This window comes from Bacillus sp. RC51 (assembly GCF_044908115.1).
GTDB classification, from domain to species: domain Bacteria; phylum Bacillota; class Bacilli; order Bacillales; family Bacillaceae_G; genus Bacillus_A; species Bacillus_A mycoides.
Genome location: NZ_JBIYCW010000002.1, coordinates 570441 through 628111 on the forward strand (window position 1 = coordinate 570441; position 57671 = coordinate 628111).

The window sequence follows — 57671 nt, forward strand, 5'->3', positions numbered from 1 at the left end:
TGCGGTTGTTCAGTTACGTCAAGATGATGCAGCAGGAACATTATATAATATTGTAGGCTTCCAAACACATTTAAAGTGGGGGCCACAAAAAGAAGTGTTACAGCTAATTCCAGGACTAGAAAACGCAGAGATTGTACGTTATGGTGTAATGCATCGTAATACGTTTATTAATTCGCCTAATTTGCTTCGTCCAACATATCAATATAAACAACGTGATGATTTATTCTTCGCTGGTCAAATGACTGGTGTAGAGGGTTATGTTGAATCAGCAGCATCAGGATTATTAGCGGGTATTAACGCTGCTCGACTTGTACAAGGTGAAGAGCCAGTTGTATTACCACCTGTAACTGCAATGGGAAGTATGGCGAATTATATTACTGCGACAAATGCGAAAAACTTCCAGCCAATGAATGCAAACTTTGGTTTATTTACACCGTTAGAGAAGAAAATTAAAAAGAAACAAGAGCGAAATGAAGCATATGCTACACGCGCTTTGGAAACAATTCAAAATTTTGTAAATATTTAATTAAATTTCTTGCAAAGGCTACTAAGTTGTGATACGATTTAGTAGCCTTTATTGAGGTGAATTATATGGATGTGAATGTGAAGAAATTGTTACAATTATTCGTTGGATATTTACAAATTGAAAGAAATTATTCAAAATATACAATTGCAAGTTATCAAAATGATTTAGAACATTTTGTGCAATTTATGGAGCGAGAAGGCATATCCTCTTTTTTAGATGTTACATACGCGGATGTTCGTTTATACTTGACGACGTTGCACGATCAGAAGTTAGCCCGTAAATCTGTCGCAAGGAAAGTATCAAGCTTACGAAGTTTATATCGTTTTTTGATGCGTGAAGGTTATCAAAAAGATAATCCGTTTGCACTTGCGTCACTTCCCAAGAAAGAATTGTCAATCCCAAAGTTTTTATATGCTGAAGAGTTAGAGGAATTGTTTGAAGTTTCTGATACAGGGGCACCATTAGGTCAAAGGAATCAAGCTTTATTAGAGTTGATGTATGCAACTGGGATTCGTGTAAGCGAATGCGTTAATTTGCAACTTACCGACATTGACTTTGCAGTGGGAACAATTTTAGTGATGGGAAAAGGGAAAAAACAAAGATATATTCCGTTCGGAAGCTATGCACAAGATGCTTTAATTACTTATATAGAGAACGGGAGAAAACAGTTAGCTCAAAAGACTGAAGAACAATCTCATATGGTATTTTTAAATGCGAAAGGTAAGCCGTTAACAGATCAGGGTGTACGTTATGTTTTGAACGAACTCATTAAGAAAGCTTCACTTACAATGCGGATAAGTCCCCATATGTTAAGGCATACATTTGCTACACATATGTTGGATGAAGGAGCGGATTTACGTACTGTGCAGGAGCTATTAGGTCATGAGAATTTGTCAACCACACAAATTTATACGCATGTCTCTAAAGAAAGATTGCGTTCTGTGTACATGAAGCATCACCCGCGGGCATAAATTGCTTTTAAGGCTATAAAAACATATAAAGGAGTTTTTTCTATGGGAAATTTCCACGCTACAACGATATTTGCAGTTCATCATAATGGAGAATGTGCAATGGCTGGAGATGGTCAGGTAACGATGGGGAATGCTGTTGTAATGAAACATACAGCTCGCAAAGTTCGCAAACTTTTCCAAGGGAAAGTTTTAGCTGGTTTTGCAGGATCAGTTGCTGATGCATTTACTCTTTTTGAAATGTTTGAAGGAAAATTAGAAGAGTATAATGGCAACTTGCAGCGCGCTGCAGTTGAGATGGCGAAACAATGGCGTGGTGATAAAATGCTACGTCAGCTAGAAGCAATGCTCATTGTCATGGATAAAACAACGATGCTCCTTGTTTCAGGTACAGGAGAAGTGATTGAACCAGATGATGGTATTTTAGCAATTGGTTCAGGCGGACATTATGCACTTGCTGCTGGTCGTGCTTTAAAGCAACATGCAAGTGAACATTTAACAGCGAAACAAATTGCGAAGGCCAGTTTAGAAATTGCAGGCGATATTTGTGTTTATACGAACCACAACATAATTGTTGAAGAATTGTAGAATCGTAAGGGAGGCATTTTATATGCATTTACATTTTACTCCGCGTCAAATTGTGGAAAAATTAGATCAATACATCATCGGTCAAAAAGATGCAAAGAAAGCGGTTGCTGTAGCTCTACGAAATCGATACCGTCGCAGTAAATTAGTTGAAAATTTACGTGATGAAATTGCACCTAAAAACATTTTAATGATTGGACCGACAGGTGTTGGTAAAACAGAGGTAGCACGGCGAATGGCGAAACTCGTTGGAGCACCTTTTATTAAGGTTGAAGCGACGAAATTTACAGAAGTTGGATATGTGGGTCGAGATGTAGAGTCGATGGTCCGCGACCTTGTTGAAACGTCTGTTCGTATTGTGAAAGAGGAAATGGTAGTTAAAGTTCAAGATAAAGCAGAAGAGCAAGCGAATCAACGTCTTGTTGAAATTTTAGTGCCGAGTCCGGAGAAACAATCTGGATTTAAAAATCCATTAGAAATGCTTTTTGGTGGTAATCAAAATTCAAACCAAACATCTGATGCACAGGAAGATGATGAAATCGAAAAGAAACGTCAAGATGTGGAAAGAAAGCTTGCGGCAGGCCTTCTTGAAGATGAAGTGATATCGATCGAAGTGACGGAACAACAGTCTTCTATGTTTGATATGTTGCAAGGAACTGGCATGGAGCAAATGGGAATGAATTTCCAAGATGCACTAGGAAGTATCATGCCGAAAAAAACGAAAAAACGTAAACTTTCTGTAAAAGAAGCAAGAAAACTCTTGACAAATGAAGAGGCACAGCGCTTAATTGATATGGATGAAGTTACACAAGAGGCTGTTTATCGTGCTGAACAGCTCGGGATTATTTTTATCGATGAAATTGACAAAATTGCTGGTAAGCAGTCGAATAGCGTAGATGTATCGCGTGAAGGTGTGCAACGTGACATTTTACCGATTGTAGAAGGGTCGAATGTAGCAACGAAATACGGATCAGTAAAAACGGATTATATTTTATTTGTTGCAGCTGGAGCGTTCCATATGTCTAAACCGTCGGATTTAATTCCGGAATTGCAAGGGAGATTTCCGATTCGAGTAGAATTAACAAAATTATCGGCGGATGATTTTGTTAAAATATTAATCGAGCCTGACAATGCGCTAATTAAACAGTACACGGCGTTATTAGCGACTGAAGGTATAGAAATTGAATTTTCAGACGAAGCTATTCGTAAGATTGCTGAGATTGCTTATCAAGTTAATCAGGATACAGATAATATTGGAGCGAGAAGACTTCATACTGTTATGGAGAAGCTCCTTGAAGATTTATCGTTTGAGGCATCTGAAATTACGTTAGAGAAAATAACGATAACACCTCAATATGTTGAGGAAAAATTAGCGACAATAGCTAAAAATAAAGATGTGAGCCAGTTTATTTTGTAATAGTGTCATCAGGTGACTCGCCCTAGTTTCCAAGTGATGAAAAAATATGTAAGTAACATGTAGGAGGAAATTTTGAAATGGAATTATTAGCAAAAACGAGAAAATTAAATGCGTTATTACAGAGCGCAGCAGGAAAGCCTGTAAACTTTAGAGAGATGTCTGACACAATGTGTGAAGTAATTGAAGCGAACGTGTTCGTTGTAAGTCGTCGCGGTAAATTATTAGGATATGCGATTCACCAACAAATCGAAAACGAACGTATGAAGCACATGCTTGCAGAGCGTCAATTCCCAGAAGAGTATACGCAAAGTTTATTCAATGTTACAGAAACATCTTCAAATTTAGGTGTGGATAGTGACTACACAGCATTCCCAGTAGAAAATAGAGAATTATTCGGTCAAGGTTTAACTACAATCGTACCAATCGTTGGTGGCGGTGAGCGTCTAGGTACACTAGTATTAGCTCGTCTTGGTCAAGAGTTCTTAGACGATGATTTAATTCTTGCTGAATACAGCTCAACTGTTGTAGGTATGGAAATCTTACGTGAAAAAGCAGAAGAAATCGAAGAGGAAGCACGTAGTAAAGCTGTTGTTCAAATGGCGATTAGCTCATTATCTTACAGTGAGTTAGAAGCAATCGAGCATATCTTCGAAGAATTAAATGGAACAGAAGGTTTACTTGTTGCAAGTAAAATTGCTGATCGCGTAGGAATTACTCGTTCGGTAATCGTAAATGCACTACGTAAATTAGAAAGTGCTGGTGTTATTGAGTCTCGCTCTTTAGGTATGAAAGGAACATACATTAAAGTGCTAAACGACAAGTTTCTACAGGAACTTGCTAAATTAAAAACAAACTAATTTATAAAAAAACTCTCCTCGCTTGAGGAGAGTTTTTTGTTTTTTTAAGTGAATGATTGTGCTTACGTAAGGCATCATGACAACATTCATTAGAAAACTATTAATTAACCTTCAATTCCTTGCTTAAAGGAATTGAAGGTTGGTAATACTAGGATTTGAGCGTGAAAAAAAGAAAGTTTTACATTGTTCGCATTTTCGACTTGATTGTAATATTTCAGTATGATATAGTAAGCAGTGGTGTCAGTACAAAGTACACACGTTTACTGATTTAAGTGTTGGTGCTACGTTCGTAGTTTCGCTTAGAGATGAAGTAAACGGAGGATATCAAAAAAACCATTTAGGAGGAACTAAATTATGTCAGTAATTTCTATGAAACAATTGCTTGAAGCTGGTGTTCATTTCGGACATCAAACTCGTCGTTGGAACCCAAAAATGAAGCGTTACATCTTCACAGAGCGTAACGGTATCTACATCATCGACTTACAAAAAACTGTGAAAAAAGTTGAGGAAGCTTACAGAACGATGCGTGACATCGCTGCTGAAGGTGGAGACATTTTATTCGTAGGTACTAAAAAACAAGCACAAGAAGCTATTAAAGAAGAAGCAACTCGTGCTGGTATGTACTTCGTTAACCAACGTTGGTTAGGTGGAACTTTAACAAACTTCCAAACAATCCAAAAGCGTATCAAGCGTCTTAAAGATATCGAAAGAATGCAAGAAGATGGTACTTTCGAAGTACTTCCTAAGAAAGAAGTTGTTCAACTTAAAAAAGAGTTAGAGCGTCTTGAGAAATTCTTAGGCGGTATTAAAGATATGAAAGGTCTTCCAAGTGCATTATTCATAGTAGACCCTCGTAAAGAGCGTATTGCAGTTGCTGAAGCACGCAAATTACACATTCCAATCATCGGTATCGTTGATACAAACTGTGATCCGGACGAAATCGATCACGTTATTCCAGCAAACGATGATGCAATTCGTGCTGTAAAACTTCTTACATCTAAAATGGCAGACGCGATCCTTGAAACAAAACAAGGTGAAGAAACTGTTACTGCGTAACAAATTTGGAAAGGTGATAAGGGGTTCGGCCTTTTATCACCTTTTTTAAGGTATAAACACCTTTATAAAAGGTATAAATACATATTTTAGGAGGATGAAAAATATGGCAATCACTGCACAAATGGTAAAAGAACTTCGCGAAAAAACTGGCGCAGGTATGATGGACTGCAAAAAAGCTTTAACAGAAACTAACGGCGACATGGAGAAAGCAATTGACTTCTTACGTGAAAAAGGTATTGCGAAAGCTGCTAAAAAAGCAGATCGCATCGCTGCTGAAGGTTTAACTTTCATCGAAACAAACGGTAACGAAGGTTTAATCTTAGAATTAAACTCTGAGACTGATTTCGTTGCGAAAAACGAAGGTTTCCAAGCGTTAATTAAAGAATTAGCTGCTCACTTATTAGCTAACAAACCTGCTAACGTTGAAGAAGCTATGGCTCAAACAATCGAAGGCGGCAAAACAGTAGAAGAGCACATCAACGAAGCAATCGCTAAAATTGGTGAAAAACTTACACTTCGTCGTTTCGAAATCGTATCAAAAACTGATGCTGATGCATTCGGCGCTTACCTACACATGGGTGGACGTATTGGTGTATTAACAGTTCTTGAAGGTTCTACTGACGAAGCAGCTGCTAAAGATGTAGCAATGCACATCGCAGCAGTTAACCCTAAATACATCGACCGCGATGCTGTAACAGCTGAAGAAGTTGAGCATGAGCGTCAAGTATTAACACAACAAGCTTTAAACGAAGGCAAGCCTGAAAAAATCGTTGCGAAAATGGTAGAAGGCCGTCTTGGCAAATTCTTTGAAGAGATTTGCTTACTTGACCAAACATTCGTTAAGAATCCTGACATGAAAGTTCGTCAATTCGTTGAGTCTAAAGGCGGAACATTAAAAGGATTCGTTCGCTACGCTGTTGGTGAAGGTATCGAAAAACGCGAAGACAACTTTGCTGAAGAAGTAATGAACCAAGTAAAAGGTAACAACTAATACAGATTAGGGAACACATTGTGTTCCCTTTTTTAAAATAAAGATGTAAGCAATTGGAGGTTCATTATGAGTAAACCGAAATATAATCGTGTCGTTTTAAAGCTGAGCGGAGAAGCTTTAGCTGGCGAGCAAGGATTTGGAATTAACCCAGCTGTTATTAAGTCAGTTGCGGAACAAGTGAAAGAAATTGCAGAACTTGATGTAGAGGTTGCTGTTGTTGTTGGTGGCGGTAACATTTGGCGTGGGAAAATTGGAAGTGAAATGGGCATGGATCGTGCAGGAGCAGATTACATGGGCATGTTAGCAACAGTTATGAATTCATTAGCTCTTCAAGATAGCTTAGAGAATATTGGAATTCAAACTCGCGTACAAACTTCAATTGAGATGCGTCAAGTGGCAGAGCCTTACATTCGTCGTAAAGCAATTCGTCACTTAGAGAAAAAACGTGTTGTTATCTTTGCTGCAGGTACAGGTAACCCATACTTCTCTACAGATACAACAGCAGCATTACGTGCAGCTGAAATCGAAGCGGACGTTATTTTAATGGCGAAAAATAATGTGGATGGCGTATATAGTGCAGATCCATCTATTGACCCAACAGCTACGAAATACGAAACACTTACTTACTTAGATGTATTAAAAGCAGGTTTAGGTGTAATGGATTCTACAGCTTCTTCTTTATGTATGGATAATGATATTTCATTAATTGTATTCTCGGTTATGGAAAAAGGTAACATTAAACGTGCCGTTTTAGGCGAAAATATTGGAACAGTTGTAAGGGGGAAATAAATTATGGGACAACAAGTATTGAAGTCTTCAAATGAAAAAATGGAAAAAGCAGTTGCTGCTTATTCTCGTGAATTAGCAACAGTTCGCGCTGGTCGTGCAAGCTCGTCTGTATTAGATAAGGTACAAGTTGATTACTATGGTGCACCAACACCAGTTGTGCAATTAGCGAACATTACAGTTCCAGAAGCACGTTTACTTGTAATTCAACCTTATGATAAAACTTCTATCGGTGATATTGAAAAAGCAATTTTAAAAGCAGATTTAGGCTTAAACCCTTCTAATGATGGAACTGTAATTCGTATTGCATTCCCTGCATTAACAGAAGAGCGTCGTCGCGATCTTGTAAAAGTTGTGAAGAAATATGCTGAGGAAGCAAAAGTTGCTGTTCGTAACGTACGTCGTGACAGTAATGATGACCTTAAGAAGCTTGAAAAAGCTGGCGGCATTACAGAAGATGATTTAAGAGGATATACTGAAGATATCCAAAAAGAAACAGATAAATATATTGCAAAAGTTGACGAAATCGCAAAAAACAAAGAAAAAGAAATTATGGAAGTGTAATAGCGATAATTTCGCAAATATGACCCTCTTCTTAAGGGGGTCTTTTTACACTTTTAGGCATACGTCTGCTTGTTGGAGGGTATGAATGATGTTTAAAAAGTTTCCTTTTTTTAAAAGTAAAAAGGTCACATCGTTTGATCATCTCATTGAAAAAGTGAAAAAAGGATATATCCCAGAACATATTGCTATTATTATGGATGGTAATGGAAGATGGGCAAAGAGAAGAGCCATGCCTCGCATTGCTGGTCATCATGAAGGTATGCAAGTTGTGAAGAAAATCACAAAATTTGCAAGTAAGCTTGATGTGAAAGTATTAACTCTTTATGCTTTTTCGACTGAGAACTGGAAAAGACCGAAAAAAGAAGTTGATTATTTGATGAAGCTTCCAGAAGAATTTTTAGGTGCATTTTTACCAGAGTTGATTGAAGAAAACGTACAAGTCCGAGTAATAGGGCAAAAAGATCGTCTTCCTACGCATACGCGCAGAGCGATGGAAAAAGCCATGGAAGATACGAAAGAGAATACGGGATTAATTCTTAATTTCGCGTTAAACTATGGAAGTCGAGATGAAATCGTTTCTGCTGTGCAACATATGATGAAAGATAGTGAGGAAGGAAAAATTCGTTCGGAAGAAATAAGTGAAGAAAAGATTTCTTCTTACTTAATGACGAGTTCTTTACCTGATCCAGAGTTGTTAATCCGTACAAGCGGAGAGCTACGTATTAGTAATTTCATGTTATGGCAAATTGCTTATTCGGAATTTTGGTTTACAGATGTGTATTGGCCAGATTTTACCGAGGAACATTTGCTAGATGCGATTACAGACTTTCAACATAGAGGGCGCAGATTCGGAGGCGTGTAGAAAGAGAGGGTTTGGTAGTGAAACAGAGAATTATTACTGGAGTGATTGCTGCCGCGCTATTCATTCCCATCGTAATTTACGGTGGCGTGCCTTTTACAGTTTTAGTGTATGCACTTGCTTCTATAGGTTTATATGAATTAGTTCGTATGAACAAGCTTACGCTTATTTCGGTACCAACAGTTTTAGCTGCAGTATTATTGTGGATTATTTTAATTCCGAGTAGTGCATCAGAACTGTTTACGTGGATTGGGTTAGGTAAATTAGAAATCACATTTGTGATTGTTTTATTACTTTTATCATATACAGTCCTTTCTAAGAATACATTTACTTTTGACAATGCTTCATTTTTACTTATGGCAACGACATATGTTGGAATGGGATTCTTATATTTAAATGAAACGAGAATATTAGGAATCAAATATGTGTTCTGTGCACTATTTGTCATATGGGCAACTGATTCAGGTGCATATTTCATAGGAAAAGCATTTGGAAAAAGAAAATTATGGCCAGAAATTAGTCCGAATAAAACGATTGAAGGTTCATTAGGCGGTATTGTTTGTGGAATTGTTGTTGCACTTGTTTACAATATGTTCTTCCCAGTTGAAGCGAATGTAGGAGTTTTAATCGTTCTGACGATTATCATTTCTATTTTTGGACAAATTGGTGATTTAGTACAATCTGCATTTAAACGCCATTATGGTGTAAAGGATTCAGGTACAATTTTACCTGGACATGGTGGTATTTTAGATCGAACAGATAGTTGGTTGTTTGTGTTACCAATTCTATACTTCTTATTACAATACAATTAATAAATGAACGAGGGGTTGGAGTCATGAAAAACATTAGCTTACTAGGTGCAAGCGGATCAATCGGTACACAAACATTAGATGTGTTACGCTCGCACCCAGACCAATTCCGTCTCGTTGCTTTTTCTGTAGGGAAAAATGTTGATTATGCAGTAAAGGTAATTCAAGAATTTTCCCCGCAAATTGTCTCTGTGCAAAGAGAGGAAGATGTTTTAAAACTACAAGCTGTTTCTGGTAATACAAAAGTAGTATATGGTAGCGAAGGCTTATTAGAAGTAGCGCTGCACCCAGATACAGAAATTGTAGTGAATGCTGTTGTAGGTAGCGTAGGGTTGTTACCGACACTCCGCGCAATTGAGGCGAAAAAAACAATTGGAATTGCAAATAAAGAAACGTTAGTAACTGCAGGGCATCTTGTAATGGAAGCAGCACGAAAACATAATGTATCGTTACTTCCAGTAGACAGTGAACATTCAGCTATTTTTCAATGCTTGAATGGTGAAAATGAAAAAAGAATCTCTCGCTTAATTATAACTGCTTCAGGCGGAAGTTTTCGTGATAAAACGAGAGATGAATTGCATCAAGTGACCGTAGAAGATGCACTTCGTCATCCAAACTGGTCAATGGGTTCGAAAATTACAATTGATTCTGCTACAATGATGAATAAGGGGCTAGAAGTAATTGAAGCACACTGGCTTTTTGGTATCCCTTATGAGCAAATCGATGTTGTTCTACATAAAGAAAGTATTATTCATTCTATGGTTGAATTTGAAGATCGTAGTGTAATGGCACAGCTTGGCTCACCTGATATGCGAGTACCGATTCAATACGCGCTTACATATCCTGATAGATTACCTCTTTCAGACACGAAACAGTTAAATTTATGGGAAATGGGAACATTGCATTTTGAGAAAATGAATCAAGAGCGTTTCCGTTGTCTACGTTTTGCGTATGAAGCTGGAAAGACAGGTGGAAGTATGCCGGCTGTAATGAACGCGGCAAATGAAGTAGCTGTTGAAGCTTTTTTACAAAAGAGAATTGGTTTCTTAACAGTGGAAGACCTCATTGAAAAAGCAATGCACCATCACACTGTCATTGCACGTCCGAGCTTAGAGGAAATTCAGGAAATTGACGCAGCCACAAGACGGTTTGTGATGGAACAAATTTAGCAAAGGTGGTTATGGAATTGAATACAGCGATTGCCTTTATATTAATTTTCGGTGCACTCGTATTTTTCCATGAGCTAGGGCATCTATATTTCGCAAAAAGAGCAGGTATTTTGTGCCGCGAGTTTGCGATTGGTTTTGGTCCGAAAATATTCTCATTTGAAAAGAATGAAACGGTGTATACGATTCGATTACTGCCCCTTGGTGGCTATGTAAGAATGGCTGGCGAGGATGCGGACACAGTTGAGTTAAAACCTGGAAAAAAGGTTGGACTTGTATTAAATGAAAAAGACGAAGTTGTGAAATTAGTTTTTGATGGACATGAAAAATATCCAAATGTTCGTGTCATTGAAGTCGAACAAGCTGATTTAGAGCATAATCTTACAATTTTGGGTTATGAAGAGTACGAGGAAGAGCTGCAAACATTCCGAGTGAATGAAAAAGCTCGTATCATTTCTGCGGGAGAAGAAATTCAAATCGCTCCGTACAATAGACAATTTGGCTCTAAAAAATTGGGCCAACGTGCTCTAACGATCTTTGCAGGTCCTGCAATGAACTTTATTCTAGCATTTGTTATTTTTGTGATTCTTGGATTTGTACAAGGAGTTCCTGTTGACAAACCGATGGTCGGAAAAGTAATGGAGAATAGTGCTGCAGAACAAGCTGGATTAAAAGAAAACGATACAATTCAAGCAATCAATGGGAAGAACACTAGTACATGGAAAGATGTTGTAACGATTGTACGTGAAAACCCAAATAAAGAAATTACGTTACATGTAAAGCGTGATAGTGAGCAATTTAATGTGAAAGTAACACCAACGCTTGATAAAGAAGGAAAAGACGAAGTTGGCAGAATTGGTGTTTATTCTCCTGTAGAGAAAACAGTGATGGGTTCTATTAAATCAGGGTTTGAACAAACATACGAATGGACGAAACTAATTTTTGATTCTCTTGTGAAATTAGTAACGGGTCAATTTTCTATTAATGAGTTGTCAGGTCCAGTAGGAATTTATAATCTAACAGATCAAGTTGTAGATTATGGATTTACGCGTGTACTAAGTTTAGCGGCAGTTTTAAGTATTAACCTTGGTTTATTTAATTTATTACCAGTCCCAGCTTTAGATGGTGGACGTTTGTTCTTCTTCTTAATTGAAGCGTTACGAGGAAAACCAATTGATCGTCAAAAAGAAGGAATGGTTCACTTTATTGGGTTTGCATTATTAATGTTGCTTATGTTAGTTGTAACATGGAATGACATCCGTAAGTTTTTCTTGTAAAATAAGAAGAAGGTTATAATGAAATAGAGCTCATAGAATAAAATCCCTCACCTAACTCGAGGTGAGGGGTTTTATTGCGTGTAAGAGTAAAATGAAGAGGTGCGAATAAATGAAACAAAGTATGGTATTCAGTCCTACATTACGTGAAGTTCCAGCAGATGCTGAAATTAAGAGTCATCAATTATTACTTCGCGCAGGGTTTATGCGTCAAAATGCTTCTGGTATTTATAGTTTTCTACCATTTGGTTTAAAAGTGTTACACAAAGTAGAACGTATTGTTCGTGAAGAAATGGAGCGCGCAGGGGCAGTAGAACTATTAATGCCAGCTATGCAAGCTTCTGAATTATGGCAAGAATCAGGCCGTTGGTATTCTTACGGATCAGAATTAATGCGTATGAAAGATCGTAATGCTCGCGAGTTTGCGCTAGGGGCAACTCATGAGGAAGTAATTACAGATCTTGTACGTGATGAAATTAAATCATACAAAAAATTACCATTAACATTATATCAAATTCAAACAAAATTCCGTGATGAGCAAAGACCACGTTTCGGTTTATTACGCGGAAGAGAATTTTTAATGAAAGATGCGTATTCTTTCCATGCAACACAAGAAAGTTTGGATGAAGTATATAGCGGTTTATACAAAGCGTATTCTAATATCTTTGCTCGTTGTGGTTTGAATTTCCGTGCAGTTATAGCTGATTCTGGAGCAATGGGTGGAAAAGATACACACGAATTTATGGTGTTATCTGATGTAGGTGAAGATACAATTGCGTATTCTAATACATCTGATTATGCGGCAAATATTGAAATGGCTCCTGTTGTTGCTACGTATACGAAGAGTGATGAAGCCGAAAAAGCACTTGAAAAAGTAGCAACTCCAGATCAAAAAGCTATTGAAGAAGTATCTGCATTCTTAAATATCGCAGCGGAAAAATGCATTAAATCTATGGTGTTTAAAGTAGATGCGAAATTAGTAGTAGTACTTGTTCGTGGCGATCATGAAGTCAATGATGTAAAAGTGAAGAATGTATACGGAGCTTCAGTCGTTGAGCTTGCTTCACATGAAGAAATAAAAGAGTTATTAAACTGTGAAGTGGGTTCTTTAGGACCGATTGGTGTTACAGGGGATATCGAAATTATCGCTGACCATGCTGTAGCATCAATTGTCAACGGATGTTCAGGAGCGAACGAAGAAGGATTCCATTATGTAAATGTAAATCCAGAACGTGACTTTAAAGTAAATCAATATACAGATTTACGCTTCATCCAAGAAGGAGACCAATCTCCAGATGGAAATGGAACAATTCTTTTCGCACGTGGAATTGAAGTTGGTCATGTATTCAAATTAGGAACTCGTTATAGTGAAGCAATGAACGCAACGTTCCTAGATGAAAACGGAAAAACAAAACCACTTATTATGGGTTGTTACGGTATCGGTGTATCTCGTACAGTGGCAGCAATTGCAGAGCAGTTTAATGATGAGAATGGTTTAGTTTGGCCAAAATCTGTTGCACCGTTCCATGTGCATGTAATTCCAGTGAATATGAAATCTGATGCACAACGTGAAATGGGTGAAAATATCTATAACTCATTACAAGTGCAAGGATACGAAGTATTACTAGATGATCGTGCAGAACGTGCAGGTGTTAAATTTGCAGATGCAGATTTATTCGGCCTTCCAGTTCGTGTTACAGTTGGTAAAAAAGCAGATGAAGGTATTGTAGAAGTGAAAGTACGTGCTACAGGCGAGTCTGAAGAAGTGAAAGTAGAAGAACTTCAAACATATATTGCTAATATTTTAAAATAAGAAGAGGTACCTCGTAATGAGGTACCTTCTCTTTCTTTGTAAACGTATTTTGTAAAAGAAGAAGGAAGAAATCTTTCTTTGTAGTACGTTTCAATTTATAATAGCAAATGGAAGGAGAGTGCTTATGTCATTAACAAATGAACAACAAGAGCGATTTCAAATTTTGCTCCAACAGTTGCAAATACCAGAAGACCTTATAAATCAATATTTACATGGCGGTGGTATTGAAAAGCTAGTTATTGATAAAGCGAATAAAAGTTGGCATTTTGACTTACAAGTGCCACGTATTTTGCCGACAGAATTATATGAGTTGCTAGAAACAAAGCTTAAGCAATCATTTTCTCATATTGCAAGAACAACATTTGCATTAGAAGCAGAGAATAAACAATTTACAGAAGAAGAAGTGAAGGCATATTGGCCGCTTTGTACAGAACGAATTACATTTTCACCTATGTTCGCGTACTTAAAGAAGCAACTTCCGCAGGTCAATGGCGTGAAGTTGCTATTAAATGTGAATAATGAGCTGGAATCTACTACTTTAAAGAAAAACGTTGCGAAACCAGTAGGTGATCAATACGAAGCTTTTGGATTCCCGCGTTTTCAGTTAGACACACATATAAAGCAAAATGCAGAAGAAATGCAAAAGTTTCGTGAGCAAACACAGGAAGAAGATCGTCAACGAGTTATACAGGCTATGGAAGAGATGGCTAAAAGGCAAGCTGAAGAAAGTGATGTTGTTCATGAAGGACCAGTTGTGCTTGGTTATCTTATTAAGCCAGATGAAGAGATTACGCCGCTGCGTGAAATTCAAGATGAAGAAAGAAGAAAAACTGTTCAAGGGTATGTTTTCCATGTAGAGACGAAAGAACTTCGTAGTGGACGTACATTATTAACTTTAAAGATAACTGACTATACGGACTCTATTATGATTAAGATGTTCTCACGTGATAAAGAAGATATCCCGATGTTACAATCCTTGAAAAAAGGAACTTGGGTAAAAGCGCGTGGTTCAGTTCAAAATGATACATTCGTGCGCGATTTAGTTATGATCGCAAATGATATAAATGAAATAACGGGACCTTCTCGTAAAGATAAAGCAAAAGAAGGGGAAAAAAGAGTAGAACTTCATCTTCATACTCCAATGAGTCAAATGGATGCTGTTACTTCTGTTTCTAAGCTCGTTGCCCAAGCCGGAAAATGGGGGCATGAGGCTATTGCAGTTACAGACCATGCTGTTGCACAGTCGTTCCCAGAAGCATATTCTGCTGGTAAAAAGGCTGGAGTTAAAGTTCTATATGGTGTAGAAGCAAATTTAGTTAATGATGGTGTGCCGATAGCATATAACGAAGCGCATCGTCTACTTGCAGAAGAAACATATGTTGTCTTTGACGTTGAGACAACAGGGTTATCTGCTGTATATGATACAGTCATTGAGTTAGCTGCTGTAAAGATAAAAGGTGGAGAAATTATTGATCGCTTTGAATCTTTCGCAAATCCTCATCAACCATTATCGGCGACGATTATTGAATTAACAGGCATTACAGATGATATGTTAACTGATGCACCAGAAGTGGACGAAGTGTTTAAAAAGTTTGAGGAATGGATGGGTGACCATACACTTGTTGCTCATAACGCAAGCTTCGATATGGGCTTTATTAACGTAGGTTTTAAAAAGGCTGGGATAGAAAAAACGAAAAATCCAGTTATTGATACGTTAGAACTTGCACGGTTCTTATTCCCAGAAATGAAAAATCATCGATTAAATACGATGTGTAAAAAGCTTGATATTGAATTAACGCAACATCACCGTGCGATTTATGATACAGAAGCAACGGGATATTTACTTGTGAAGATGTTAAAAGATGTGATTGAAAAGGGATTTGAATATCACGATCAACTAAACGATAGTATGGGACAAGGGGATGCGTATAAACGTGGGCGTCCAAGTCATATGACGTTACTTGCCACATCAGATGTTGGGTTGAAAAACTTATATAAACTTGTTTCATATTCTCACCTGAATTACTTTTATCGTGTACCACGTGTACCACGATCACTATTAAAAAAATATCGCGAAGGCATTTTAGTAGGAACAGCTTGTGACAAAGGTGAAGTATTTGAAGCTATGATGCAAAAAGCGCCTGAAGAAGTAGAAGAAATTGCACAGTTTTATGATTACATTGAGGTTATGCCTCCAGAAGTGTTACGTCATTTAGTGGAACGTGAACTCGTTCGAGATGAAGGACAGTTAAAAACAATAATTTCTAACTTAGTAAAACTAGGTGAGACGTTAGATAAGCCAGTTGTTGCTACTGGGAATGTGCATTATTTAGATCCAGAGGACGCGATATATCGGAAAATTTTAGTCAGTTCGCAGGGAGGAGCTAATCCGTTAAATCGCCATTCATTACCGCCTGTACATTTCCGTACAACAAATGAAATGCTAGATTGTTTTTCATTCTTAGGTGAAGACAAAGCAAAAGAAATTGTTGTGACAAATACAAACAAGATCGCATCATTAATTGGTGATGTTCGTCCAGTAAAAGATGATTTATACACACCGAAAATTGAAGGTGCTGATGATGAAACACGTGATATGAGCTATATAATGGCAAGAAGTATCTATGGAGATGAACTACCGGAAATTGTAGAAGCTCGTTTGGAAAAAGAATTGAAAAGTATTATTGGACATGGATTCGCTGTTATTTATTTAATTTCACATAAGCTTGTGAAAAAATCGTTAGTGGACGGTTATCTAGTAGGTTCGCGTGGATCGGTAGGTTCATCATTTGTTGCAACGATGATGGAAATTACAGAAGTAAACCCATTACCACCGCACTATGTATGTCCAAAGTGTAAACAATCAGAGTTCTTTAATGACGGTTCTGTAGGTTCTGGTTTTGATTTACCAGATAAAGAATGCCCAACATGTAATGTTCCATATGTGAAAGATGGGCATGACATTCCTTTCGAAACGTTCCTTGGATTTAAAGGGGATAAGGTACCGGATATCGATTTGAATTTCTCCGGAGAATACCAACCACGCGCCCATAACTATACGAAATTACTGTTCGGTGAAGATTATGTATACCGCGCAGGAACAATTGGTACGGTTGCGGAAAAAACCGCTTATGGGTATGTGAAAGGTTATGCTAATGATCATAACTTAACAATTCGAAATGCAGAGATTGATCGCTTAGTTGCGGGATGTACAGGTGTAAAGCGTACGACCGGACAGCATCCAGGTGGTATTATCGTTGTACCAGATTACATGGATATTTTTGACTTTTCACCAATTCAGTTTCCGGCTGATTCAATAGGTGCTGAGTGGAGAACAACGCACTTTGACTTCCACTCAATTCATGATAATTTATTGAAACTTGATATATTAGGACACGATGATCCGACTGTTATTCGTATGCTTCAAGATTTAAGTGGTATTGACCCGAAAACAATCCCAACGGATGATCCAGAAGTAATGAAAATTTTCTCTGGTCCAGAGTCTTTAGGGGTAACGGAAGAACAAATTAACTGTAAAACAGGTACACTTGGTATACCAGAGTTTGGTACGAAATTCGTAAGACAAATGTTAGAAGAAACGAAACCAACGACGTTTTCAGAGCTTGTCCAAATTTCTGGACTGTCCCATGGTACAGATGTATGGTTAGGTAATGCGAATGAATTAATTTATAACGGTACGTGTACACTGAGTGAAGTTATCGGTTGTCGTGATGACATCATGGTATATTTAATTTATCAAGGCTTGGATCCATCATTAGCCTTCAAAATCATGGAGTCGGTGCGTAAAGGTAAAGGTGTACCAGAAGAATGGGAAGAGGAAATGAGAAATAACAATGTACCAGGTTGGTATATTGATTCATGTAAGAAGATTAAGTACATGTTCCCTAAAGCCCATGCGGCTGCTTACGTACTTATGGCTGTACGTATTGCATACTTTAAAGTACATTTCGCACTTTTATTCTATGCGGCATATTTTACAGTTCGTGCAGATGACTTTGATGTAGAGGCGATGGCGAAAGGTTCAGCATCCATACGTGTAAAAATTGACGAAATTGCACAAAAAGGATTGGATGCAGCACCGAAAGAGAAGAGTTTATTAACGGTACTAGAAATGACGCTTGAAATGTGTGAGCGTGGTTATTCATTCCAAAAGGTTGATTTATACCGCTCGCATGCAACCGAATTTATAATTGATGGGGATACTTTAATTCCTCCATTTAATGCAGTTCCTGGTCTTGGTACAAACGCAGCTTTCAGTATTGTTGAAGCTCGTAAAAATGGTGATTTCTTATCAAAAGAAGACTTACAGCAGCGCAGTAAGGTTTCTAAAACGATTATTGAGTATTTAGATGGTCAAGGTTGTCTAGGAGATTTACCGGATCAAAACCAATTGTCACTGTTCTAATAGGTAGGAAAAATCTTTGCAAATCAACATTTGCTATGGTATACTATAAACCGAGATAACCATGTCATGTATATTTTGTGAAAAAGAGAGTGGGGAAACCCACTCTTTCGTGTTACTATCTACATTTTGCTTATGTAGATAGTAATGATATTTCTGTCGTATATACATATTTTGTTACAAGTTTTACTTCTTAAATTTGGTAATACTAAGACAGATATTCCCTGCTTAACGGCAGGGGCTTTTGTTAGCTAACGAGAAAGAATAAGATAGACCGTCTTTATGAACGGGATCTTTTCTTGTAAATGGTACATGGCGGCAGGAAGGAGGCTGTTTATGGATAAGAAAGTCACAGAAATTGTAGAAGCATTTGCGCAGCCAATCGTTGAAGAGTTAAATCTTGAACTTGTAGATGTAGAGTATGTGCAAGAAGGACAAGACTGGTTCTTACGCGTATTCATTGATTCTGAAAAGGGAGTCGAAATTGAAGAATGCGGTGCGGTAAGTGAACGTTTAAGCGAAGCTTTAGATAAAGAGGATCCAATTCCTCATCTTTACTTTTTGGATGTATCATCTCCTGGAGCGGAACGCCCATTAAAGAAAGAGAAAGACTTCCAGCAAGCGGTAGGAAAACAAGTGGCAATTAAAACATATAAGCCGATTGATGGTGAGAAGATGTTTGAAGGAAAGCTACTTTCCTACGACGGTACTACAATTACACTACTATTAACAATTAAAACACGTAAAAAAGAAATCCAAATTCCAATGGATAAAGTTGCAAATGCGCGACTTGCTGTTACGTTTTAGTAAGAAGGGGGATCTTCATGAGCACTGAGTTGTTAGATGCTTTGCTCGTATTAGAGTCAGAAAAAGGTATTAGCAAAGATATTATTATTGATGCGATTGAAGCAGCATTAATCTCTGCTTATAAACGCAATTTTAACCAAGCACAAAACGTTCGTGTGAGCTTTAACCCAGAAGTGGGAACAATTCAAGTTTTAGCACGTAAGGACGTTGTAGATAATGTGTTTGATCCACGTCTTGAAATCTCTGTAGAAGAGGCAAGACAAATTAATCCAAACTACCAAGATGGTGACGTACTAGAAATTGAAGTAACGCCAAAAGATTTTGGTCGTATTGCAGCACAAACTGCAAAACAAGTTGTAACACAACGAGTTCGTGAGGCGGAACGTGGTGTAATTTATTCAGAATTTAGTGATCGTGAAGAAGACATTATGGTTGGTATTGTACAGCGCCAAGATGCTCGTTTCATCTATGTAAGCTTAGGTAAAGTAGAAGCTTTATTACCTGTAAGTGAGCAAATGCCAAATGAGCAATATAAACCACATGATCGTATTCGCGTATTTATTACAAAAGTAGAAAAGACAACAAAAGGACCACAAATTTACGTATCACGTACACATCCTGGTCTTTTAAAACGTTTATTCGAAATGGAAGTTCCAGAAATTTATGATGGAACTGTAGAAATTCGCTCTGTAGCACGTGAAGCAGGCGACCGTTCTAAAATTTCTGTATATGCAGAGAATATCGATGTTGATCCAGTAGGTTCTTGTGTAGGACCGAAAGGACAACGTGTACAACGCGTTGTAGATGAACTAAAAGGTGAAAAGATTGACATCGTTCGCTGGTCGAATGACCCAGTTGAATATGTTGCAAATGCTTTAAGTCCATCACAGGTTGTTAAAGTACTTGTAGATGAAGCAGAGAAAGCAACAACTGTTGTTGTTCCAGACCACCAGCTTTCATTAGCGATTGGTAAGCGTGGACAAAATGCGCGTCTTGCAGCTAAATTAACAGGCTGGAAAATTGATATTAAAAGTGAGTCTGATGCGAAACAACTTGGTATTGTGACAGAAGAAGATAGCGTAATCGCATTCGGATTCGATTCAGCTGAAGACGAAATCGAATAGAGGTGATGAGTATGAGCAATCGAAAAGTTCCGTTACGAAAATGCATTGCGACGCAAGAGATGAAATCAAAACGAGAGCTAGTTCGCATTGTTCGTTCCAAAGAGGGCGAAGTGTCTATTGATTTATCAGGAAAAAAATCAGGACGAGGTGCATATTTATCAAAAGATAAAGAAAGCATTATTCAAGCCCAAAAGAAAAACATTTTGGAACATCATCTAAAAGCGAAAATCGACAGTTCTCTGTACGAAGAGCTTCTTGAGCTTGTTGAGAAGGAGTCGAAATAAGTGTCTGATTGGAAATCATTTTTAGGACTAGCAAACCGCGCTCGAAAAATTATTTCGGGTGAAGAACTCGTTTTAAAAGAAGTACGAAGTGGCAAAGCAAAGCTAGTATTGCTTTCTGAAGATGCGTCAGCGAACACTACAAAACGTATCATTGATAAAACCACGTACTACAACATACCAATGAGAAAAGTCGAAAATCGACAACAATTAGGGCATGCGATTGGGAGAGACGAGCGAGTCGTTGTAGCTGTTTTAGATGAAGGCTTTGCGAAAAAGCTACGTAGCATGCTCGATACAAATTACCGGGGGTGAAGGTATGAGTAAAATTCGAGTACATGAATATGCAAAAAAAAATAATATCTCAAGTAAAGATCTTATGACAAAACTAAAAGAGATGAATATCGAGGTTTCGAATCATATGACAATGTTAGAAGATGAAGTAGTAAACAAATTAGATAATCAATATAGCGCTGGAGCGGAAAAACCTTCTGTTGCAGATGAGTTTGAAGTAGAAGAGAAAGTTGTTCGCAGTAAAAAGAACAGCAATAAGAATAAGAAAAAAGGCAAAGCAAATGAAGATAAACGTCAAGATAACTTTGCTGGAAGACAACAAACACCAATAGTAGAAACACCAGATAAAATCACTTTCTCTGGAAGCCTTACAGTAGGTGACCTTGCTAAAAAGTTAAGCAAAGAGCCATCTGAAATTATTAAAAAGCTCTTCATGCTAGGAATTATGGCGACAATTAACCAAGACTTAGATAAAGATACAATTGAGTTAATTGCTACTGATTACGGTATTGAAGTAGAAGAAGAAGTAGTTGTAAGTGAAACTGAATTTGAAACATTCATCGATGAGCAAGATGATGAAGAAAACTTAAAAGAACGTCCAGCTGTTGTTACAATTATGGGACACGTTGACCATGGTAAAACAACATTGCTTGACTCTATCCGTAATTCAAAAGTAACTGCTGGCGAAGCTGGTGGAATTACTCAGCATATCGGTGCATACCAAGTTGATGTAAATGATAAGAAAATTACGTTCTTAGATACACCAGGTCACGCGGCATTTACAACAATGCGTGCTCGTGGTGCACAAGTAACAGATATTACAATTCTTGTTGTTGCAGCTGATGACGGTGTTATGCCACAAACAGTTGAAGCGATTAGCCATGCGAAAGCAGCTGGAGTACCAATTATTGTTGCTGTGAATAAAATGGATAAACCAGCGGCAAATCCTGATCGTGTAATGCAAGAATTAACAGAATATGAATTAGTTCCAGAAGCTTGGGGCGGAGACACGATTTTCGTACCAATTTCTGCGATTCAAGGCGAGGGAATTGACAACTTACTAGAAATGATCCTTCTTGTGAGTGAAGTAGAAGAATATAAAGCAAATCCAAATCGCTATGCAGCTGGTACTGTAATTGAAGCACAGCTTGATAAAGGTAAAGGAACTATCGCGACATTACTTGTTCAAAACGGTACACTTCGAGTTGGAGATCCAATTGTTGTTGGAACATCATTCGGTCGTGTTCGTGCAATGGTAAGTGATATTGGTCGTCGTGTAAAAGTTGCTGGTCCGTCAACTCCTGTTGAAATTACAGGTTTAAATGAAGTGCCACAAGCGGGAGATCGTTTCATGGCATTCGCTGATGAGAAGAAAGCTCGTCAGATCGGTGAATCACGTGCACAAGAAGCGCTAGTTGCACAACGTGGTGAGAAATCTAAATTCAGCCTGGAAGATTTATTCCAACAAATCCAAGAGGGCGATGTAAAAGAAATTAACTTAATTGTGAAAGCAGACGTACAAGGTTCTGTAGAAGCAATGGCAGCATCACTTCGTAAAATTGATGTTGAAGGCGTAAAAGTGAAAATTATCCATACAGGCGTAGGTGCGATTACAGAATCTGATATTATTTTAGCTTCTGCATCTAATGCAATTGTAATTGGATTTAACGTACGCCCTGATGTGAATGCGAAGCGTACAGCTGAATTAGAGAAAGTTGATGTTCGTTTACACCGTATTATCTATAAAGTAATCGAAGAAATTGAATCAGCAATGCAAGGTATGCTGGATCCAGAATTCGAAGAAAAAGTAATCGGTCAAGCGGAAGTTCGTCAAACATTCAAAGTAACAAAAGTTGGAACAATCGCAGGTTGTTACGTAATAGACGGTAAAATTACACGTGATAGTGGCGTTCGTATTATCCGTGATGGCGTAGTAGTCTTCGAAGGAAAACTTGATACGTTAAAACGTTTCAAAGACGACGTAAAAGAAGTTGCACAAAACTATGAGTGTGGTATTACAATTGAGAGATATAATGATCTTAAAGAAGGGGACATCATTGAAGCATACGTTATGGAAGAAGTGAAGCGATGATTATCGCTTCACTCTCATTCGAGTGTATGATTTACGATGTGCATTCTTTAAAAGAGAAACGAGCAATTTTGCAACGTGTGTTAACTCGTGTGAAACAGCGCTATAATGTAGCTGTTTCTGAAGTTGGGCATCAAGATGTATGGCAACGTACAGAAATTGCAATTGTTTCCGTATCCTCAAATCGTGTTGTCTGTGAAAAAGAAATGAATCGTGTACTTGAGTATATCGATTCATTTCCTGAAATTGAACGTACGATAACACATTTGGAATGGTATTGAATGAGGTGAAGAGTTATGAAATTACGTGCGAACCGTGTGGGCGAGCAAATGAAAAAAGAATTAGGCGACATTATCAGTCGTAAAATTAAAGACCCACGTATTGGATTTGTTACAGTAACAGATGTACAGGTAAGTGGAGATTTACAAATTGCTAAAGTATATATTTCTGTTTTAGGTGACGAAGAACAGAAAGAAAATACATTAAAAGGTTTAGCGAAGGCAAAAGGCTTTATTCGTTCAGAAATTGGCCAACGTATTCGTCTTCGTAAAACACCGGAAATTTCCTTCGAGTTTGATGAGTCTATTGGATATGGTCATCGAATTGATACACTTTTACATCAAATTAATAAAGACGGTAAACGTGAAGAATAATGGATAGACATTTGTCTATCCATTTTTTCAATGTGAAATAAGTTTTGCATAATTGCAATTACTATAAAAGAATAACGATGAGGTGAGTATATGGAAGGTGTAGTATTATTACATAAGCCAAAGGGAATGACATCACATGATTGTGTGTTCAAATTAAGAAAGATATTGCGTGAGAAACGAATTGGTCATACAGGGACACTGGATCCAGATGTAACAGGAGTATTACCTATTTGCGTTGGGCGTGCAACAAAAATTGCGCAATTTTTAACAAGTGAAACAAAAACATACGAAGGTGAAGTGACATTAGGATTTTCAACAACAACAGAAGATGCTTCTGGTGAAGTTGTGGAGAAACAAGATGTAAATCGTGTCATTATACGTAAAGAAGTAGAAGAGGTACTAGCGGAATTAACAGGGACAATTGAACAAATGCCGCCGATGTTCTCAGCTGTAAAAGTTAACGGGAAAAAACTATACGAATATGCAAGAGCAGGACAAGAAGTTGAACGTCCAGTTCGTACAATTACAATTCATGAATTTGTATTACTTGATGAACGTGAAGTTTTTGAAGGGGAAAATATTTCATTTCGTTTCCGTGTAACGTGTAGTAAAGGAACATATGTAAGAACACTAGCAGTAATGATAGGTGAAAAACTTGGATTTCCATCACATATGTCTCACCTTGTAAGAACAGCATCTGGTGAATTTTTACTAGAAGATTGCATATCATTTGAAGAAATTGAAGAAAACATGCAAAATGGAACAGTAGAGTCTATTTTCATCTCAATTGATGAGGCGCTAAGTAAGTTTCCAAAAATGGTTGTAGATGAAAAGCAAGCTGAAAAAATAAAGAACGGTATGTTCTTAAAGAATGAATTAGAAACAACAGCACCATTTATTACAGTATTTGATAAAAATGATCGTTGCTTAGCAATTTATGAGCATCACCCAAAACACCCTGGAATGCTAAAGCCAATGAAAGTACTTGTGAATAATCAAGAACTAAAGCTATAATGAATTATTGGAAGGATTATTACAGAAAAAGGTGAATTCAAGCGTGAAACTTATTCATTTAACTCATCCACATGAACAAAATAAAATAGAATTACCACCTACTGTAATGGCATTAGGATATTTTGATGGCATTCATTTAGGACATCAACGTGTGATTCGAACAGCGAAAAAAATAGCGGATGAAAGAGGATGTAAAAGTGCTGTCATGACGTTCCATCCACACCCATCTGTTGTATTAGGAAAAAAAGAAGCGCATGTGGAGTATATTACACCGATGCGCCTTAAAGAAGAAATCATCGCAAGTTTAGGAATTGATATCTTATATGTGGTGAAATTCGATGAGCCATTTGCTGGATTATTACCACAGCAGTTTGTCGATGAGTATATTATTGGTTTAAATGTAAAGCATGTAGTAGCAGGCTTTGATTATTCATATGGACGTTTAGGAAAAGGGAAGATGGAGACTTTACCATTTCATGCAAGAGGGGAGTTTACACAGACCGTGATCGAAAAAGTTGAATATCAAGAAGAAAAAGTAAGTTCTACTTCATTACGAAAGTTAATTCGAAACGGTGAAATGGAACAAATTCCATCTATTTTAGGGAGAGCTTACACGGTAGAAGGAACAGTTGTACACGGTGATAAGCGTGGACGTCAAATTGGTTTTCCAACTGCAAATGTAGGTTTAAGTGATAAATATTTGTTGCCACCTGTAGGTGTATATGCGGTAAGGTTGAAGGTTCATGATGAATGGTATGATGGTGTGTGTAATATCGGATATAAACCAACTTTCAAAGAGAATGAGCGTCAATTATCTATTGAAGTGCATCTATTTGAATTTAATAAAGACATATACGATCAAAGTGTTACAGTGGAATGGCACATGCGTATAAGAGAAGAAAAAAAGTTTAATGGAATTGATGAGTTAGTTGCGCAAATCGCTCAAGATAAAAAGGTTGCCGAAGAATATTTTGCGAGCGTAAAGAATATACTTGCTTTTTCAAATGAAAAGTAGTATTCTATGTTATGTACTTTATGACAACCATTACTTGGCATTGCGACTCACCGATGCTTGCTAGGTAACTGGGGGTTTAATTATTAGGAGGTGAAATAGGATGGCTTTAACACAAGAGCGTAAAAACGAAATCATTGCACAATTTAGAACTCATGAGACTGATACTGGTTCTCCAGAGGTTCAAATTGCTGTCCTAACGGAGCAAATTAACACTCTAAACGAGCACTTACGTACTCACAAGAAGGATCATCATTCACGTCGTGGTCTATTAAAGATGGTTGGTAAACGTCGTAACTTACTTACTTACCTTCGTAATAGCGATATCACACGTTACCGTGAATTAATCACAAAGCTTGGCTTACGTCGATAGTCAAAGAAGCGGGAATATTCCCGCTTTTTTGTTAGGTAAAAATATATCTTCTACTCTTTATAGCTTACTTAATTTTCGGCAATACTAGAGGAAAGAATATTGTGATATACTACCCATTTACATAGAAGAATTGAATATTTTAAATTGAGAGGGGTACTTAAATGAGTCAGGAAAAGCAAGTCTTCTCGATAGATTTAGCTGGTCGTCAGCTAACAATTGAAACAAGTCAGCTTGCAAAACAAGCAAACGGAGCAGTATTAGTAAGATATGGCGACACAGCAGTTCTATCTACAGCAACTGCATCAAAAGAGCCAAAAAATGTAGATTTCTTCCCGCTTACAGTAAACTATGAAGAGCGTTTATATGCAGTTGGAAAAATCCCAGGCGGTTTTATTAAGCGCGAAGGCCGTCCAAGTGAAAAAGCAATTTTAGCAAGTCGTTTAATTGACCGTCCAATCCGTCCACTTTTCGCAGATGGTTTCCGTAATGAAGTACAAGTTGTCAGCATCGTAATGAGTGTTGATCAAGACTGTTCTTCTGAGATGGCAGCTATGCTTGGTTCTTCATTAGCATTATCTATTTCAGATATTCCATTTGAAGGTCCAATCGCAGGTGCGACAGTTGGTCGTATTAATGGCGAGTTCGTTATTAATCCAACAGTAGAACAGCAAGAACAAAGTGATATGCACCTTGTTGTAGCTGGTACGAAAGATGCAATTAACATGGTTGAAGCAGGAGCGGATCAAGTACCTGAAGAAACAATGTTAGAAGCAATTATGTTTGGACACGATGAAATTAAACGTCTAATTGCATTCCAAGAAGAGATTGTACAAGCTGTCGGTAAAGAGAAAACAGCAGTGAAACTTTATGAAGTGGATGCTGATTTGAATCAAGCTGTACGTGAAATGGCTGAGACAGATATGCATTCTGCAATTCAAGTGCACGAAAAACATGCACGTGAAGATGCAATTAGCGTAGTGAAAAAGCGTGTAATTGAGCATTACGAAGCTCAGGAAGCTGATGCTGATACATTAGGACAAGTAAGTGAGATTTTATATAAAATTGTAAAAGAAGAAGTACGTCGTCTTATTACAGTTGAAAAAATCCGCCCAGATGGTCGTAAAGGTGACGAAATTCGTCCTTTAGCATCAGAGGTTGGCATTTTATCTCGTACACATGGTTCTGGTCTATTCACACGTGGACAAACGCAAGCATTAAGTATTTGTACATTAGGTGCATTAGGCGATGTGCAAATTTTAGATGGTCTAGGTGTAGAAGAGTCAAAACGCTTTATGCACCATTATAATTTCCCTTCATTTAGTGTTGGTGAAACAAGACCAATGCGTGGACCAGGTCGTCGTGAAATTGGTCACGGTGCACTAGGAGAACGTGCTCTTGAACCTGTACTTCCATCTGAAAAGGATTTCCCATATACAGTTCGTCTTGTATCTGAAGTATTAGAATCAAATGGTTCAACTTCACAAGCGAGTATTTGCGGTAGTACATTAGCGATGATGGATGCGGGTGTACCACTTAAAGCACCAGTTGCTGGTATTGCAATGGGTCTAGTGAAATCTGGTGAGCATTACACAATTTTAACAGATATTCAAGGAATGGAAGACCATTTAGGTGATATGGACTTTAAAGTAGCAGGTACTGCAAAAGGTGTAACTGCACTACAAATGGACATTAAAATCGATGGTTTATCTCGTGAGATTTTAGAAGAAGCATTACAACAAGCGAAAGTTGGTCGTATGCACATTTTAAATCACATGTTATCTGTTATCGCGGAACCTCGCATTGAGTTATCTGCGTATGCTCCGAAGATTATTACAATGGCAATTAACCCAGATAAAATTCGTGATGTTATTGGACCAAGTGGTAAACAGATCAATAAAATCATTGAAGAAACTGGCGTTAAAATTGACATCGAGCAAGATGGCACAGTATTCATTTCATCAATTAATCAAGAGATGAATGAAAAAGCGAAGAAAATTATCGAAGATATCGTTCGCGAAGTACAAGTAGGCGAAATCTACTTAGGAAAAGTTAAACGCGTTGAAAAATTCGGTGCGTTCGTTGAATTATTTAGCGGTAAAGATGGACTTGTTCACATTTCTGAACTTGCACTTGAGCGTGTAGGTAAGGTAGAAGACGTTGTGAAAATCGGTGATGAGATTTCAGTTAAAGTTATCGAGATTGACAAACAAGGTCGTGTAAACTTATCTAGAAAAGTATTGCTAAAAGAAGAGCAAGAAAAAGAAGCAGCTAAAGAAGAAGCAGCTAAAGAAGAAAACGCACAAGAGCAACAATAAGTGAAAGCCAGTTTAGCTGGCTTTTTTTGTTATGTAAAAAATGTGATTCATTTAGATTTTTATGTGAGTATAGGTATAGTTTTCATCATAACGCTCAAATTAACAAAGATAAGAAGAAAATGGTTTCTTTTTTATAGTTAATGGGAGGGTTTATATGAAAGCTCGTATATTAGCGTACATATTTATATTTTCTTTATACATGGGTTGTGGCTCTTATTCCGTTTTTGCGCAGGATAACTTGCATGAAGAGATTCAAAAGCATGTAAAACAGTATGAGATTATGCCGCAAAATGCGATGATTGATAAGATTTGGAAGGCGACGCCTGGGTATAATGGAAAACAAGTGGATATAGAAGCGTCCTATAATAATATGAAGAAAATCAAGAAGTTTGATCAAAAACAACTTGAATTTAAGGAAGTATCACCGAGTGTTCACTTAGAAGATTTACCACCGGCTCCCATTTATCGAGGACATCCACATAAAAAGATGGTGGGATTAACAATTAATGTGGCCTGGGGTAATGAGTATTTGCCACGTATATTAGAGATATTGAAAAAACATGATGTGAAGGCGACTTTCTTTTTAGAAGGACGCTGGGTGAAAGAAAACTTACGATTTGCCAAAATGATTGTCGATGCAAATCAAGAAGTAGGAAATCATTCTTACACACACCCTAATATGAAAACGCTGTCTACAGATGAAATACGAGATCAATTACAAAAAACGAATCGAATGATAGAAGCAGCTACAAATCAGAAAGTGAGATGGTTTGCTCCGCCAAGTGGAAGCTTTCGGGATGAGGTAGTAAAAATAGCGGATGATTTCCAAATGGGGACGATTATGTGGACTGTAGATACAATTGATTGGAAGCGGCCAGAACCGGGTGTGCTATTGCAGAGAGTAATGCGAAAAATACATCCAGGTGCTATTGTGCTAATGCATCCTACTTCATCTACAACAGAAGCGCTAGATACTATGATTAAAAATTTAAAGGAACAAGGATATAAAGTGGGGAATATTACAGAATTACTAGATGAAAAACGTGTGGATTAAATACATTTGCATGACATTCATCTCTAAACTTGTTATCATTAAATAATAGCAATTATTTAGAGAAACTGGCATTAGGAGGAAAGTTTTTGATTAAAAAATATACGTGTAAAAATGGTGTAAGAATTGTTATGGAGAATATACCAACTGTACGCTCGGTTGCGATTGGTATATGGATCCACGCAGGTTCAAGAAATGAAAATGAAAAAAATAATGGGGTTTCGCACTTTTTGGAACATATGTTCTTTAAAGGGACAGAAACGCGAAGTGCAAGAGAGATTGCAGAATCATTTGATAGCATTGGTGGACAAGTAAATGCTTTTACTTCAAAAGAATATACATGTTACTATGCGAAAGTGCTAGATGAGCATGCTAAATATGCATTAGATGTTTTAGCAGATATGTTCTTTAATTCAACATTTGATGAGGAAGAACTGAAAAAAGAGAAGAATGTTGTATTTGAAGAAATAAAAATGTACGAAGATGCGCCAGATGATATTGTGCATGATATGTTAACGAAAGCGACATATGAAACGCATCCGCTTGGATATCCTATTTTAGGAACAGAAGAAACGCTTGAAACATTTACAGGTGATACGTTACGTCAATATATGAAAGATCATTACACACCTGAAAATGTTGTTGTATCAATTGCAGGGAATATTGATGAAGCATTTTTACAAACTGTAGAGCAATATTTCGGTAGTTACGAAGGGACAACAAATCGTGAACAAGTACATAGCCCAATTTTCCATTTCAATAAAGTAGCACGTAAGAAGGAAACAGAACAAGCTCATTTATGTTTAGGATATAAAGGCTTGCAAATGGGACACGAAGATATTTATAACTTAATTGTATTAAATAATGTTTTAGGCGGTAGTATGAGTAGCCGTTTATTCCAAGAAGTACGTGAGCAACGTGGGTTAGCGTACTCAGTATTTTCTTACCATTCTTCTTATGAAGATACAGGTATGTTAACACTTTACGGTGGAACAGGTAGTAAACAATTAGATACACTGTATGAAACAATGCAAGAAACGTTAAATACGTTGAAAAATACAGGTATTACAGAAAAAGAGCTTGTTAACAGTAAAGAACAATTAAAAGGAAACTTAATGTTAAGTTTAGAAAGTACGAATAGTCGTATGAGCCGTAATGGTAAAAACGAATTGCTTCTTCGTAAACATCGTTCTCTTGATGAGATTATTGAAAGTGTAAACACTGTAACAAAGCAAAATGTAGACGAGTTAATTCGCAATATGTTTACCGATGAATTCTCTGCGGCACTTATTAGTCCGGATGGAAAACTGCCAAAAGGAATGAAACTTTAATCGATCTTGTAATTCATTCGCTTTCGGAAATAACCGTATCTCTTTTATATGAGATACGGTTATTTTTTTTATATATGCAGAATAGGTACTTATTATAGGATAACCTTCATAAAAAGTAGGATAGGGGGAGATTTAATGCGTTTAAGTGAATTAAGTGGCAAAGAGATTGTGGATTTAGAAAGAGCAGAAAAAATGGGAGTTTTAGGTCATGCAGATTTAGAAATTGATGAGAGAGATGGAAAAATACAAGCGCTTATTATACCTGCTGGGAAATGGGGAGGTTTTAAAAGAGAACAGCAAGAAGTGAGAGTAGAATGGAGCAAAATAAAGAAGGTTGGAAATGATATGATACTTTGCGATCTTACGAACCATTCAAGATCATAGTGAAAGATGACCATTTTGGTTGTCTTTTTTTTATCTTTATATAAAGAAAATAAATCACGTGTGCTTTTTGTTTTTCAATCACCTCAAACGCGTACATTACATATGATGTGGAGGAAAAAGAAAAAGTAGGCATTTTTCTTATAAATGAAAGAAAAAGAAGGTGAATTAGGGAATGTTGACTGAGATGCATATTGCTGTCATAGGAGGAGATGCACGGCAGCTAGAAGTAATTCGCAAGCTAGTCGAACTGGACGCGAAACTTTCATTAATAGGGTTTGAACAGTTAGATCATGGCTTCACAGGGGCAGCAAAGGAAAGTATACAAGATTTAAATTTCACTTCTTTAGATGCGATTATTTTGCCGGTTGCAGGGACGAATGCCAGAGGAGAAGTAGATACTATTTTTTCAAATGAAAAAGTTTCCATAACGAAAGAACAAATTGAAAAGACGCCAGAAAACTTCACTATATATTCAGGTATTGGTACACCTTACTTGGAAAATCTCGTAGCTACTACAAATCGCAAACTTGTAAAATTATTTGATCGTGATGATGTTGCAATCTATAACTCTATTCCGACCGTAGAAGGTACACTAATGATGGTTATTCAACATACTGATTACACAATTCATGGATCGAATGTAATGGTTTTAGGATTTGGTAGAACTGGTATGAGTGTTGCAAGAGCCTTTCAATCATTAGGAGCACATGTCAAAGTTGGAGCGAGACGTTCGGAACATATTGCTCGTATTACAGAAATGATGTTTTCTCCTTTTCATATGCAAGACATAGAGAAAGAAGTAGGTAATATCGATATTGTTATTAATACAATTCCACATCTCGTTGTGACAGCGAATGTTATTTCAAAAATGCCAGCTCATACGCTAGTTATTGATTTAGCTTCTAAGCCAGGTGGCACGGACTTTCGCTATGCGGAGAAGCGTGGAGTGAAGGCACTATTAGCACCTGGTCTTCCTGGGATTGTTGCACCGAAAACAGCAGGACAAATATTAGCGAATGTTCTTTCTCAGTTATTAATAGCAGATGCAATCGCAAAGGAGGATGATGAGAAATGAGTTTGAAGGGAAAACGAATTGGTTTCGGATTTACAGGGTCACATTGTACGTATGAAGAAGTTATGCCACATTTAGAGAAGTTAATTGCAGAAGGTGCAGAAGTACGTCCCGTTGTTTCTTATACTGTCCAATCAACAAATACTAGATTTGGCGAAGGGGAAGAATGGATTAAAAAGATCGAAGAAATAACCGGTTTTAAGGCAATTAATTCAATCGTTGGCGCAGAGCCACTAGGACCGAAAATTCCACTAGATTGCATGGTGATTGCACCACTAACAGGGAATTCGATGAGTAAATTTGCAAATGCAATGACAGACTCTCCAGTATTAATGGCAGCAAAAGCGACGCTTAGAAATGGGAAGCCTGTTGTGTTAGCTGTTTCGACGAATGATGCGTTGGGGCTTAATGGAGTAAATCTAATGCGCCTAATGGCTACAAAAGACATCTACTTTGTACCATTTGGCCAAGATGCACCAGAGAAAAAACCGAACTCAATGGTAGCTCGTATGGAGTTACTTGAAGATACAGTATTAGAAGCGCTACAAGGAAAACAATTACAACCTGTTGTTGTAGAAAAATTCAGATATATGAATTAAAAAACGAAAAAAACGTACAATTTTTGATGAAACCATCATTCTTACTGTAGAATATGATAAAATTAACGTTATTAAGATTAGAGGGGGCATTGTAAGCTCCTTCTAATTCTAAGTTATAGAAGGATTGGTATCTAGAAAGGGGCATAGTGATGGAAAAGCAAAAAACTTTTCATGTCGCTGTAGTTGGAGCAACCGGCGCAGTTGGTGAACAAATGTTAAATACTTTAGAGAAACGAGAATTTCCAATTGGGAAGTTAACGTTACTTTCATCTAAACGATCTGCAGGTAAGAAACTTGTATTTAAAGGCGAAGAATTTACAGTTCAAGAGGCAACTCCTGAAAGTTTTGAAGGAGTAGATATTGCACTATTTAGTGCAGGTGGATCTGTATCGAAACAATTAGCGCCAGAAGCAGCAAAGCGCGGTGCAATTGTTGTTGATAATACAAGTGCATTCCGTATGACAGAAAACGTGCCACTTGTTGTACCTGAAGTAAATGAAAATGATTTAAAAGAACATAATGGTATTATTGCAAATCCAAACTGTTCTACAATTCAAATGGTAGTAGCTCTTGAACCAGTTCGCCAGCAATATGGTTTAAAACGAGTAATCGTTTCCACATATCAAGCTGTATCAGGTGCTGGTGCGGCAGCTATTGAAGAACTTCATGAACAATCACAAGCAATCTTAAATGGCGAAGAAGTAAAGGCGAATGTTTTACCTGTATCAGGTGACGAAAAGCATTTCCAAATCGCTTTTAATGCTATTCCACAGATTGATAAATTCCAAGATAATGGATTTACATTCGAAGAAATGAAAATGATTAATGAAACGAAAAAAATTATGCATATGCCTGAATTAGAAGTAGCTGCGACATGTGTACGTTTACCAGTTGTATCGGGTCATTCCGAGTCTGTGTACATTGAAGTAGATAAAGAAGGCGTAACAGTAGAAGAAATGAAAAACTTACTTGCAAATGCAGAAGGTATTGTACTGCAAGATAATCCAGCAGAGCAGTTATATCCAATGCCAGCTACTGCAGTAGGTAAAAATGAAGTATTCGTTGGAAGAATCCGTAAAGATTTAAATAATGATAAAGGATTCCACCTTTGGGTCGTATCTGATAACTTATTAAAAGGCGCTGCATGGAATTCTGTTCAAATTGCAGAGCGCTTAGTAAAATTACAATTAGTGTAAACGGCTAAGAGAAGGTGCAAAATATGAAAATTATTGTTCAAAAATTTGGTGGTACATCAGTACGTGATGACAATGGGCGCAAGCATGCGCTTCACCATATAAAAAAATCGTTAGCTGCTGGTTATAAAGTAGTTACTGTCGTATCAGCAATGGGCCGTAAAGGTGAACCGTATGCAACTGATACGTTATTAAGTCTTGTAAATCAAGAGGAATCTAATATTTCTAAACGTGAGCAAGATTTATTATTATCATGCGGAGAATTAATCTCAGCAATTGTTTTCTCTAACATGTTGAATGAGAATGGTATAAAAGCAGCAGCATTAAATGGTGCGCAAGCTGGTTTTGTAACGAATAATGACTTTACGAATGCTAAGATTATTGAAATGAATTGCGATCGTATACATGAAGAGTTACAAAATGTAGATGTTATCGTCGTGACTGGATTCCAAGGTCAAACGAAAAATGGAGATACGACAACACTTGGACGCGGAGGTAGTGATACCTCAGCTTCAGCATTAGGTGTTGCGCTTCATGCTGAATATATCGATATCTTCACAGATGTTGAAGGTGTTATGACTGCGGATCCTCGTATCGTAAAAGATGCACGTCATCTTCAAACTGTAACATATAACGAGATTTGTAACATGGCTTATCAGGGTGCGAAGGTTGTTCATCCGCGTGCGGTTGAAATTGCGATGCATGCAAAAGTACCACTTCGTGTACGTTCTACGTATTCGGATAGTGAAGGTACGCTTATTGCGGCATATGATGGTGCTACAAAAGGGCAGGATGTAGAAGAACGTCCTGTTACAGGAATTGCCCATGTGTCAAACGTAACGCAAATTAAGGTGCTTGCAAAAGAAACTGCATATGATTTACAACAACACGTGTTTAAAGAAATGGCTAATGAAGGGATTAGTGTGGACTTAATTAACATTTCTCCTACCGGTGTAGCTTACACAGTAAAGGATAGTGTATCAGCGCGTGCAGTTGAGGTTTTAAAGCAACTTGGATATGATCCAGTTGTGACAGAGCATTGTGCGAAGGTTTCTATCGTTGGTGCTGGAATGGCAGGTATTCCAGGGGTTACAGCGAAAATTGTCACAGCTTTAGCGGAAAAAGGTATTCAAATTCTGCAATCAGCAGATAGTCATACGACAATTTGGGTTCTTGTAAAAGAAGCCGATTTAGTGGAGGCTGTGAATGCATTACATAGTGCATTTGAGCTTTCAAAAGAAAAGCAACTGGAACAATAAGGAGTGAGATCATGATAGATTTTGGGACAATTGCAACCGCGATGGTAACACCGTTTGATAAAAATGGTAATATCGATTTTGCAAAGACAACGAAATTGGTAAATTATTTAATTGATAACGGTACAACAGCAATCGTGGTAGGAGGGACGACTGGAGAATCTCCTACATTAACATCAGAAGAAAAAGTAGCGTTATATCGCCATGTCGTATCTGTTGTCGATAAAAGGGTGCCCGTCATCGCTGGAACAGGTAGCAATAATACGCATGCTTCTGTTGATTTAACAAAAAAGGCAACTGAAGTTGGTGTTGATGCAGTTATGCTAGTGGCACCGTATTATAATAAACCGAGTCAAGAAGGGATGTACCAGCACTTTAAAACAATCGCTGAAAGCACTCCGCTTCCGGTAATGCTATATAATGTTCCAGGACGATCTATTGTACAAATCTCCGTTGATACAGTTGTTCGTTTATCAGAAATAGAAAACATTGTTGCGATTAAAGATGCAGGCGGCGATGTATTAACAATGACAGAAATCATTGAAAAAACAGCGGACGACTTTGCAGTATACAGCGGTGATGATGGTTTAACATTACCAGCTATGGCAATTGGAGCAAAAGGTATTGTTTCTGTAGCATCTCATGTTATCGGGAATGAAATGCAAGAAATGATTGCTGCATTCCAAGCTGGAGAGTTCAAAAAAGCGCAGAAATTACATCAATTACTAGTAAAAGTAACGGATGCACTATTTATGGCGCCGAGCCCAACACCAGTAAAAACAGCATTACAAATGGTGGGATTAGATGTAGGTTCTGTACGTTTGCCACTTCTTCCATTAACGGAAGAAGAAAGAATAACGTTACAATCCGTAATGCAATCTATTCCTCGTTAATAAAAATGACCTAGTGTGAAACTAGGTCATTTTTATTTTGACTAACTATATGTAAGTGATGAAAATTAGCTATAGTTAATAGGCTGTAATAAGAAGGGGATGGCAGGGGGGAGAATTAGTAAGAAACTGATTACAGAGATAAGGTTTTTTTAGTGAATATCGTTTCATGTTTATGTAAAGAATTTACATGAATATTTTTCCATCAAACTCTTATTACGTAGGGAAAATAGTAAAACCGATATGAATTTTGCCCTCTTAAATTATAATCTCATTTTAGTGTCTTCTCTTGTCTTTCGCATAATTTAACTTGTGTTCTATTTCTTGTATCAGTTATAATATGGCTAAGTAGCTTAGTACGGGTATGCTTAGCAAAATTGGTAAAAATTACGATTTAATGAAATTTTCATATCATATCGAATAAGATATTTGATTTATATAATGAAAGAGAGGTGAAACCTGGTTTAAAAAATTAACAAGGACATGATATCGCATAACGGTAAGGACATTCGTCTTGGACGGTGAATATATGGTGGTTGTAGAGTTTCCCCTGGTGTCTCTGCAATTTTAGTGAAATCAGTGTTTGCAAGATTTTTAAACCAGGCAACAACATGAAGAGAAAAGAGAATGAGTCTGTTAAAGTATTTGCTCTTGGCGGAGTAGGTGAAATCGGTAAAAACATGTACTGTGTTGAAATTGATTCTGAAATCTTTATTGTAGATGCAGGATTGATGTTCCCGGGAGATGAAATGTTTGGGATTGATATTGTTATTCCTGACATTACATATTTAGTAGAAAATCAAGAGCGAGTAAAAGGACTATTTATTACCCATGGTCATGAAGATCATATTGGTGGAATTGTTTATGTGCTTCGTAAATTATCTATTCCAGTATATGCGACGAAATTAACGGTAGGACTTATACAAGAAAAGCTTGGCGAAGCAGGAATGTTAGGCCGTGTAGACTTAAAAACAATTGACTCGAATTCAACAGTAGAGTTTAATTCAACAAATGTGTCATTCTTCGGAACGACACATAGTATTCCGGATTCTGTGGGTGTTTGTTTCCATACATCAAAAGGTGCTGTAGTATATACAGGAGACTTTAAATTTGATCAAACTCCAATCGGAAATAGTGGAGCAGATCTTGGGAAAATGGCGCAAATTGGAAATGAAGGCGTACTTTGCTTGTTATCTGATAGTACAAACGCTGAACGTCCTGGTTATACAGGTTCGGAAAAAGAAGTTGGTATAGAGATTTCTAAAGTATTCTATAGTTCAGAAGGGCGTATTATTGTTGCTTCATTTGCCTCCAATGTACATCGTATTCAACAAGTGTTTGATGCAGCTGCTGAAACTGGAAGGAAAGTAGCGGTAGTAGGACGTAGCATGGTGAAAGTGGTAGATATTGCAAGACGTCTTGGTTATTTAGATGTTCCAGAAGGTATGGTTATTTCATTACAAGAAATAGACAATTTCCCGGAAAAAAAGGTAGCTATCTTAACGACTGGTAGTCAAGGGGAACCGATGGCAGCCCTTTCTAGAATGGCGAAGCAAGCTCATAAACAAATTTCAATTCGTAAAGGTGATACTGTTATTATTGCAGCTTCTCCAATTCCAGGGAATGAAGTATCTGTATCAAAAATTATTGACTTGTTATTTAGATCTGGTGCTGAGGTTATTTATTACGGTGAAAGAAAAGTTCACGTTTCAGGTCATGGTAGCCAAGAAGAATTAAAGCTGATGATAAATTTAATGAAGCCGAAGTATTTTGTACCCGTACATGGTGAGTTCCGTATGCAAAAAGCACATGCGTATTTAGCGGAAGATGTAGGTATTGCGAGAGAGAATATCTTTATCGTAGAAAAAGGCGATGTAATTGCTTTTGGTGACGATGAAGCAAAATTAGCTGGTAAAGTGCAAGCTGGTAATGTTTTAATTGATGGATTAGGTGTAGGTGACGTCGGTAACATCGTTCTTCGAGATAGAAAGATGTTATCTCAAGATGGAATTTTAGTTGTTGTTGTAACACTAGGTAAGGATGAAAAGAAAATAATCTCTGGTCCAGAAATTATTTCACGCGGCTTTGTATATGTTCGTGAATCAGAAGCATTAATCGAACGATCCACAGATATTGTACGTATGATTGTTGAACAATCAATTAAAGAATATACAATTGAATGGTCTATGTTGAAACAAAATATTCGTGAATTATTAGGGCAGTTCTTGTACGAAGAAACGAAGAGAAAGCCAATGATTTTACCGATTATTATGGAAGTATAAAGAAGGTCACCTTTACAGGTGATCTTTTTCTTTTTTAACCCTATCGAATGAAATTCATAACTTAAGAAATAATAGTTATATACGAGTGAAAGGGGATGCGATATGACAGAACGTGATCGTTATACAAATGAAGAAAAAGAAGCTGAGCCGAAAGAAGTTCCAAAAGAGGCTTCTATAGTGGAGAAAATTCAGCAACTTGGACAGACAAATGTACCACAAATGAATGAATCGCGTATTCATTGCTTAACAATTGTTGGGCAGGTGGAAGGTCATATTCAGTTGCCACCACAAAATAAAACAACAAAATATGAACACATCATTCCGCAAATTGTCGCGATTGAACAAAATCCAAAAATTGAAGGCTTACTGTTAATATTAAATACAGTTGGGGGTGACGTTGAAGCTGGATTAGCGATTTCTGAAATGGTGGCTTCGCTTTCAAAGCCAACTGTATCTCTTGTTTTAGGAGGAGGGCATTCAATCGGTGTACCGATTGCGGTCTCAACTGATTATTCATTTATTGCCGAAACAGCGACGATGACAATTCATCCGATTCGTTTAACAGGTCTTGTTATAGGTGTGCCACAAACATTTGAGTATTTGGATAAAATGCAAGAAAGAGTCATTCGATTTGTGACAAAGCATTCGAAAGTAACGGAAGATCGTTTTAAAGAGCTTATGTTTGCAAAAGGGAATTTGACGCGAGATATTGGGACGAATGTAATAGGTGGAGATGCAGTGAAGTATGGTCTTATAGATGGTGTCGGTGGTATTGGTAGCGCACTTCGAAAATTAAACGAATTAATTGATGAACACAAGGATAATAGTACAGAAGGGACAATGCTACAATGATTTTATATACAATTATGCCAGAGCAACTTGTGTATCCGGCCGATTATTCACAATGCGAAAGCCAAAAAGTTGTGAATATAAATGGCGTGGAATTAGTGGTTTCTGAGGAGGATAATCAATGTTACTCTATTGTACGTGTATTAAGTACGAATCCGTCTCACTACCTAGAGTTTGAGCCTGGACAGAAAATTACCTTTTAGCAAAAAGAAGGATTTTGTTTAGGAGCTATGGTATAATATAAAAAACAAGACGGTTGAGCAGCCATGAGTAGGCTGCTTTCTTCTGTTTATTTAACATTTTACAAGAAGTGTAAAAATAGAAGATATAAAGACCTGAAAAATAGAGAGAAAGACATGTAAGTAGAGCTTTTTTATAAGAAAGTTGTACTTAATTTTTAGAACACGAGGTGAAGAAATGGCAAAACAAAAGCAAAGAGGGACGAAGGCTAAGGCAAGACGTACGATAAAGCCAACTTTGTATTATGAAATCGTCGGGTTGACTCTTTTTGCACTTTCGATTATTACGATTTTACAGCTAGGTGTTGTAGGGAAATCGTTTGTGTTATTTTTTCGCTTCTTCTTTGGTGAGTGGTACATAATTGGTGTATTAGGTGTAATAGCTTTATCTGTTGCGTTTGTAATAAAGCGGGGATGGCCCAACCTTTTAAATAAACGGCTAATAGGTGTTTATTTAATTGTACTAGCAATATTAATGTTTAGTCATATTACATTATTTAACCTGCTTACGAAAGATGGAGCTGTGCAAAATACTTCTGTAATTGTTAGTACAAAAGATTACTTCTTCCTTGAAATGAAAAAGGGCCCGGATAGTGTTCATTTAGGTGGTGGTATGTTCGGTGCACTGATGTTCGCAACGTGCTACTTCTTATTTGACGAAGTAGGGGCATATATCATTGGAATTATTTTAGTTATTCTTGGAATACTTTGTATAACAAATAAACATATTGGAGAAGTACTTGCTCCGGTAGGGAGAATTCTTAGAAGTCAGTTTCAAGTCATGCAAGGGGATTATAAAGATTGGAAATCTCAAAGGGTCGCCGAGCAAACTGAAAAGAAAAAAACAACAAGAAGCAAGAGGCGTGAACGTGTTGCTGAACAAGAAGAAGCTATTGAGCCAGTAGAAGAAATAGAAATTGGTCCACCAATTATTTCGAATTTTACTGAGAATTATCCAGTACGTGAAGAGACGGAAAAGCAGATAGAAGAAAATGATTTAATCACTCCTCCGTTTATTGAAGAGGCAGTTCCGCCTGCGCCAGAAGAACAACCTCACAAGAAACGAGGAGAAAAAATCGTTGAATCGCTAGAAGGTGAAACGAAAGCACCTCCTATGCAATTTTCTAATGTGGAAAATAAAGATTATAAGCTTCCTTCGCTTGATATATTAAAGTTTCCCCAAAATAAGCAAGTTACAAATGAAAATGCGGAAATTTATGAAAATGCTCGTAAATTGGAACGTACATTCCAAAGTTTTGGTGTGAAAGCGAAAGTAACAAAAGTACATAGAGGTCCTGCAGTTACGAAATATGAAGTGTATCCTGATATGGGAGTAAAGGTAAGTAAAATTGTTAGTTTAAGTGATGATTTAGCGCTTGCTTTAGCAGCGAAAGACATTCGTATTGAAGCACCTATTCCCGGGAAATCAGCTGTAGGGATTGAGGTTCCGAATTCAGAAGTTTCTATGGTAACGCTGAGAGAAGTTCTTGATTCAAAGGCGAATAACCACCCAGAAGAGAAGTTATTAATCGGTCTTGGACGTGATGTTACAGGAGAGGCTGTATTGGCACGTTTAAATAAAATGCCCCATTTATTAGTAGCTGGTGCGACTGGTAGTGGAAAGAGTGTATGTATTAATGGAATTATTGTAAGTATTTTAATGCGTGCAAAACCGCATGAAGTAAAATTAATGATGATTGATCCGAAAATGGTAGAGTTAAATGTATATAACGGTGTTCCGCACTTATTAACACCAGTCGTAACTGATCCGAAAAAAGCATCACAGGCTTTGAAGAAAGTTGTGAGTGAAATGGAGCGTCGTTATGAATTATTCGCGCATAGCGGTACGCGTAACATTGAAGGATATAATGATTATATTAAAGAACATAATAGCCAATCGGAAGCGAAACAACCTGAATTACCATATATTGTAGTAATTGTGGACGAGTTAGCTGATTTAATGATGGTTGCTTCTTCGGATGTAGAAGATGCGATTATGCGTTTAGCACAAATGGCACGTGCTGCTGGTATTCATTTAATTATTGCGACTCAGCGCCCGTCAGTTGATGTTATCACAGGTGTTATTAAAGCGAATATTCCATCGCGTATTGCATTTGCTGTATCTTCCCAAATAGATTCTCGAACGATTCTTGACGGTGGTGGTGCAGAAAAGTTGCTAGGTCGTGGAGATATGTTATTCATACCAATTGGTGCATCGAAACCTGTTCGTGTACAAGGGGCATTTTTATCAGATGATGAAGTTGAGAGAGTCGTAGAATCTGTTATTGCGCAGCAAAAAGCGCAATATCAAGAGGATATGATTCCACAAGATGTTCCTGAAACAAAGCAGGAAGTAGAAGATGAATTATATGATGAAGCGGTTCAGCTTGTAGTAGAAATGCAAACAGCATCTGTTTCTATGTTACAACGTAGATTTAGAGTAGGATATACGCGAGCAGCTCGTTTAATTGATGCCATGGAAATGAATGGTGTAGTAGGTCCTTATGAAGGTAGTAAACCAAGGGGAGTACTCATTAAAGATGTACAAGAAAAAAGTTCTTAAAAAAAGCCTAATTGTTTTACAATTAGGCTTTTTTATATGCTGTTTTTGTTATATACTATATTCAACAGAAAAGAAAGTGCTTACATAATAGGGAGCTCTTTAGAATACGAATGCTTATCGTTTTGGTTTTCGAAACGTTCGATATTTAATGTAGAAAAATGTTGAATTCTGTTGACACATATGGGAGCAAGTGGTAAGATTACTTCGAAAAGAATCACTGCCTCATATAATCTTGGAGATAAGGTCCATAAGTTTCTACCTGGCAACCATGAATTGCTAGACTATGAGGGGAAAAGTGTGTAACAAAGGATGTAAGGAATCTTTGTGCCGAACTTTTTCTCTATATGAGAAATGTTTATGGTACAAAGTTTTTTTTATGGAATAAAGTGTGAAAATTTCATCTTGAAAAATTATTAATATTTATTCGATAATTACGCTTATTTTTAGTATTTAGTAATTTATACTATGTTGTAAGTTGAAAAAAGAGAGAAGAAGTCTTACATCAGAGGTCGAATAATTGAAATGCGGGGGAGTCTTATGTCAGTAAAATCCGATAGTCGTCACCTATATTTGCGGGTGATTGATCACATCAAAGGAAAAATTAAAGATGGGGCTTACAAAGAAAAACAAAAGTTACCTTCAGAGTTTGATCTAGCGAAAGAACTTGGTGTAAGTAGGGCAACTTTAAGGGAAGCACTACGTATTTTAGAAGAAGAAAATGTTGTTATTCGTAGACATGGTGTAGGGACATTTGTAAATGCGAAGCCGTTATTTTCTTCTGGAATAGAGCAACTTTCTAGTATTACAGATATGATTTCTAGTGTGGGGAAAACACCAGGAACAATCTTTTTATCATCATCTACAACAACTTTAACAGAAGAAGAAAAAGAGAAATTTAATTGTGAAGATGCTTTTAGCGCAGTAATGATTGAACGTGTTCGTACAGCGGATGGGGAACCAGTTGTATATTGCATTGATAAACTGGCAAAAGAGATATTACCAGATTTATCGGGATACAATGAGGAATCGCTGCTTACAGTAATACATAATAATACGCACAAGCGTATCACATACGCAGTTGCTCACATTGAACCGATTGGTTATCACCCGAAAATTTCACCGATTTTAGAATGTGAACCTGAAACGGCACTGCTAGTTTTAAAACAAATGCACTATGATCAAAATGATGAGCCAATCTTATATTCTATTAATTACTTTAGAGCTGATAAGTTTAGCTTCCACGTATTAAGAAAACGTATGTAGGGAAGTTCCTTTTTAGGGAGGTGACAGCAAGAAGTAAGGGACAGCAGCGTATGAATCATTAGACAAAACATTTCAGGAGGGGTTTCTAGTATGAAGAAAAAAACAGGTCTTTTATTATCGTTAACGTTAGCAGCAAGTACAGTGTTAGGTGCATGTGGTAACTCGGATAAAGCGGATAGTGACAAAAAAGGGGATAAAGAGTTTAAGGTTGGTATGGTTACAGATGTTGGGGGCGTTGATGACAAATCATTTAACCAATCAGCTTGGGAAGGTTTAACGAAATTTGGTAAAGACAACGATTTAAAGAAAAATGAAGGATATCGTTACCTTCAATCAAGTAAAGATGCTGATTACATTCCAAATTTAACGAAATTTGCGAAAGATAATTATAACACAACATTTGGTATTGGATACTTAATGGAGAAATCAATTGAAAAGGTGGCTGAACAGTATCCAAAAGAGCAATTTGCGATTGTAGATACAGTTGTAAAGAAGCCGAACGTAACAAGTATTACATTTAAAGACCATGAAGGTTCATTCCTAGTTGGAGCTGTAGCAGCGATGACAACAAAATCAAATAAAGTTGGTTTTGTTGGTGGTGTGAAGAGCCCGTTAATTACAAAATTCGAATCAGGTTTTAAAGCTGGTGCAAAAGCAGTAAATCCAAATATCGAAATTGTATCACAATATGCTGATGCATTTGATAAGCCAGAAAAAGGATCTGTATTAGCTTCAGCAATGTACGGTCAAGGCGTTGACGTAATTTACCATGCTTCAGGTGCAACTGGTAACGGTGTATTCACAGAAGCGAAAAACCGTAAGAAAAAAGGTGAAAATGTTTGGGTAATCGGTGTTGACCGTGACCAAAATCAAGAAGGCATGCCTGAAAATGTAACTTTAACTTCAATGGTAAAACGTGTTGATGTTGCAGTAGCAAAAGTAGCGCAAGAAGCGAAAGATGGTAAGTTAAAAGGCGGTAAAGTAGAAGAGTTCGGCTTAAAAGATGATGGCGTTGGTATTGCGAAAACAACTGATAATGTGAAAAAAGTAAACCCAGAAATTTTAACAAAAATAGAAGAGTTTGAGAAGAAAATCACTGCTGGTGAAATTAAAGTACCTGCGACTGATGATGAATATAAAGCATACGAAGCTGCTCTAAAGAAATAATGATAGAGCAATAGCAAAGGTTAGTTCTTAGAACTAACCTTTGCATATATAAAAATACTTTTAATAGAGTGTAATTAGGGAGTGTTCCCTGCTAGAAGGAGGAACAAAATGGAATACGTAATTGAGATGAACAATATTACAAAAGTATTCCCAGGCATTGTAGCGAATGATGATATTACGCTGCAAGTAAAACAGGGAGAGATACACGCTTTACTTGGAGAAAATGGTGCAGGGAAATCAACGTTGATGAATGTACTGTTCGGTTTGTATCAACCAGAACAGGGCGAAATTAAAATTAAAGGAAACCCTGTAAAAATTACAAATCCGAATATTGCAAATGACCTTGGAATTGGGATGGTCCATCAGCACTTTATGCTTGTTCATAATTTTACAGTTACAGAGAATATCATTCTTGGAAATGAGCCGAAGAGAAAAGGGAAAATAGCTGTTGAAGAGGCTGCAAAAGAAATTAAACAATTATCTGAACAGTACGGTTTAGCTGTTGATCCAAATGCAAAGATTGAAGATATTTCGGTTGGGATGCAGCAAAGGGTTGAAATATTAAAGACGCTTTATCGTGGTGCGGAGATTTTAATATTCGATGAACCGACTGCAGTGTTAACTCCTCAAGAAATTCATGAGTTGATTCAAATTATGAAAAAGCTTGTGCAAGAAGGGAAATCTATCATTCTTATTACACATAAATTAAAAGAAATTATGGAAGTTTGCGATCGTTGCACAATTATTCGTAAAGGTAAAGGAATTGGTACAGTTGACGTTGCGGAAATGGATGAACATAAACTTGCAGAATTAATGGTCGGACGTCAAGTGAATTTTAAAACAGAAAAAATAGGGGCCAAACCGAAAGAGGAGGTTCTGTCTGTTGCGAATCTTGTCGTTCATGATGCACGCCAATTACCTGCTGTAAAAGGCCTTGACTTAACTGTTCGTGCAGGAGAAATCGTTGGTATTGCAGGGATTGATGGAAATGGTCAAAGTGAATTAATAGAGGCGATTACTGGTTTACGAAAAGTTGAGTCAGGTTCTATTGCAATTAAAGGAAAAGAAATAACGAATTGGCCTGTTCGAAGAATTACAGAGGAAGGAATAGGTCATATTCCAGAAGACCGTCATAAACACGGGCTAGTTCTTGATTTTTCTGTTAAAGACAATATAGTTTTGCAAACATACTATAAAAATCCATTTTCAAAGAAGGGGATTTTAAACTTTAGCAAAATCACAGAGAAAGCAAAGGCGCTTATTGAACAGTTTGATGTACGTACACCTAGTGAACAAACATTAGCGCGTGCTCTATCAGGTGGAAATCAGCAGAAAGCTATCATTGCACGTGAAGTAGATCGTAATCCAGATTTATTAATTGCAGCACAACCAACACGTGGTTTAGATGTAGGTGCAATTGAATTTATTCATAAAAAATTAATCGAGCAGAGAGATAACGGGAAAGCGGTATTACTTCTATCGTTAGAACTGGATGAAATTTTAAATGTAAGTGATCGAGTTGCTGTTATATATGAAGGGAAAATTGTAGCAATTGTCGATGCGAAAGAAACAAATGAACAACAGCTTGGTTTGTTGATGGCTGGCGGAACGGAGAAAGAGAAGGTGAATACAAATGGCTAAAAAATTTTTAACGGAGCGAACAATTAACATTTTAGTTCCTGTATTATCCGTTATTTTTGGTTTACTTGTTGGTGCCATTGTAATGTTAGTTAGTGGATATGATCCAATTGTTGGGTATGCAGCGCTTTGGGAAGGAATGGTTGGAAATCCGCAGGCTATCGGTGAGACGCTACGTACGATGATTCCACTCGTGTTAGCTGGTCTGTCTGTTGCATTTGCGTTTCGTACAGGTCTCTTTAACATTGGGGTAGAAGGACAATTATTGGTTGGATGGCTTGCCGCTGTCTGGTTTGGATATGCAGTATCGTTACCAGCATTTTTGCATATTCCGTTATCTATTTTAGTAGCCGCGATTGCCGGTGGTTTATGGGGATTTATACCTGGATATTTAAAAGGAAAGCTTAAAGTAAATGAAGTAATTGTCACAATTATGATGAACTACATTGCACTTTATGTTACGTATGATCTTATTAAACGTTTTATACATGAAGGTAATGAGAAATCTTATGATGTACAAGCGAGTGCTTCATTAGCTTCTGATTGGCTATCTTCATTGACAGATGGATCTCGTTTGCACTGGGGAATTGTTGTAGCTATTTTAATTGCTATTGTAATGTGGTTCGTATTAGATAGAACTACGTTAGGATATGAGTTGAAATCGGTTGGTTTTAACCAAAATGCATCGCAATATGCAGGGATGAAAGTCTCTCGTAATGTTGTATTATCAATGACAATTGCTGGCGCTTTTGCTGGAATTGGTGGGGCAATGGAAGGTCTAGGAACATTCCAAAGTATGACGGCAATGACATCGTTTACTGGTATTGGATTCGATGGGATTGCGGTAGCTCTTCTTGGAGGAAATAATCCGTTTGGTATATTATTATCGGCTTTACTGTTCGGTGGTTTGAAAAGTGCAGCCCCGCAAATGAATTTTGAAGCAGATGTACCTTCTGAGTTAATTAATGTTATTATCGCATGTATTATTTTCTTTGTTGCTTGCAGTTATGTTTTACGCTGGGCACTTACACGCATGAGCAAGGAGGGGAAATAAATGAGCTTTATAGATATTTTAGCCATTCTTGTGACTGGTACGTTATATACGGCAGCGCCACTTATTTTTACGGCGTTAGGTGGAGTGTTCAGTGAACGTTCTGGGGTTGTAAATATAGCCTTAGAAGGTTTAATGTTATTTGGTGCATTTACTGGTATCGTTACAACGTTATTAATGGGTGATACGTGGGGAGCAATGACTCCTTGGATTGCACTATTATTTGCAGCTATTGGTAGTGGATTATTTGCACTTCTTCACGCAGTAGCGTCCATTACATTCCGCGCGGATCAAGTAGTAAGCGGGGTAGCGATTAACTTTTTGGCGCTCGGTTTAACAGTATTTGCGATTAAGAAAATCTTTGGTAAAGGACAGACTGATTTTATTCAATACCGAATTGAAAAAATCGATGTTCCAGGACTTTCGGATATTCCGGTAATCGGGAAAATCTTTTTCTCAAATGTACCGTTAACATCGTATATTGCCATTATTTTAGCATTTGTTGTTTGGTACATTATTTATAAAACACCGTTCGGTCTTCGTCTTCGTGCTGTTGGTGAACATCCAATGGCAGCAGATACGATGGGAATTAATGTATATAAAATGCGTTATATTGCAGTTTGTATATCTGGAATGTTTGCAGGAGTGGGTGGTGCGGTCTTCGCAATGTCGATTTCTGGTAACTTTTCAGGTGCTACAATTACTGGACAAGGTTTCTTGGCACTAGCAGCTATGATCTTTGGTAAATGGAATCCACTTGGTGCTCTTGGAGCAGCGCTGTTCTTCGGATTTGCTCAATCACTTGGGATAACAGGTGGTACAATTCCTATATTAAAAGAAATTCCAAGTGTATTCCTAACGATATTACCGTATGTATTTACAATATTAGCACTCGTTGGTTTTGTAGGCCGATCTGAAGCTCCGAAAGCATTAGGAACGCCTTATGAAAAAGGAAAACGATGAGTATTTAGAAAGTATAAAAAAAGCTCGCACATTAGTGCGGGCTTTTTTACATAGAATATATTTAATACGGAATTTTACTATGTTCCTTACATATTAAAGTTTTTAGAAAGACTCAAATGTAAGCATAATAAGGAAGAAAAGTTGATTTTTTATTTCTAAAAACTGTATATTGAAGAGGAATATTCCTACATACGTAAAGGAGGGCTATTAATGAAACTAATGGAACAGCAACTGCATGAATTAGGTGGCTTGCGAGTACATATTATTCCGACTGATAAATTTAAAACAAATACCTTTGTATTTCGTTTTAAAGCACCTTTAAATGAGGAGACGGTGACAGAGCGTGCCCTATTGCCGTACGTATTGCAAAGTGCGACAGAAAAACTGCCTTCTGTAATTCGTCTTCGTCAATATTTAGAAGAATTATATGGATCTTCTTTAGCGGTAGATGTAAGTAAAAAAGGGGAAGACCATATCATCTCTATTTATGTAGACATTGCAAATGAAACATATTTACGCGATGCACCACCGTTATTTGAAAAAGCGCTTTCTATGTTATCTGATATTGTTTTACATCCAGCAACAGAAGGGGACGGTTTTCTATCTTCTATTGTAGAAAGTGAGAAACGAGCACTCTTGCAACGAATTGAAGCTACTTATGATGATAAAATGCGTTATGCAAACGAGCGTTTAATTGCAGAGATGTGCAAAGTAGAACCATATCGCTTAAGTGCAAATGGAAAAAAAGAAAGTGTTGCTTCTATTACAAATGAAAGTTTGTATCAATATTATCAAAAAGTGTTAGCTGAAGATGAAATGGATTTATATATCATTGGTGACATTTCAGAAGATGCTGTGGAGCTTGTAAATAAGTATTTTTCGATTTCACCTCGCGCTATGAAAGAGAGAAATGTACTTCTTCATAAACGAAATAATGAAGAAAAAGAAATTGTTGAAAAACAAGAACTAAAGCAAAGTAAATTAAATATCGGCTATCGCACATTCATTACGTATAAAGATGAAGATTATTTTGCATTACAATTGTTTAACGGATTATTTGGAGGGTTTTCTCATTCGAAGTTATTCGTAAATGTCCGTGAAAAAAATAGTTTAGCGTACTATGCAGCATCGAGATTTGAAAGTCATAAAGGCTTGCTCTTCGTCATGTCTGGAATTGAAGCGAAGAACTTTGAAAAAGCTGTTGAAATTATTAAAGAACAAATGAAAGCAATGCAAAACGGTGATTTTTCAGAGGAAGAGATTAAGCAAACGAAAAGTGTAATTCAAAATCAAATCTTAGAGGCAATTGATACGCCACGTGGCTTTGTTGAAATGCTTTATCACGGGGTGATTTCAGAGCGTACGCGTCCAGTTGAAGAATGGCTAACGGGCATAGAAAGCGTGACGAAAGAAGAGATTGTGAAAGTTGCTAATAATATTGAACTAGATACAATCTACTTTTTACATGGAACGGAGGGAGAATAAATGGAGAAAATTGTGTATGAGCAATTAAAAGAGACGCTATATTATGAAAAACTTCCGAATGGATTAGACGTATATATCTTACCGAAACAAGGCTTCAACAAAACATTTGCAACATTTACGACTAAGTACGGTTCTGTTGATAATACATTTGTACCGCTTGGAAAAGAAGACATGACTCGTGTACCAGATGGAATTGCTCATTTCCTTGAGCATAAATTGTTTGAAAAAGAGGACCATGACGCGTTTCAATTGTTTAGTAAACAAGGTGCTTCAGCGAACGCTTTTACATCTTTTACAAGAACCGCTTATCTCTTTTCCTGTACATCAAATGTAGAGAGAAATTTAAATACGTTGTTAGACTTTGTACAAGAACCGTATTTCTCTGAAAAAACGGTTGAAAAGGAAAAAGGTATTATCGGTCAAGAAATTCAAATGTACCAAGATAACCCAGACTGGCGTTTATACTTTGGGTTAATCGATAGTTTGTTTGTGAAACATCCAATTAAAATTGATATTGCAGGGACGATTGAGTCTATTAGTAAAATTACAAAAGACCTACTGTATGAATGTTATGAGACTTTTTACCATCCGAGCAACATGTTATTATTTGTTGTTGGAGCGATTGATCCTGAAAAAACAATGGATTTAGTTCGTGAAAATCAAGCGAAAAAAGATTACGAAAATCAACCAGAAATCGTTCGCTCTTTTGAAGAGGAACCAGAAGAAGTAAATGAAAAGAAAAAGATTATTTCAATGCCTGTTCAAACTCCAAAATGTTTAGTTGGTATTAAGGCAACGAATTTAAAAGAAAAAGGGCAAGCTCTGTTAAAACAAGAAATTGCACTTACATTACTTTTAGATTATTTATTTGGAAAAGGGTCAGTTCATTACGAATCTTTATATAATGAAGGTCTTATTGATGATTCGTTCTCGTATGACTATACAGAAGAAAATAACTTCGGTTTTGCAATGGTTGGTGGAGATACGAAGCACCCTGATGAATTGGCAGAGCGATTAAAAGGTATTTTACTACAAACGAATTATGATCAGTTAGATGAGACTGCACTGGAACGGGTGAAGAAAAAGAAAATTGGTGGATTTTTACGATCGTTGAATTCACCTGAATATATTGCAAATCAGTTTACACGATATGCGTTTAATGAATCTAGTTTATTTGATGCTCTTACAGTGTTAGAAGGATTAACTGTTCAAGACTTACAACAAGCAGCAAAAACATTATTGATTGAAGAGAAAATGAGTGTCTGCCAAGTGTTACCAAAAAAATGAAGTAATATGTGAATAAAAAACGCAGTATCTATATCCCTCATCTAACGTTTGGTTATTGCCAAATGGTAAGATGAGGGTATTATTTATTTATACATAAAAAGATAAGAGAGGGAATTTATGAAAAAGTATGCATTAGTAACTGGAGGAAGCGGAGGGATTGGCTCTGCTATTTCGAAGCAGTTAATCGAGGATGGTTATACAGTCTATATTCATTACAATAAAAGCGAAGAGAAGATAAGGGGGTTACAAAAGGAGTTTGATGCAGTGATTCCTGTGCAAGCAAATTTAGCTTCTATCGATGGAGCAGAGAAATTGTGGGGACAAATCGAACATCCTATTGATGTTATTGTATACGCAGCTGGAAAGAGTATATTTGGATTAGTAACAGATGTTACTAATGAAGAATTAGATTATATGGTGGAGCTTCAAGTGAAGAGTGTATATAGACTTTTATCGATGGCGCTTCCACCGATGATCGGGCGGAGAAGGGGTAATGTTGTTGTTATTTCATCCATTTGGGGGCAAATAGGAGCGTCTTGTGAGGTGCTGTACTCAATGGTGAAAGGTGCACAAAATTCATATGTGAAGGCTTTAGCGAAAGAAGTTTCTCTAAGTGGATTGCGCGTTAATGCGGTAGCGCCAGGTGCAATCGAAACAGAAATGTTAAATGTATTTTCAGAAGATGATAAAAATGAAATTGCTGAAGATATTCCATTAGGTAGAATAGGACTACCCGAAGAGGTAGCAAAAACAGTCTCCTTCCTCGTTTCGCCAGGAGCTTCTTATATTACGGGGCAAATTATCGGAGTGAATGGCGGTTGGCATTGCTAAAAAATTCTTACATAAAAAACAAGAAATTGTACAAATTAAGCATGATTCTATTACTAAAATAGTGAGGTGCTTAAACATGTCAGTGTTAGATAATTTTGATCAGTGGAAGAGCTTTTTAGGAGAACGTTTAGAACAAGCGGGGGGAAAAGGGCTTGATGGTGGTGCCGTATCAGATATGGCATTTCGTGTTGGTGATTATTTAGCAAATGAAGTAGAAGCGCGCAACGATCAAGAAAAATTATTGTCTGAGCTTTGGAAAGTTGCTGATGAACAAGAGCAACATACAATTGCAAATTTAATGGTGAAGTTTGTACAACATAAGTAAAAGTAGAGAGGAGAAGCTCCTCTCTACTTTTTTTGTATAGTAATTAGGAGGAATAGATTATACATTTAGCTTCCCTATTAAGATGAAATCATATAATATAGTACGTAGGTGTAAAGTAAGCGTAGGGGAGTGATCTTGGATGATTGAATGGTATTTTGAATATGAAATACATAAAAACCGACCTGGCTTACTTGGTGACGTTTCTTCGTTAATCGGTATGCTTGGCATCAATATTGTCACAATTAATGGTGTAGATAATGCACGACGTGGACTTTTGCTTATGTGTGATAATCAAGAACAAATCTCTAGACTTGAATCAATTTTAAATACGATGGATAATATAACGGTAACGAAATATCGTCCGCCAAAGCTTAGAGATAAGCTAGCAGTTAGACATGGTAGGTACATACAACGAGATGCAGATGATAAGAAAACATTTCGATTTGTGCGTGATGAATTAGGATTGCTTGTAGACTTTATGGCGGAGATAATGAAAAAAGAAGGTCATAAATTAATTGGGATACGAGGAATGCCCCGTGTCGGAAAAACAGAATCTATTGTTGCCGCAAGTGTTTGTGCAAATAAGAGATGGTTATTCGTATCATCTACTCTCATTAAGCAAACTGTTCGTAGCCAATTGATTGAAGATGAGTATAGCGACGATAATATTTTCATACTAGATGGAATTGTGTCGACAAAGCGTGCAAATGAAAGACACTGGCAGCTCGTTCGTGAAATCATGAGATTGCCTGCAACGAAAGTTGTGGAACATCCGGATGTGTTTGTGAGTCAGTCAGAATACACATTGGATGATTTTGATTATATTATCGAATTGCGTAACGATTATGATGAAGAAATTCAATATAATTTAGTAGATGAAATTGAGCAAGGTACGCAAAACAATTTCTCTATGTTCGACTTTTAAAGAAATATTGAGGTGTTAGTAGTGACGGAATTAGGACAAAAGCTGACAGAAGCAAGAGAAGCGAAAGGCTTATCTATTGATCAGCTGCATGAGATTACAAAAATTCAAAAACGCCATTTAGTAGCGATTGAAGAAGGCAATTATGATGTGTTGCCAGGAGCTTTTTATGCGCGTGCATTCATTAAACAATATGCAGATGCTGTTGGATTAAATGGAGAGGAACTGCTTGTAGAATATCAGAGTACGATACCACAGTCTGAAAAACGTGAAGTTCCACAAGTATCAACTGGACAAAAAACACAAGAAACAATGCAAAAATCTTCATCATGGCCAATTGCGGATCATATGCCCAAAATTTTGATTGCGTTGTTAGTAATCGCATTTGGAGTGGTAGTCTGGTTTGTTATTCAAGCGTTAACTGGAAAAGATGATAGGCAAGTTCCAAATGCTCAAAGTGAGAAAATTGAGGTTCAAAAAGCAAAAAATTCTCCGCTAGATACAAAGAAAGATGAAGCGAAAGCGGAAGAACCAAAGAAAGAAGAACCAAAAAAAGAAGAGCCAAAGAAAGAGGAACAACCAGCACAACCAACTGGACAGCAAGAGATAAAAGTAGTTGGAACAACTGGTAAGGTATCTACTTTGGAAATTCATAATAATAAAACATTAGAACTGGAAATATCGGGTAAAGGTGCGAGTTATGTAGATGTTAAAGATGATGCTGGGAACGAAATTCTAAACACTACAGTACAAGGTGGCCAAATAGAAAAACGTGATTTATCAACAGTAAAAGAAGTGCGACTTAATATTGGAAATGCAACGAATGTTGAAGTTAAACTGAATGGTCAAGTGGTTGCTTTCCCATTGGATCCAGCAAAAGAACTTCACCAAAGATTGGTGATAAAAAACCAAGGGATAGGGCAAGCTGCGCAATAACAGTCATCGCTTCGATGACTTTTTTCAATGAACAAATGTTTTTGACATGATGGAGGAATAGCTGTGAATTTACCAAATAAAATTACAATATCTAGAATCTTCTTAATTCCAATTTTTATGGTAATTATGTTAGCGCCCTTTGAGTGGGGCTCATTTATAATTGGTGATGTAGAGTTACCAATTCAACATTTAGTAGGGGCACTTATCTTTATTATTGCTTCGGCTACAGATTGGATTGATGGACATTATGCAAGAAAGTATAATCTTGTAACGAATTTAGGGAAATTCCTTGACCCGTTAGCAGATAAATTACTTGTTTCGGCAGCGCTTATCACATTGGTAGAAATGCAATATGTACCTGCTTGGATCGTTATTGTAATTATAAGCCGTGAGTTTGCAGTAACAGGTTTACGCCTTGTACTTGCTGGGACAGGGGAAGTAGTTGCAGCAAATCAGCTAGGGAAAATTAAGACATGGACACAAATTATTGCGATTGCAGCATACTTATTACATGATGTACCGTTAAATTTACTTCATATTCCAGTTGCAGATATTTTCATATGGATTGCATTATTCTTTACCGTTATTTCAGGATGGGATTATTTCTGGAAAAATAAAGATGCTTTTGTAAACTCAAAATAGAAGTTTATGGGGGAATTGGGATGAATGCTGAAATTATTGCGGTTGGAACGGAATTATTACTTGGACAAATTGCAAATACAAATGCCCAGTTTTTATCTGAAAAGTTAGCTTCAATCGGAATTAACGTGTACTACCATACTGTTGTTGGGGATAATAACAAGCGATTACAGAAGGCAATTGAATTGGCTGAAGAACGAGCTGATATGCTCATTTTTACAGGTGGATTAGGACCGACAAAAGATGATTTAACGAAAGAAGCAATAGCGTCTAGTTTAGATGAAGAGCTTGTGTATGATGAAAAGGCATTAACATCGATAAGCGATTATTTTAAGCGTACAGGCCGTGAATTTACGGAGAATAATAAAAAGCAGGCGCTCGTTTTAAATGGATCGACTGTATTTGCGAATGATCACGGTATGGCGCCTGGTATGGGGTTAAATAAGAACGGAAAAGTTTATATTTTATTACCAGGACCACCAAAAGAAATGAAGCCGATGTATATAAGTTACGTAGAGCCTTTTTTATGTAAGTTTACAACGGGGGAAAATATTTATTCTCGTGTTCTTCGTTTTTTTGGTATTGGGGAATCTCAATTAGAGGTGAAAGTTCAAGATTTAATTGATGGACAAACGAACCCAACCATTGCACCACTTGCAAATGATGGAGAAGTGACATTACGTTTAACTGCCAAACATCATGATGCTGATGAGGCGGAGAAACTGATTCAGCATGTGGAAGATTTGATTTTAGAAAGAGTAGGAGAATTTTTCTACGGATATGACCAAGATTTCCTTCATTACAAGGCAATAAGGCTATTGAAGGAAAAAGGGTTAACTTTAGCGTGTGCAGAAAGTTTAACAGGTGGTCTTTTTGGAAATCAAGTAACAGAAAATGCTGGTGTTTCGTCTGTATTTAAAGGCGGTGTCATTTGTTATCAAAATGATGTGAAGCAACAAATTTTACATGTACCTGAAGAAGTGTTGCGTACTGATGGCGCGGTTAGTAAACAGTGTGCTCGCTATCTTGCTGAAAATGTAAAGGAACTGTTAAAAGCAGATATCGGAATTAGTTTCACTGGGGTGGCAGGACCGGATGCTTCAGAGCATAAAGAACCAGGAACAGTATTTATTGGATTGGTGATTAAAGATGAACCAGCTGTAGTCTTCTCGCTTAATTTAAGTGGAAGTCGTCAACAAATTAGAGAACGCTCTACAAAATATGGATTTTATCATTTATTTAAAAAGCTAGAAGAGATATAAATTTCTTCTAGTTTTTTTTGTTGGAAAACCTAGTTTTATTCGATATAAAATAAAAAATCGAATAAATGTTCGATTTTTGTTGGCAAATTGAATTGAAAATAGGTATAATAAGATTAGCAAGTTAGTTAAGGAGGAATTTTGAATGAGCGATCGTCAAGCGGCATTAGATATGGCGTTAAAACAAATAGAGAAGCAATTCGGTAAAGGCTCAATTATGAAATTAGGAGAACAAGCGGAGCGTAGAATTTCTACATTTTCAAGTGGTTCTTTAGCACTTGATGTGGCACTAGGGGTAGGCGGATACCCACGTGGCCGTGTTATTGAAATTTATGGACCTGAAAGTTCAGGTAAAACAACAGTTTCATTACACGCAATCGCGGAAGTACAGCGTCAAGGTGGACAAGCAGCGTTCATTGATGCCGAGCATGCAATGGATCCTGTATATGCACAAAAATTAGGTGTTAACATAGATGAATTACTATTATCACAGCCTGATACAGGGGAGCAAGGACTAGAAATCGCAGAAGCACTTGTACGAAGTGGAGCGGTTGATATTATCGTAATTGACTCTGTGGCAGCTCTTGTACCGAAAGCTGAGATCGAAGGGGACATGGGTGACTCTCACGTTGGTTTACAAGCACGTTTAATGTCACAAGCACTTCGTAAACTTTCAGGTGCAATCAACAAATCAAAAACAATCGCAATCTTTATCAACCAAATTCGTGAAAAAGTTGGGGTTATGTTCGGAAATCAACTACAAGTTGCTTAATCAGAGTGTAGTACTTGAATCTTTATTTGTTTTCTTCATTTAAGTCTTTATAAGGGATTTCTTATAAGGAGAGATTAAAATGGCAGTGACAATTGGAAATAGAACTTATCGAAACATAGAACAATGGCAAGTGGATTTTATTGCGACACATGCGGATAGAAAATTAAAAGATATAGGTAAAGAAATTAATCTTGATGAAAGGCGAGTAGGTGAAATATTAAAGTTACTCGGAATTAAAAGAACCAGACATTGGAAGATTTACTTACCTAAAACCGCAGAAGTTGAACAAGAGTTGAAAAATCCATATTTATCACATGTTGAAATTGCCGTTAAGTATGGCGTATCCGATACATGTGTTGCTAAAAGGAGAAAAGAGCTTAATGTAAAGGTCAGAAAGAAAAATTATGATACTTTACTGGAACAACAGGTTGAACAGATATTGTTAAGCTTAGATTTGGTGTTCATTAAGCAAAAAAGAATCGATAAGTGGTCTATTGATTTCTACTTAGGTAGAAAATATTGTTTAGATGTCCATGGGAAATGGGCACACTCACTCAAAAAAATAAAAGAACGAGATAAAAGAAAACTTTTATTTATGGAAGAGAGCTGCTATAAATATCTTGTTATACATGAAGAAGAACTAGCAAATAAAGAAAAAGTCGCGCAAAAGATTAAGGAGTTTACCATGGGTTTCCCTTGCTAGTGATAGCATGTTAAAAAACCTTGTGAACCTTATTGCCTAAGGGTGTAACTATTTATATAGTTGCTAACGGTGAAGCCCACCATTAATTAGGGTAATACCGTGCCAAGCTCCATAGTGATATGGGGAAGGTGTAGAGACTACCGAAAAGGACTTTTAGTTAACTGAGTAGGGTACGGCAGATGATAGGCTACTGCTGGAAGTGCAAGGCTCTCTGCAAAGAGATGAAGAGATAGTCCGGACTATAGAGATGGAAAATCTATAGATAGTGCCAGAAACAACTCCAGGTGGTCGTGCGTTGAAATTCTATTCAACTGTCCGTCTTGAAGTACGTCGTGCTGAGCAGTTAAAGCAAGGTAACGATATTGTTGGTAATAAAACGAAAATAAAAGTAGTTAAAAATAAAGTAGCACCGCCATTCCGTGTTGCTGAAGTTGATATTATGTACGGAGAAGGTATTTCAAGAGAAGGTGAAATCTTAGATATGGCTTCTGAACTTGATATCGTTCAAAAGAGCGGTGCTTGGTACTCTTATAATGAAGAACGCTTAGGACAAGGTCGTGAAAATTCGAAGCAATTCTTAAAAGAGAATACGGATTTAAGAGAAGAAATTGCCTTCTTTGTTCGTGAACATCACGGAATTGGTGAAAACTCTGGTGTTGAAGACA

Annotated in this window: 53 protein-coding genes, 1 pseudogene and 1 riboswitch (2 of these 55 cut by a window edge); all 54 genes and pseudogenes read left to right on the forward strand. The window is 37.1% G+C overall.

Annotated elements, in window-relative coordinates; all coding sequences use genetic code 11:
- A protein-coding gene (trmFO, locus tag ABH959_RS07760; protein WP_002066796.1) for an FADH(2)-oxidizing methylenetetrahydrofolate--tRNA-(uracil(54)-C(5))-methyltransferase TrmFO crosses the window boundary here: on the forward strand, positions 1-526 show its end. The gene continues 779 nt to the left of window position 1, outside the view; 526 of the gene's 1305 nt are visible here — the last part of the coding sequence; the start codon falls outside the window, past its left edge; its stop codon occupies positions 524-526.
- A 71-nt stretch (positions 527-597) separates the two neighbouring features.
- Positions 598-1497, forward strand: coding sequence for a tyrosine recombinase XerC (gene xerC / locus ABH959_RS07765; protein WP_078175468.1), 900 nt, complete (start codon positions 598-600; stop codon positions 1495-1497).
- 42 nt (positions 1498-1539) lie between these two features.
- Positions 1540-2082: an ATP-dependent protease proteolytic subunit HslV gene (hslV, locus tag ABH959_RS07770; RefSeq protein WP_002014538.1), complete on the forward strand. Its 543-nt coding sequence runs from the start codon at positions 1540-1542 to the stop codon at positions 2080-2082.
- A 22-nt stretch (positions 2083-2104) separates the two neighbouring features.
- On the forward strand, positions 2105-3496 hold the full coding sequence (hslU, locus tag ABH959_RS07775; protein ID WP_002014539.1) for an ATP-dependent protease ATPase subunit HslU: 1392 nt from the start codon (positions 2105-2107) through the stop codon (positions 3494-3496).
- 77 nt (positions 3497-3573) lie between these two features.
- Positions 3574-4353 (forward strand): GTP-sensing pleiotropic transcriptional regulator CodY, encoded by a 780-nt coding sequence (codY, locus tag ABH959_RS07780; RefSeq protein WP_002014541.1) that lies wholly within the window; start codon positions 3574-3576, stop codon positions 4351-4353.
- A 354-nt stretch (positions 4354-4707) separates the two neighbouring features.
- On the forward strand, positions 4708-5409 hold the full coding sequence (rpsB, locus tag ABH959_RS07785; RefSeq protein ID WP_002088178.1) for a 30S ribosomal protein S2: 702 nt from the start codon (positions 4708-4710) through the stop codon (positions 5407-5409).
- A gap of 103 nt (positions 5410-5512) precedes the next feature.
- Positions 5513-6400, forward strand: a complete 888-nt coding sequence (tsf, locus tag ABH959_RS07790) for a translation elongation factor Ts (RefSeq protein WP_002088177.1) — start codon at positions 5513-5515, stop codon at positions 6398-6400.
- Between the two features lie 66 nt (positions 6401-6466).
- Complete coding sequence (gene pyrH / locus ABH959_RS07795; RefSeq protein WP_002014544.1) at positions 6467-7189, forward strand: UMP kinase; 723 nt, start codon at positions 6467-6469, stop codon at positions 7187-7189.
- 3 nt (positions 7190-7192) lie between these two features.
- Positions 7193-7750: a ribosome recycling factor gene (frr, locus tag ABH959_RS07800; protein WP_215553958.1), complete on the forward strand. Its 558-nt coding sequence runs from the start codon at positions 7193-7195 to the stop codon at positions 7748-7750.
- Between the two features lie 85 nt (positions 7751-7835).
- Positions 7836-8612, forward strand: coding sequence for an undecaprenyl pyrophosphate synthase (locus ABH959_RS07805; RefSeq protein WP_404492419.1), 777 nt, complete (start codon positions 7836-7838; stop codon positions 8610-8612).
- Between the two features lie 17 nt (positions 8613-8629).
- Entirely contained in the window at positions 8630-9421 is a 792-nt protein-coding gene (gene cdsA / locus ABH959_RS07810) for a phosphatidate cytidylyltransferase (protein WP_113936799.1), read from the forward strand.
- A 23-nt stretch (positions 9422-9444) separates the two neighbouring features.
- On the forward strand, positions 9445-10587 hold the full coding sequence (gene dxr, locus ABH959_RS07815) for a 1-deoxy-D-xylulose-5-phosphate reductoisomerase (protein ID WP_002014547.1): 1143 nt from the start codon (positions 9445-9447) through the stop codon (positions 10585-10587).
- Between the two features lie 17 nt (positions 10588-10604).
- On the forward strand, positions 10605-11861 hold the full coding sequence (rseP, locus tag ABH959_RS07820; RefSeq protein ID WP_002088169.1) for an RIP metalloprotease RseP: 1257 nt from the start codon (positions 10605-10607) through the stop codon (positions 11859-11861).
- Positions 11862-11970: 109 nt separating this feature from the next.
- Positions 11971-13671, forward strand: a complete 1701-nt coding sequence (locus ABH959_RS07825) for a proline--tRNA ligase (protein WP_404492420.1) — start codon at positions 11971-11973, stop codon at positions 13669-13671.
- A 124-nt stretch (positions 13672-13795) separates the two neighbouring features.
- Complete coding sequence (locus ABH959_RS07830; protein WP_088034484.1) at positions 13796-18097, forward strand: PolC-type DNA polymerase III; 4302 nt, start codon at positions 13796-13798, stop codon at positions 18095-18097.
- 333 nt (positions 18098-18430) lie between these two features.
- Positions 18431-18901, forward strand: coding sequence for a ribosome maturation factor RimP (gene rimP / locus ABH959_RS07835; RefSeq protein WP_002146103.1), 471 nt, complete (start codon positions 18431-18433; stop codon positions 18899-18901).
- A gap of 17 nt (positions 18902-18918) precedes the next feature.
- Positions 18919-20025 (forward strand): transcription termination factor NusA, encoded by a 1107-nt coding sequence (nusA, locus tag ABH959_RS07840; RefSeq protein ID WP_002014554.1) that lies wholly within the window; start codon positions 18919-18921, stop codon positions 20023-20025.
- An 11-nt stretch (positions 20026-20036) separates the two neighbouring features.
- Positions 20037-20309: an RNase P modulator RnpM gene (gene rnpM, locus ABH959_RS07845; protein WP_002088161.1), complete on the forward strand. Its 273-nt coding sequence runs from the start codon at positions 20037-20039 to the stop codon at positions 20307-20309.
- Positions 20310-20621, forward strand: a complete 312-nt coding sequence (locus tag ABH959_RS07850) for a YlxQ family RNA-binding protein (protein WP_001286519.1) — start codon at positions 20310-20312, stop codon at positions 20619-20621.
- 4 nt (positions 20622-20625) lie between these two features.
- Complete coding sequence (gene infB, locus ABH959_RS07855) at positions 20626-22692, forward strand: translation initiation factor IF-2 (RefSeq protein ID WP_002014558.1); 2067 nt, start codon at positions 20626-20628, stop codon at positions 22690-22692.
- A complete protein-coding gene (locus ABH959_RS07860; protein ID WP_002088157.1) occupies positions 22689-22970 on the forward strand; it encodes a DUF503 domain-containing protein in 282 nt (93 codons plus the stop codon). The genes infB and ABH959_RS07860 overlap by 4 nt, the downstream gene beginning before the upstream one ends.
- Positions 22971-22985: 15 nt before the next feature.
- Positions 22986-23342, forward strand: coding sequence for a 30S ribosome-binding factor RbfA (gene rbfA / locus ABH959_RS07865; RefSeq protein WP_002146104.1), 357 nt, complete (start codon positions 22986-22988; stop codon positions 23340-23342).
- 90 nt (positions 23343-23432) lie between these two features.
- Positions 23433-24356, forward strand: coding sequence for a tRNA pseudouridine(55) synthase TruB (gene truB, locus ABH959_RS07870; RefSeq protein WP_113936803.1), 924 nt, complete (start codon positions 23433-23435; stop codon positions 24354-24356).
- A gap of 43 nt (positions 24357-24399) precedes the next feature.
- Positions 24400-25371: a bifunctional riboflavin kinase/FAD synthetase gene (ribF, locus tag ABH959_RS07875; RefSeq protein WP_113936804.1), complete on the forward strand. Its 972-nt coding sequence runs from the start codon at positions 24400-24402 to the stop codon at positions 25369-25371.
- 100 nt (positions 25372-25471) lie between these two features.
- Positions 25472-25741: a 30S ribosomal protein S15 gene (gene rpsO / locus ABH959_RS07880; RefSeq protein ID WP_001229392.1), complete on the forward strand. Its 270-nt coding sequence runs from the start codon at positions 25472-25474 to the stop codon at positions 25739-25741.
- A gap of 161 nt (positions 25742-25902) precedes the next feature.
- Positions 25903-28056, forward strand: a complete 2154-nt coding sequence (pnp, locus tag ABH959_RS07885; RefSeq protein WP_113936805.1) for a polyribonucleotide nucleotidyltransferase — start codon at positions 25903-25905, stop codon at positions 28054-28056.
- A 154-nt stretch (positions 28057-28210) separates the two neighbouring features.
- The gene (locus tag ABH959_RS07890; protein WP_113936806.1) at positions 28211-29110 is read left to right on the forward strand and encodes a polysaccharide deacetylase family protein; all 900 of its coding nucleotides are present in this window, start codon (positions 28211-28213) and stop codon (positions 29108-29110) included.
- 86 nt (positions 29111-29196) lie between these two features.
- Complete coding sequence (locus ABH959_RS07895; protein WP_113936807.1) at positions 29197-30438, forward strand: M16 family metallopeptidase; 1242 nt, start codon at positions 29197-29199, stop codon at positions 30436-30438.
- A gap of 135 nt (positions 30439-30573) precedes the next feature.
- Positions 30574-30822 carry a YlmC/YmxH family sporulation protein gene (locus tag ABH959_RS07900; RefSeq protein ID WP_002014571.1) on the forward strand — a complete coding sequence of 83 codons (249 nt, stop codon included), beginning with the start codon at positions 30574-30576 and terminating at the stop codon, positions 30820-30822.
- 172 nt (positions 30823-30994) lie between these two features.
- On the forward strand, positions 30995-31897 hold the full coding sequence (dpaA, locus tag ABH959_RS07905; RefSeq protein WP_002128797.1) for a dipicolinic acid synthetase subunit A: 903 nt from the start codon (positions 30995-30997) through the stop codon (positions 31895-31897).
- Positions 31894-32493, forward strand: coding sequence for a dipicolinate synthase subunit B (dpaB, locus tag ABH959_RS07910; protein ID WP_002111357.1), 600 nt, complete (start codon positions 31894-31896; stop codon positions 32491-32493). The genes dpaA and dpaB overlap by 4 nt, the downstream gene beginning before the upstream one ends.
- Positions 32494-32642: 149 nt before the next feature.
- Positions 32643-33689: an aspartate-semialdehyde dehydrogenase gene (gene asd, locus ABH959_RS07915; RefSeq protein WP_002014577.1), complete on the forward strand. Its 1047-nt coding sequence runs from the start codon at positions 32643-32645 to the stop codon at positions 33687-33689.
- A 23-nt stretch (positions 33690-33712) separates the two neighbouring features.
- Positions 33713-34945 (forward strand): aspartate kinase, encoded by a 1233-nt coding sequence (gene dapG / locus ABH959_RS07920; RefSeq protein WP_002137918.1) that lies wholly within the window; start codon positions 33713-33715, stop codon positions 34943-34945.
- Positions 34946-34956: 11 nt separating this feature from the next.
- On the forward strand, positions 34957-35835 hold the full coding sequence (gene dapA, locus ABH959_RS07925; RefSeq protein ID WP_002014579.1) for a 4-hydroxy-tetrahydrodipicolinate synthase: 879 nt from the start codon (positions 34957-34959) through the stop codon (positions 35833-35835).
- 608 nt (positions 35836-36443) lie between these two features.
- Positions 36444-38114 carry a ribonuclease J gene (locus ABH959_RS07930; RefSeq protein WP_002014581.1) on the forward strand — a complete coding sequence of 557 codons (1671 nt, stop codon included), beginning with the start codon at positions 36444-36446 and terminating at the stop codon, positions 38112-38114.
- Positions 38115-38216: 102 nt separating this feature from the next.
- The gene (gene tepA / locus ABH959_RS07935) at positions 38217-38966 is read left to right on the forward strand and encodes a translocation-enhancing protein TepA (RefSeq protein ID WP_113936839.1); all 750 of its coding nucleotides are present in this window, start codon (positions 38217-38219) and stop codon (positions 38964-38966) included.
- The gene (locus ABH959_RS07940; protein ID WP_002088064.1) at positions 38963-39166 is read left to right on the forward strand and encodes a YlzJ-like family protein; all 204 of its coding nucleotides are present in this window, start codon (positions 38963-38965) and stop codon (positions 39164-39166) included. Before tepA ends, ABH959_RS07940 begins: the two co-directional genes overlap by 4 nt.
- A gap of 214 nt (positions 39167-39380) precedes the next feature.
- Positions 39381-41765 carry a DNA translocase FtsK gene (locus ABH959_RS07945; RefSeq protein WP_002014584.1) on the forward strand — a complete coding sequence of 795 codons (2385 nt, stop codon included), beginning with the start codon at positions 39381-39383 and terminating at the stop codon, positions 41763-41765.
- Between the two features lie 202 nt (positions 41766-41967).
- A riboswitch (purine riboswitch) is annotated at positions 41968-42069 on the forward strand.
- Between the two features lie 233 nt (positions 42070-42302).
- A complete protein-coding gene (locus ABH959_RS07950; RefSeq protein ID WP_002088063.1) occupies positions 42303-43028 on the forward strand; it encodes a GntR family transcriptional regulator in 726 nt (241 codons plus the stop codon).
- A gap of 90 nt (positions 43029-43118) precedes the next feature.
- Positions 43119-44195 carry a BMP family lipoprotein gene (locus tag ABH959_RS07955; protein ID WP_002066754.1) on the forward strand — a complete coding sequence of 359 codons (1077 nt, stop codon included), beginning with the start codon at positions 43119-43121 and terminating at the stop codon, positions 44193-44195.
- Between the two features lie 108 nt (positions 44196-44303).
- Positions 44304-45836, forward strand: a complete 1533-nt coding sequence (locus ABH959_RS07960; RefSeq protein ID WP_002066755.1) for an ABC transporter ATP-binding protein — start codon at positions 44304-44306, stop codon at positions 45834-45836.
- Positions 45829-46887 (forward strand): ABC transporter permease, encoded by a 1059-nt coding sequence (locus ABH959_RS07965; protein ID WP_002088061.1) that lies wholly within the window; start codon positions 45829-45831, stop codon positions 46885-46887. Before ABH959_RS07960 ends, ABH959_RS07965 begins: the two co-directional genes overlap by 8 nt.
- Positions 46888-47847 carry an ABC transporter permease gene (locus ABH959_RS07970; RefSeq protein WP_002066758.1) on the forward strand — a complete coding sequence of 320 codons (960 nt, stop codon included), beginning with the start codon at positions 46888-46890 and terminating at the stop codon, positions 47845-47847. It begins immediately after the preceding gene.
- Positions 47848-48057: 210 nt separating this feature from the next.
- On the forward strand, positions 48058-49332 hold the full coding sequence (yfmF, locus tag ABH959_RS07975; RefSeq protein WP_002066759.1) for an EF-P 5-aminopentanol modification-associated protein YfmF: 1275 nt from the start codon (positions 48058-48060) through the stop codon (positions 49330-49332).
- Entirely contained in the window at positions 49333-50619 is a 1287-nt protein-coding gene (gene yfmH / locus ABH959_RS07980; protein ID WP_002014592.1) for an EF-P 5-aminopentanol modification-associated protein YfmH, read from the forward strand.
- Positions 50620-50736: 117 nt separating this feature from the next.
- The gene (ymfI, locus tag ABH959_RS07985; protein ID WP_113936842.1) at positions 50737-51450 is read left to right on the forward strand and encodes an elongation factor P 5-aminopentanone reductase; all 714 of its coding nucleotides are present in this window, start codon (positions 50737-50739) and stop codon (positions 51448-51450) included.
- Positions 51451-51526: 76 nt separating this feature from the next.
- On the forward strand, positions 51527-51775 hold the full coding sequence (locus tag ABH959_RS07990; RefSeq protein WP_000114449.1) for a DUF3243 domain-containing protein: 249 nt from the start codon (positions 51527-51529) through the stop codon (positions 51773-51775).
- 139 nt (positions 51776-51914) lie between these two features.
- On the forward strand, positions 51915-52700 hold the full coding sequence (locus ABH959_RS07995; RefSeq protein WP_000574107.1) for a DUF3388 domain-containing protein: 786 nt from the start codon (positions 51915-51917) through the stop codon (positions 52698-52700).
- Positions 52701-52721: 21 nt separating this feature from the next.
- Positions 52722-53633: a helix-turn-helix domain-containing protein gene (locus tag ABH959_RS08000; protein ID WP_002088056.1), complete on the forward strand. Its 912-nt coding sequence runs from the start codon at positions 52722-52724 to the stop codon at positions 53631-53633.
- Between the two features lie 63 nt (positions 53634-53696).
- Positions 53697-54275: a CDP-diacylglycerol--glycerol-3-phosphate 3-phosphatidyltransferase gene (pgsA, locus tag ABH959_RS08005; protein WP_002014596.1), complete on the forward strand. Its 579-nt coding sequence runs from the start codon at positions 53697-53699 to the stop codon at positions 54273-54275.
- A gap of 20 nt (positions 54276-54295) precedes the next feature.
- Positions 54296-55534, forward strand: a complete 1239-nt coding sequence (locus ABH959_RS08010; protein WP_002137911.1) for a competence/damage-inducible protein A — start codon at positions 54296-54298, stop codon at positions 55532-55534.
- 142 nt (positions 55535-55676) lie between these two features.
- Positions 55677-56285: pseudogene (recA, locus tag ABH959_RS08015) on the forward strand (recombinase RecA); the annotation flags it as partial.
- 97 nt (positions 56286-56382) lie between these two features.
- The gene (locus ABH959_RS08020; RefSeq protein ID WP_002137908.1) at positions 56383-57006 is read left to right on the forward strand and encodes a PDDEXK family nuclease; all 624 of its coding nucleotides are present in this window, start codon (positions 56383-56385) and stop codon (positions 57004-57006) included.
- Positions 57007-57271: 265 nt separating this feature from the next.
- Positions 57272-57671, forward strand: partial view of a recombinase RecA family protein gene (locus ABH959_RS08025; RefSeq protein ID WP_002088046.1) — the 5' portion only. 26 nt of this gene lie beyond the right edge of the window; the window shows 400 of its 426 coding nt (coding positions 1-400); the start codon lies at positions 57272-57274; its stop codon lies beyond the right edge, outside the window.

Excerpts from the sequence above, each read along its gene's own strand:
- hslV (WP_002014538.1), top strand. The coding sequence starts at position 1,540 with ATGGGAAATTTCCACGCTACAACGATATTTGCAGTTCATCATAATGGA.
- hslU (WP_002014539.1), top strand. The coding sequence starts at position 2,105 with ATGCATTTACATTTTACTCCGCGTCAAATTGTGGAAAAATTAGATCAA.
- codY (WP_002014541.1), top strand. The coding sequence starts at position 3,574 with ATGGAATTATTAGCAAAAACGAGAAAATTAAATGCGTTATTACAGAGC.
- rpsB (WP_002088178.1), top strand. The coding sequence starts at position 4,708 with ATGTCAGTAATTTCTATGAAACAATTGCTTGAAGCTGGTGTTCATTTC.
- tsf (WP_002088177.1), top strand. The coding sequence starts at position 5,513 with ATGGCAATCACTGCACAAATGGTAAAAGAACTTCGCGAAAAAACTGGC.
- pyrH (WP_002014544.1), top strand. The coding sequence starts at position 6,467 with ATGAGTAAACCGAAATATAATCGTGTCGTTTTAAAGCTGAGCGGAGAA.
- frr (WP_215553958.1), top strand. The coding sequence starts at position 7,193 with ATGGGACAACAAGTATTGAAGTCTTCAAATGAAAAAATGGAAAAAGCA.
- ABH959_RS07805 (WP_404492419.1), top strand. The coding sequence starts at position 7,836 with ATGATGTTTAAAAAGTTTCCTTTTTTTAAAAGTAAAAAGGTCACATCG.
- dxr (WP_002014547.1), top strand. The coding sequence starts at position 9,445 with ATGAAAAACATTAGCTTACTAGGTGCAAGCGGATCAATCGGTACACAA.
- ABH959_RS07825 (WP_404492420.1), top strand. The coding sequence starts at position 11,971 with ATGAAACAAAGTATGGTATTCAGTCCTACATTACGTGAAGTTCCAGCA.
- ABH959_RS07830 (WP_088034484.1), top strand. The coding sequence starts at position 13,796 with ATGTCATTAACAAATGAACAACAAGAGCGATTTCAAATTTTGCTCCAA.
- rimP (WP_002146103.1), top strand. The coding sequence starts at position 18,431 with ATGGATAAGAAAGTCACAGAAATTGTAGAAGCATTTGCGCAGCCAATC.
- nusA (WP_002014554.1), top strand. The coding sequence starts at position 18,919 with ATGAGCACTGAGTTGTTAGATGCTTTGCTCGTATTAGAGTCAGAAAAA.
- rnpM (WP_002088161.1), top strand. The coding sequence starts at position 20,037 with ATGAGCAATCGAAAAGTTCCGTTACGAAAATGCATTGCGACGCAAGAG.
- infB (WP_002014558.1), top strand. The coding sequence starts at position 20,626 with ATGAGTAAAATTCGAGTACATGAATATGCAAAAAAAAATAATATCTCA.
- ABH959_RS07860 (WP_002088157.1), top strand. The coding sequence starts at position 22,689 with ATGATTATCGCTTCACTCTCATTCGAGTGTATGATTTACGATGTGCAT.
- rbfA (WP_002146104.1), top strand. The coding sequence starts at position 22,986 with ATGAAATTACGTGCGAACCGTGTGGGCGAGCAAATGAAAAAAGAATTA.
- truB (WP_113936803.1), top strand. The coding sequence starts at position 23,433 with ATGGAAGGTGTAGTATTATTACATAAGCCAAAGGGAATGACATCACAT.
- rpsO (WP_001229392.1), top strand. The coding sequence starts at position 25,472 with ATGGCTTTAACACAAGAGCGTAAAAACGAAATCATTGCACAATTTAGA.
- pnp (WP_113936805.1), top strand. The coding sequence starts at position 25,903 with ATGAGTCAGGAAAAGCAAGTCTTCTCGATAGATTTAGCTGGTCGTCAG.
- ABH959_RS07890 (WP_113936806.1), top strand. The coding sequence starts at position 28,211 with ATGAAAGCTCGTATATTAGCGTACATATTTATATTTTCTTTATACATG.
- ABH959_RS07900 (WP_002014571.1), top strand. The coding sequence starts at position 30,574 with ATGCGTTTAAGTGAATTAAGTGGCAAAGAGATTGTGGATTTAGAAAGA.
- dpaA (WP_002128797.1), top strand. The coding sequence starts at position 30,995 with ATGTTGACTGAGATGCATATTGCTGTCATAGGAGGAGATGCACGGCAG.
- dpaB (WP_002111357.1), top strand. The coding sequence starts at position 31,894 with ATGAGTTTGAAGGGAAAACGAATTGGTTTCGGATTTACAGGGTCACAT.
- asd (WP_002014577.1), top strand. The coding sequence starts at position 32,643 with ATGGAAAAGCAAAAAACTTTTCATGTCGCTGTAGTTGGAGCAACCGGC.
- dapG (WP_002137918.1), top strand. The coding sequence starts at position 33,713 with ATGAAAATTATTGTTCAAAAATTTGGTGGTACATCAGTACGTGATGAC.
- dapA (WP_002014579.1), top strand. The coding sequence starts at position 34,957 with ATGATAGATTTTGGGACAATTGCAACCGCGATGGTAACACCGTTTGAT.
- ABH959_RS07930 (WP_002014581.1), top strand. The coding sequence starts at position 36,444 with ATGAAGAGAAAAGAGAATGAGTCTGTTAAAGTATTTGCTCTTGGCGGA.
- tepA (WP_113936839.1), top strand. The coding sequence starts at position 38,217 with ATGACAGAACGTGATCGTTATACAAATGAAGAAAAAGAAGCTGAGCCG.
- ABH959_RS07940 (WP_002088064.1), top strand. The coding sequence starts at position 38,963 with ATGATTTTATATACAATTATGCCAGAGCAACTTGTGTATCCGGCCGAT.
- ABH959_RS07945 (WP_002014584.1), top strand. The coding sequence starts at position 39,381 with ATGGCAAAACAAAAGCAAAGAGGGACGAAGGCTAAGGCAAGACGTACG.
- ABH959_RS07950 (WP_002088063.1), top strand. The coding sequence starts at position 42,303 with ATGTCAGTAAAATCCGATAGTCGTCACCTATATTTGCGGGTGATTGAT.
- ABH959_RS07955 (WP_002066754.1), top strand. The coding sequence starts at position 43,119 with ATGAAGAAAAAAACAGGTCTTTTATTATCGTTAACGTTAGCAGCAAGT.
- ABH959_RS07960 (WP_002066755.1), top strand. The coding sequence starts at position 44,304 with ATGGAATACGTAATTGAGATGAACAATATTACAAAAGTATTCCCAGGC.
- ABH959_RS07965 (WP_002088061.1), top strand. The coding sequence starts at position 45,829 with ATGGCTAAAAAATTTTTAACGGAGCGAACAATTAACATTTTAGTTCCT.
- ABH959_RS07970 (WP_002066758.1), top strand. The coding sequence starts at position 46,888 with ATGAGCTTTATAGATATTTTAGCCATTCTTGTGACTGGTACGTTATAT.
- yfmF (WP_002066759.1), top strand. The coding sequence starts at position 48,058 with ATGAAACTAATGGAACAGCAACTGCATGAATTAGGTGGCTTGCGAGTA.
- yfmH (WP_002014592.1), top strand. The coding sequence starts at position 49,333 with ATGGAGAAAATTGTGTATGAGCAATTAAAAGAGACGCTATATTATGAA.
- ymfI (WP_113936842.1), top strand. The coding sequence starts at position 50,737 with ATGAAAAAGTATGCATTAGTAACTGGAGGAAGCGGAGGGATTGGCTCT.
- ABH959_RS07990 (WP_000114449.1), top strand. The coding sequence starts at position 51,527 with ATGTCAGTGTTAGATAATTTTGATCAGTGGAAGAGCTTTTTAGGAGAA.
- ABH959_RS07995 (WP_000574107.1), top strand. The coding sequence starts at position 51,915 with ATGATTGAATGGTATTTTGAATATGAAATACATAAAAACCGACCTGGC.
- ABH959_RS08010 (WP_002137911.1), top strand. The coding sequence starts at position 54,296 with ATGAATGCTGAAATTATTGCGGTTGGAACGGAATTATTACTTGGACAA.
- ABH959_RS08020 (WP_002137908.1), top strand. The coding sequence starts at position 56,383 with ATGGCAGTGACAATTGGAAATAGAACTTATCGAAACATAGAACAATGG.